Below are 57671 nucleotides of genomic sequence, written 5' to 3'. Positions count from 1 at the left end.
AGTTCAATTTATCTGGATAACATTTCGGTGTCCGGTAACCGGGCTGTGGTTGAAACACCGGTTGTTCATGATGCTTTAGGTACACGAAAGCTGCCGTCGGATTTTGAAGATTCCACCCGTCAGGGCTGGAATTGGGATGCGGGCTCCGGTGTTAAGTCGGCACTGACTATTAAGCAGGCAAACGGCTCAAAGGCTATTTCCTGGGAAGCTACATATCCGGATGTCAAACCTGTGGACGGTTGGGCATCTGCACCGCGTATCATGCTGGGAGGAATCAATGCAACACGTGGCGATAACAAGTACCTTGCTTTTGATTTTTATCTCAAGCCGGTACGTGCAAGCACGGGAACCATTGCGATAAATCTGGCCTTTGCACCTCCAAGCCTTGGCTATTGGGCACAGGCAGCTAATAATTACGAAATTCCGCTAACATCACTTGGAGGGTTGCAAAAAACAGCCGATGGATTATATCATTTCCAGGTAAAATTTGATATGGATAAGATCAATGATGGAAAAGTGATTGCAGCAAATACACTTCTACGGGATATAACCATTGTTGCAGCCGATGTGGAAAGTGATTTTGCCGGAACCATGTATATGGATAATGTGCGGTTTGAAAAGGAAACCAGCAGTGAAGACCAGGGTGCCGGAGATAATGGTAGCAGCGGAAATTCCGGCAGCAGTACTTCAGGTGATCCTGCACAGGTAGTGAATAAGGACGGGAGTGTAACCGTGCAACAAAAAATAACTGCTGAAAACGGGACAGCGAAAGCCGTTGCTACCAGTGATATCCTGAACAGGGCGCTTACTGCTGCAGTTAAGGACGAGGCGGGAAATAAGAAGGTTACCCTGGAGATTCCTGAGGTGACAGGAGCGACCTCATATGTACAGCAGCTTCCTGCAGCAGCACTTACATCAGGTACAGCCATCGGCAGGATTGATATTAAAACAAAATTAGGAACCGTAACTATCCCCGGGGATGCACTGGCGAATGTAGAACTGAACAATGCCGCCAATGTGGATTTAAGCATTTCCAATGCAGATAAATCAAAGCTCAGCAAGTCACTTCAGGATCTGATAGGCAACAAACCTGTTGTTGATATCAATCTGAAGGCCAATGGAACAGTTATTTCATGGAATAACCCGGCTGCACCGGTTTCAGTTTCTGTTCCGTACACTCCTACGGAGGATGAATTGGCTAGTCCGGATTATATAGTAATCTGGTATATAGATCAAAACGGGGAAGTCAAAGCTGTTCCCAGCGCAAAATACGATGCAGGGACAAAATCTGTAGTATTTACAACTACTCATTTTAGTCAATATGCGGTTGCATATTCTAAAAAGACATTTACTGATATAGAAAAGTATCCTGACATAGTTGAAGCTGTACAGGTCCTTGCATCCAAGGGAATAATACAAGGTACCTCGGATGAGCTTTTCAGTCCTGAAAAGAGCATATCAAGAGGGGAGTATGTAAGGTGGCTCATTAATACTTTGGGCTTGACCGCAAAATACGAGGCCAACTTCCTTGACGTTAATGAGAATGCCGATTACTATGAGGCATTGGGTATGGCCAAGGCTCTGGGACTTGTGAGCGGCATAGGCAACAACAAATTTAATCCTGAAAAGTCTATTACCAGACAGGACTTGATGACAATTACCGTAAAGGCTTTGATGCTGGTAAATAAAGATATGGCGTTGGGTACAGACGAAGACATCAGAAAATTTGAAGATGCATCCCAGGTAGCGGCGTATGCTGCCGGAAGTGTTGCAACTGCGGTAAAAGCCGGTTTAATCAGCAATGAAGGTAAGGGGAAATTAAATCCAAAAGCGGCTTTTGGCAGGTCGGAAGCAGCACAAATCCTTTATAAGCTTTACAAATTTGCTTTTTAATAAATAATAGCAAGTACTGAAACACATAACCTGAAAGTCCATGTTGTATTGAGGGCTTTGAAATCGGTTTAAAACAACAGACAAGGGAACAGGCCTCTGTTCCCTTGTCTGTTGTTTCTTATTGTCCGGGAACAATAAGTACTTTTAACTTAAAAAACAACAATTTGCGACAAGAACCGAGAGGTCATGTAAAAATGGAATTAATTATGCTATAATTTAGTAATAGTAAATGCAATGCTGTGCCAGATTTTCCTCCACATATTAAAACTCAAGAAGGGTCAGTAGTATGATTTTCAGATTTTTATTAATTTTAAAGGGGAAGGCGCTTAAATATGTATACAAATGAGGATAAAGTCAACATCGGTTCTTCGATTGAGCAAATAATAGAGCTTCTTATGAAAATGAACTCAGAATATGCAAATCTCACCTCCAAGGTTCAAAGCCTTGAAAACAGACTGGCGGCTGTATCTGTACTGATTGATATCAATGAGTATATGGGGAATATTTTAAGTTTCTCGGATATAATCAGTTATTTGAAGGATGTAATAGCGGGGGTGCTGGGCTTGGATTGCAAGATTTACACACCTGCCGAAATAGCCGTATTGGATTTGAACCCTGTGTATTTGACCAGCAGCGAACTTTACCTTCCTGACATAACGGCTTCCAGTGAAAAACTGTTCGGGTACGGCTCAGGATGCCTTGGAATTATAAATCTGTCAAAGCGCGGGCATATTTATGGTTATCTCGTAATCCACCACAAAATCCCCGATATGATAAATGAAGATAAAAAGGCGCTGCTGCAATTAATAAAAAGTCAGATTTGCATATACTTTGAAAATGCGGACCTTTTTTCAAAGGTAAGGGATTCGGCTGAAAGAGACGGGCTGACAGGCTTGTATAACAGGCTGTTTCTGTCTCAGCTTCTGGATGACTGGAAAAACAAAATGTCTGATATAAATGGTGCAATTATCCTCGACATAGATAACTTCAAGGCCATAAACGATAAATATGGACATCTCAATGGTGACAATGTCATAAATATGCTGGTGCAGGTCATAAGGGATGCCACCGTGAACCTGCCTGTTTTAGCCATCCGCTATGGAGGAGAAGAGTTCCTGCTCTTGACAAGGGGGATGGAAACTGGTGATATGTTAAGTGTTGCCGAGAATATCAGAAGCGGCTTTAATTCTCTGAAATTTCAGGAAAGCGGCCTGAGCGTGAGCGTGGGGGTCTCGGTTCTGGGCCAATCCTGTAAGGTGATTGATTACATGGAGCTTATACACACTGCCGACAGCGCACTGTATACCGCTAAAAAAATCGGGAAGAACAGAGTGGTGCTGTCGGAGAAGGACTCCCAATTATTTGATAATGTGTCCTTCGATATTACAAAATATCTTTCAAAATACAACAGGTTCAATACTGCCGGAGGTATATACAGAATCAATTTCAACAGCGCAAGGCTTTTGTCAACGGATGAGTATGGCAGGCTGAAAAGGTGTATAGCCTCGTGCTTCAGAGAGTATGATAATATTTATGATTCGGTATCGCTGGCGTTCGTTATTCTTTCAGACAATGAAATACCTCTGGCGCTGATGACGGATAAGATTCAAAAAGCCCTTATGCTTGCGGAATTTGATTTTCTTTCTTTTGATATGTTCTCACATTCCGACGCCTACCGGGAGATAATGCTGCATAGTGAGAGGGTTGCAGCGATAAGTACGTCCCTGGCCGAGGCATATGGCTTGTCCGAAGAGGAATGCTGCAGGGTGAGGCTTGCTGCGGCCAATCACGATGTGGGGAAACTGTATATTGATCCCGGAATATTGAATAAACCGGGTAAATTGACTCAAGAGGAGTTCGGGCAGGTAAAGATGCATGCATTCTACAGCTATCAGTATGCCCAAAGCCGTGAAAACCTGAAGGAAGTGGCGGATTATATCCTATATCACCATGAGTGCATAGATGGTTCGGGCTATTTCGGAAAAAAGGACATTCCTGTTTATTCTCAAATCATCATGGTTGCAGATATATTTGATGCGCTGACTGAAAACAGATGCTACAGGAAAGCCTACACCAGAAATGAAGCCATTGAGATAATGGAAAAGGAAAGGTATAAGTTTGATAAAGGTATTTTTGACCTTCTTAAGCAGATGCATAAATATATTTGAACATGGGGAATATTCTGAGAAAATGGCCGGGCAAAAATTTAATTTAGCTATATCACAATTTACATAAATACTATATAATAAATTATGACCAACTACTAAAATCTGATAACAATTAAGATTACACATTAAATTTTACAAGGAGGGTTTATATGGTAGGTACCATATATAAAAACGTCTTCAGACCTGAAGCCACGGCAATTAAATTCAAGGACAGCACCGTAACCTACAGGCAGCTTGATGAGAATGTCACCGGCTATGCCAATTTCCTGAAAAAATTAGGAATAAAGGCTGGGGAAAGGGTTATATTAAGCTGCACCAATTCACCTGAGTTTATTTATTCCTATTTCGGTGTTGTAAGAAATGGCGCAATAATCGTTCCAATCAACCTGCTTTTGACTATGGAGGAAATAGCCTACCTGATTAAGGACTCAGAAGCAAAATATATGATTATCCACCCAATTATCCTGCAAAAGGCAAAAATCACCAAAGAGACAATTCAGAATGCCTTGGATATAGAAGTTATAGTGCTGGACGAGGAGCTGAAAAACAGCATATGTGAGCTGGAAAGTGTGGAGTTTGAGGATTTTGCAGATCAGAATGAAATATCCACATTTCTGTATACTTCAGGAACCACCGGGAAACAGAAGGCTGCCATGCTTACACATAGAAACCTGGTATTTAATGCAGAACAGTGCAGACTTGGACTCAAGGGCGTACCGGAAGACAACTACATGTGCGTGCTTCCAATGTTTCATGTATTTGCCTTTACAGCGTGTGTTCTGATGCCGCTCTGGGCAGGAGCTGCAATAACAATATTGGAAAGCTTCCAGCCAAAGGAAGTGGTAGAGTCGCTGCTCAGAGACAAGATTACGGTATTTATGGGCGTGCCTGCCATGTATGTGGTATTGCTGGAGGCAGGGAAAAACAGCTCAGGCTTTCCCGACCTTAGATTGGCAGTATCCGGCGGAGCTGCTCTGCCTGTGGAGATTTTCAGGCAGGCCAAGGATATATTGAAATTACCCATCGTTGAAGGCTATGGACTGACAGAAGCATCCCCTGCCGTATGTTTCAACCCGTTGGACGGCGTCCAGAAGGAAGGTTCAATCGGTCTGCCCCTGCCACATCAGCAGTGCAGAATAGTAGATGAAAACAATGTGGAGCTTCCCGTAAACCAGGTAGGTGAGCTGGCTGTATGGGGAGATAATGTAATGCAGGGCTACTTCAGGCAGGAGGAAGAAACCCGCAGGGCATTGGCGGATGGCTGGCTTCTCACCGGGGATATGGCTAAAAAGGATGAAGAGGGATATATTTATATTGTGGACAGAAAAAAGGACATGGTCATTGTAGGCGGCCTGAATGTATATCCAAGAGAGGTTGAAGAAGTCATATACCAGTATTCCAAGGTGAAGGAAGCTGCGGTTATCGGCCTGGACGACAAACTGAGAGGCGAATATGTCAAAGCTTTCGTAGTGCTGAAGGAGGGTGAAACCTGTTCCTCCAAAGAGCTTCTCCGCTACATGAAGGAAAGGCTTGCGGTGTATAAGCTTCCCAGGGAAATAGAATTCATAGCCAGCCTGCCAAAGAACAGCACCGGCAAGATTATGAAACGCTGGTTGAAAGAGCAGTAAGGCAGGATATATGATAAACTTAAAATAACCGGCTGGATTCATTACTGATAGACAGCCATACAAAAATAAGATAATACAAGGTGAAAAGCATATAATGTTTAGCAATGTAGAGATTGTGCATGAGGGTATATGTCATCTGGGCGAAGGTCCGGTCTGGAATGTTCAGAGGCAGAAGCTGTACTGGACCGACATTTACAACAGGAAAATCTGGGTTTATGACCCTGCTTTAAGAGCGGAGGCTGTTTTCTGGAGCGGTGAGCTGCAGGTGGGAGGCTTTGCCTTCACACGTACTGGAAACATGGTCTTGTGCACCCACAAGGGTGTGTTTCTTCAAAAGCTGGACGGGGAAGGTGAGCCGGAGCAGGAGCCCCAACTCCTGTTTGAGATAGACCTGAGAGGAAATGAAATGTTCAATGACATTACTGTTGACCCCAAAGGCAGGATTTTTGCGGGTACTCTTTTAAGGCCGGATTTTGAGCATGGAACCCTGTACCGTCTGGAAAAGGGGAAAGAGCCCCGGATTGTCTTGAAGGACTTGCAATGCTCAAACGGAATGACTTTTTCCATGGACCAGAGGTACTTTTTTCATACTGACAGCAACAGGTACAGGATTACCAGGTATGATTATGATAGTGAGACAGGAGACATATGCAATCCATATGTATACTTCCAGGGAAACGCCGGAATGGGTTCTCCCGACGGGATAACTCTTGATTCGGAGGACCATGTCTGGGCTGCCTTCTGGGGCGGAGGCTGTGTCAGGAGAATGGATGCTTCAGGCAGACTTGTTGCGGAAACAGCCTTGCCTGCCAGGCAGCCTTCAAGTGTCATGTTCGGCGGAAATGGCCTTGAGGAGCTCTATGTTACTTCAGCCGCAGAAAATGCTGAGAATATTCTTACAGGTTACGATAGCAGCGGCAGCTTTGCGGGAGGACAGGTATACAGGCTGAAGCCGGGAGTTGCCGGAAGAGAAGAATGGCTTGCGGATTTTTGACGGCAGGCTGAAATATAAAATCAAGCAGGAGGCATATTTGTTTTGGAAGACAAATATCAAGCTTTCCTGCTTTTTCTTTTAAAAATGAAATTATAAATTTTTTCGGAGAAGCTGTAGCTCATTATCAGCAATACAGGATAAATTCCGAACAGATAGCGTGATTTTATCTCCCATAGCAGATAAAAACCCATATACATATATAATATATAAATCAGGAGCTCCATTCTGAAGTCTTTTCTTATGGCGGCAGAGAAAAGGTAAAGGCTGGAGAAAACCAATTGCAGCCAGTTAAGGGAATGAAGCGACCAGGCCAGCCAAAGCCTTGCGGTGGTATCCCAGGGTTCTATATACCGTAAGAAAGGTGTGCTGTAAAGCATAAAACGGTCAGCCCTCAGAGCCTGTGAAAGCCCGTAGTAGTTTACGCTGTATGTTCCCTCGGTCCACAGCCAGAAGGTCTTCCTGGCATAAGCCTTCAGTACGCTTACAAAACCGTCAGCTTTGTATTTTTCAAGGATTTCATTGATAAAAAACCTTCCTGCAGCATGCTTGTCGCATTTGAAGCGGTTAACAAAAATGGCTGTATTCCTGCCGCCGTCCCAGTAGCCCAGTTTTTTACCAGGGAAGCCCATATTTACCCACCTCCAGACAGGATTTGAGTGCAGGCCCACCGGCTCGGTCAGTATGCCCGTTTTTAAGCCGATAAGGCTGAGGAGCTTTAGAGGGAGGTTGAACAGCATTATTGCAAGGGCGGCACAGCCTGGACTTTTTAAGCTGTACCCACATTTGCTTCTCATATTCAACAGCCAGTATAAAACAATAGCTGCCAAAAAAAGCAGGGCTACATTTCTGAGGAAATTTGCAGCCATAAGGCATAGAGCGGTATAACAGCCGTAATGTCCGGCTTTGTGCCTTACAAAACGGATAGCGTTTAAGACTGCGGCAAGACAAAAGGTATTGCACAATATATCTCCATAAGTGAAATTAATCAGAAGCACCGGAGGAGCGAAGCTCACAGCCAGTAATAAAACGCCATAGGCCTTGTGCCGCTTCTCCGGGTAAAGCTCCAGATATATGTCATATATAAGCCGGGCAGATATGGTATTGAAAATCATGTTTGTGATTCTGAGAGTAAAATAGCTGTTGGGGAAAAAATTATATAATAAAGCAAAAAATACCGTTATACCTATGTTGTTGGGGAAATATCCCAGGTATTTCCCGGTGCCAAGGGAAGTATAGTTCCCTTCAATAAACTGCAGGGCAAGCTTTCTGACAATAACTGCGTCTTCATAAGCGTTGACCGGAAAAATAAAAATGAAGGCCGTCTGAAATAACGCATATAAGGCAAGTGTCCAAAACAGCAATTTTCTGTGTGAAATCTTTGACAACACAAGGGAAAGCTTGTTTAAAATCAGAAAATACAACACAGCCACAATAACCAGGCATAATAGCTTTAACGGCTTCTGGGGAGAAAATTCCGGAAATGGTGCGGACCTGCTCTGAAGCAGCAAGGCCGGAATCCACATAAAGGAGAAAAACATTGCAAGAAAACCGAAAGCCAGAGTTTTAAACCTTGATTGAATGCCGCTCAAATTAATCCCTCCAACATAAACAAACATGTAAAACCAGCATATTTCTCTTTACATAATATCCGCCTGAAAGCTTTAAAAATTCGTGTCAATTAGTTACACAAGTTTTAAAATACGGGTAAAAATGCTTAATTAACCTTTGAATGAAAAGAAGAATAAAAAGGAGAATAAAAAGGAGAATAAAAAAAGACGAGTAAAAAGAGGGCGGGTAAAAGCGCCCCGACAACAGAATAACGGCCGGATTTTCAAATTGCTCATCCGACCGCTATACTGAGTTCGCGAAACATTTTTCAAACATACTTTGTAAATAATAACCTCATTCTTTCCACTACCTTTGGCCTTAACACCAATTTTAAATTTCTGGTGGACCCATCTCCTTCCGGTAATATTTTTAACTTGCATCAACCATTAATGATTGTGTTTATTATATACCCCATTATAAAATATATAAACATATGAAAATAAAAAAAGTTATAATTATGAATGTAATATTTTAAAAGGCGGCAGCAGTGTAAATGACCTGTCACATCACAGCACATAATGACAGGACAGGAGAATTTTCAAATGCTAGTATTATGTTGTAGGCTAAAACACGGAGAACAGATATGGAGAGGATAGAGTGAAAGAAACATGTGGTAAGTCAGAGTGTTTTTCACGCAGCGAAAGCCACTACGTGTCTTTCATTACTATTTGTATACACGCATAGCGTGTAGATGGGAGATAAAATGGAATGGTTTGAAAGAATGAAGAATGCCCTTGACTATCTCGAAAATAGCATGCAGGGAGAGCTTGATATTGAAGAGGCTGCAAGGGTGGCGTATTCGTCTACCTTCCACTTTCAGAGGATGTTTCACATGCTCACGGGTGTTACTGTTGCCGAGTATGTGAGGAGGAGAAGGCTTACGCTGGCGGCCCAGGAACTGGCAGCAAGCGACATAAGGGTACTGGATCTGGCTCTTAAGTATGGCTATGAATCGCCGGAGGCGTTCTCCAAGGCATTCCGGAAGCTGCAGGGCATAAGTCCGTCTGCTGCGCGCGAAGCAGGCATAGAGCTCAGAGCTTATCCCAGGATTTCCTTCCATATAAGTCTGAAAGGAGACAAGGACATGAATTATAAGCTTATTGAAAAAAGCAGCTTAAAGGTGTTTGGAAAGAGCAAAAAGGTTTCAACGAAAAATGGAGAAAACTTGCTTCAAATTCCTCAATTCTGGAGAGAATGTGATGCAGACGGGTTTAGGGCGAGACTGTTAAGTGTGGAAGGTGGAGAATTGTTCGGTATATGTATGAATGATTACGAAAATGAATGCTTCACTTACTTAATAGCAAGAGAAAAAACAAAAGATATTGAACTCCCCGAGGGGGCACAAGAATTTACTATTCCCGCTGCCACCTGGGCGGTATTCGAATCCGTAGGCCCTATGCCCGGTACAATTCAAAAGGTTTGGGAGAGGATATACAGCGAATGGTTCCCTTCCACCGGCTATGAACAGGCAAATGCGCCTCAACTGGAATTGTATCCCGAAGGAGATGCCTCAAACGATGACTATAAATGCGAGGTTTGGATACCTATAGTCAAAAAGTAGCCAGGGGCTTCTGTTGAAGCAGGCTGAAATATGAAGCCTCTGGCATAAAGAGGCGCAAAAAAGTACAAAGAAACATAAAGAGGCACAAAGTCACGGGAAAGGTTCTTATTGAATCCTGACCTGTTGACTTTGGCCTTTAAGCTGTGCTACAATCAAAACAACTTAATAAGACAGTTCGTAACCATCCTGTCTATAAACAAAACTACGGACCGGCTGTCGGAGGACGGCTTATTTTTGTTTATGGGGGCGTATGCCCTTTTTTTATTGTCTGGCAAAGTGAACAGCGGGCATATAGCTTTGAACTGTCTATAAGATAAGTGCACCATGAACAAAAAGGGGGAAACAATGAAGCAAATAGGAATAACTACTACCGTACCGGTGGAAGTGCTGTTGGCTGCAGGTTACAAAGTAATAGATATAAACAATCTGTTCATATCCGCCGAAAGCTACTTCCAGGACATAGAGCGGGCTGAAAGGGACGGCTTTCCCAAAAGCTCCTGTGCCTGGATAAAGGGTCTTTACGGCGCATGCCTGAGATACGGGATATGTGAAATTGTGGGAGTGTCGGAAGGGGATTGTTCAAATACAAAAGCCTTGCTGGAGGTGTTGAGAAGCAGGGGAGTCAGAACATATGACTTTTCCTATCCCTCACGGCACTCTCTTAAAGATGTCACTGCCGGTATTCTCAGGTTTATGGAGGACTTCGGGGTAACACAGCAGCAGGCCGAAGCCGAAAGAGAAGTCCTGAAAGAACTCCGGCGGTGCGCCCGCACTATAGATGAGCTTACATATAGCCACAACAAGGCTTCGGGCTTTGAAAACCATCTATACCAGGTGTCTCTCAGTGATTTCAACGGTGATTCCGGGCAATGCCTGAAAGAGCTGAAGGACAAAATCCTGGAGATAGAAAAGAGAGCGCCTCAAAAGCAGGCTGTACGTTTGGGGTATATGGGTGTACCTCCCATGACCTGTGACTTGTATGACTATGTTGAAGGCTTCAATGCCAGAGTGGTTTTCAACGAGGTTCAGAGGGAATTTGCCTTCCCAAGATTTGAAGCTGCCGAAAGTATTTATCACCAGTATTATGACTATACCTATCCATACCATCTCAATTTCCGGCTTCAGGAGGTAAAAAAGCAGATAGAGCTGCGGAAGCTTGACGGCATCATACATTATACCCAGGCCTTTTGCCACAGGGCCATTGAGGATATAGTCATAAAAAAGGAACTGGACATTCCTGTTCTCACAATTGAAGGTGATAAGGCAAACAGGCTGGACTCCAGGACGAAGCTCAGGCTGGAGGCATTTCTGGACATGCTTTGGGACATGAAGGAGGGTTTTAATTGAAAGTGCTGGGTATTGATTTGGGCAGCAGGGAAGTAAAAATGGCTTTTATGGAAAACGGGCTGGTACTTGAAAAGAAAAAAACAGGCACCATGTTCTTTTATAAAAACTATTGCTCATATAAGGACGGCAGGCTGCAGGTGGATATTGACAGCCTGGAAATGGGTATCCCCCATAGGGCCGTATCCACTGGATACGGCAGGAATAACACTGATCTGTGCATGTTCAGGCCCATAACTGAAATTAAGGCCCATGTTCACGGAGCCATGAGGCAGACCGGTCTTGAAAACTTCATATTACTGGACATAGGAGGTCAGGATGTGAAGGCGGTAAAGGTGGAAAAGGGTCTGGTCACCGACTTGGAGCTGAATGAAAAATGTGCTGCGTCCTGCGGCAGATACCTTGAAAATATGGCAGCAGTTCTGGAAATAACTGTTGGACAACTGTCTCAACACTACCTCTCACCTGTGGATTTGAATTCTACCTGTTCGGTTTTTTCGGAGTCGGAGCTCATTGGAAGGATTGCAGAGGGTACTGCTTTGGAGAGGCTCTGTGCCGGGGTTAATTACTCGCTTTATAAAAGGCTCAGCCCCATGCTGGAACGGTTTAAAGGCGGCAAGCTGGTACTGGCGGGCGGAGTGGCAGGAAACAAGGCATTGTCCCGGTATCTTAAAAATGATTTTGATGAAATAGTGCATATGGCTGAATCCCAATTTAACGGGGCCATAGGCTGCTGCAGTTTTGCCATGAAACTCAAGCAATGGATGTAAAACTTAAAACGAAACAATAAAATAATCTGTTGCACCGGTTAAAAATGTGATAAGCAGGCAAAATGCAAGGATGTCACACATGAAGCTTATTTGCAAAAGCTTTACTAATTAAATTATAAGCAAGAAAAATATAAATAAAAAATGTAAAAGGAGTCAACTATGAAACCGGTAAAAAAAATTACCATATCAGCAATAGTAATTGCCCTGTATATTGCAGTAATGTTCGTATCCCAGGGGTTTGCCTTCGGACAGTATCAAATAAGGCTTGCAACCTCGTTATATTCTTTGAGTTACGTGTATCCCTTCCTTATCGTTCCGCTGGGCCTTGCAAATTTCCTGAGCAATACCCTTATGGGGGGGCTGGGCCCCCTGGATATGCTTGGAGGGATTATAGCAGGAATAGTTACCTCGGGTGCTGTGTACCTGGTGAGGAAATTTAAATTGAATCTATGGCTTATCACCCTTCCTATTGTTTTGTGTCCGGGACTTCTGGTGCCGGTGTGGCTGTCAAGGCTTTTAAACGTGCCGTATCTGCCCCTGGCACTGAGCCTGTGTGCAGGGCAGGTGCTGCCGGCCATTGGAGGAGTGTTTATAATCCGTGTGGCATGCAGGTATATTCTCAGGCCGGGTAAAAATACCCACGGACTGTGAAAAGAAAATACATAATAAAATTATAACAAGGGCTTAATGGTGCTGTCGGATTTGATGATACACCATTGGGCTTGTATTTTATATAAAGACCTGCTTGACGGAAACCGGACCGGCGCATATGATTTAAAATAAAAATTGACAAGCTATTACTTTGGGTATAGAATAAAAATATACTTCGTTACAAGAACTATTTTAAGGGGTGTTTAATAATTTCTTATAAAGAGATTGACTTTGAAACAATAATTTTTGATTATATAGATCAATTCAAGTTCCTGTTTTTTCCGGACAGGTGGAGTACGGTATTTTTGGACTATTCCAAGAATGAGCTGCTGGTACTTCTGTACCTGTACAAAAGGAAGTCTGCCAACATGACAGAGATATCGGAGTATATATGTGCGCCTCTCAATACCGCCACAGGGGTTGTGGGAAGACTGGAAAAAAAGAATATGGTTGAGAGGTTAAGAGGCAGCGAGGACAGAAGAGTGGTGAACATAGTACTTACACCTGCTGCCCTGGCCTTTATAGCAGAAGAGAAGGAGCTGTTCGGCTTCTATTTCAGAGAGCTTTACAATGCCTTGACCGATGAGGAAAAGGGTTGCGCACTGAACATAATTAACAAGGTCATGACTGTGCTGAAAAAAGGGAAGTCTGGGGAGAACCCCCCGGTGGAGGCTGCCAAAAGGGTGAAAAGAATCAATATAGAGTGATGGCTGCCGCAGAAGCATAACATAAAATAACGGCTTGGAACCGGGGGTTGACCGGGTAATCTGAAACGGATATTTTTTTGCAAAAATAGTTCGAGATAAGAACTATTCCTGACGTGAATATAAATACTGGAGTACTTATGCTCTTTATTATCAAGTATTAAGAATGGAGGATATTATGGGGAGAATATTGATATTTACCGGCAAGGGCGGAGTAGGGAAAACAAGCATTGCCGCGGCCCATGCCGTCAAGGCTGCCGGAGAGGGCAGGAAGACACTTATAGTCAGCACCGACATGGCTCACAATTTAAGTGACCTGTTTATGATGGAGCTGAAGGAGGAACCGGTTGAGCTTATGGAAAACCTCCATGGACTGGAGATTGATCCCAACTATGAAATGGAAAGGTACTATGGAACCATAGCAAAAACCTTTAAAAGCATGCTTACCTTTGAAAAACCCAAGGATAGCCAGATTTTTGAAGATATTGTGGTTTTCCCGGGAATTGAAGAACTTTTTTCTCTGCTGAAAATCAAAGAACTGTTTGATTCGGGAGGCTATGAGCTAATAGTAGTGGACTGTGCACCCACGGGAGAAACTCTGGCCCTGCTGAAATTCCCGGAGTTGTTTTCCTGGTATATGGAAAAGTTATTTCCTGTTGGAAAGGTGGCCATGAAGGTTCTGCGGCCTATTTCAAAAGCTGCCTTCAAGATTGAAATGCCCGATGACAGGGCAATGAATGATATTGAAAGGCTGTATGTGAAACTGGGACAGCTTCAGGCACTGCTGAAGGATAGAGATATCTCAAGTATAAGGCTGGTTACTGTTCCTGAAAAAATGGTTGTGGAGGAGACCAAGAGAAATTACATGTACCTGAACCTTTACAACTTCAATGTAGATGGCCTGTATATCAACAGAATCATACCCGGGGATGCGGTTAACAGCTTTTTCCATGACTGGAAGCTGATTCAGAAAAGCTGCCTTGAGGAAATAGAAGCGGTTTTCGCAAATATTCCCGTGTACAGGGTCAAATGGTACCAAACAGATATTATCGGGGTTGAGGGGCTGCAAAGGATAGTGCAGGATTCCCTTGGAGATGAAAATATATTCAAGGTTCTGAAAACCACCTTAAATGAAACCTTCACAAAGACGGAAAAAGGCTACAGGCTTGACATATATGTGCCTTTGGCCGAAAAAGGGGCGTTTGATCTTTTTGAATCAGGAACTGAAGTTATAATCAAGATAGGAAATTTCAAAAGAAACATACCTGTTCCCAATACCCTGAGAAAGTACAGGATGACAACAGCCCGGTTGGAGGAGGGAGTTCTGAGCATTGATTTTGAGTGAGAAACCGGAGATTTACGCAGGAGCCACGGTGGTATGGCCGGTGGCAGGAGGCTGAAAGCTGAAAGCTGAAGGAGGGCAATATGAACAGAGAATTTGTAAAAAAGCTGGTGAAAGCTGAAATGTTACGCTATGAAGCTCTGAAGGAAATCCTTCCGGAGAATATGAAAAGCAGGCTTAAAGGGATTGAAAGAGAAGCGGGCAGTTTAATAAAGGATATTGCATTTGAATTTATGGCAGAAAGCCTGTTTAAGCAGGAAGACCAGGGTCAAGAGGAAACCTCCCGGGCTGACCACAAATTTGCTGCAAAAAATACCCCGGACAAATCCGGAGGTGCTGCTGAAAAAACAGTCAGGCAGGTTGAGGTGGATTTTAATTGACCTTTCGCTGTGGCTTTCCAACTAGTGGTCTGTAACACCTAAAAGTCACATATTGCCAACGGTTAAATTCTGCGCAGAATTTAGTTGTCGTTCTTGCCAATATATACAGTATTGCCTTCGTCCACAGCCTTACCCTGCAGAAATTTTCCACGCCGGCAATATAAGTTTTAGATGTTACAGACCACTAGAACCAAATTTATAAATTGAAGTCAAAAGGAGATGCTTTTATGAGGATAATTTTATATACCGGGAAGGGCGGAGTGGGAAAAACCAGTATTGCGGCGGCTACAGCCTGTAAAATCGCCTCGGGTGAAAAAAAGGTATTGATAATGAGCACCGATATGGCCCACAGCCTGGGGGATTCCTTTGATGTAAAGCTTTCAAATGAGCCTGCTGAAATAAGCAGGAATCTCTATGCCATGGAAATTGACCCGGTTTTGGAAAATGAGAAATCCTGGGGAAATATAAAAGTATATTTTGAAAAGCTCATGGTGTTAAAGGCTGAGAGAACTGTTGAAGCAGAAGAATTGCTCGTATTTCCGGGCTTTGATGAATTAATGTCGCTGCTGAGGATAAAGGATATATATGATGAAGATAAATATGATGTGTTGATTGTGGATTGTGCTCCTACCGGCGAAACAATGTCATTGCTGAAGTTTCCGGATTTGTTCAAATGGTGGATGGAGAAGCTGTTTCCCATTAAAAGAAAGGGTGCCAGGCTGGCCAGGCCGGTTATTCAGGCAACCCTCAAGGTACCGGTGCCGTCCGAAGAGACCTTTGATGATGTTGAACGCCTTTACAACAGGATAGACCAGCTCCATAAGCTGCTGCAGAATAAGGAAGTCGTAAGCATAAGAATTGTAACCACACCTGAAAAAATAGTGGTAAGGGAAGCCAAAAGGAGTTTTTCCTATCTTCATCTCTTTGATTATAATGTGGATGGTATAATAATCAACAAGATTTTTCCCCAGGTTTCATTAAGCGGCTATTTTCAAGAGTGGGAGACAATACAGGCAAAAAGCCTGCAGGAGGTTCTGGAGGGTTTCAAAGGCATTCCTGTCTTCAGGCTGGAATTGCTGGACAAGGAATTAAGAAAAATTCAGATATTGAATGAAATCGGCGGAAAGCTTTATGGGGATACCGACCCTGAAAAGATTCTTGTTTCCCAGAGGATATTCTCCGTGGAAAAGGATGCGGAAGGTTATCTGCTGCTGCTCAATATGCCCTTTGTGGACAAACGGGAGCTGAAGCTCTCTCAGAAAGGTGATGAAATCACCATAGCGGTTAAAAATGAGAGAAGGTGCCTGGTGCTGCCGGCAAAGCTTCATTCATTGAATATCCGCGGGGCAGGATATTCAGACGGCAAACTGAAAATCCACTTTGCAAAGTAATAATAAAGTAATAATTCAGTACAGAAGCATGGGCTTGAGATATTCCGGCATAAATGCAATGATAACATGCTTACCGTCTATTCAAATGATTTGAAAGAAGTTCTTGATATTAACAGCTTGAAATTTATTCAAAAAAGTGTAAATATGCAACATTTACCGGGTTGCATATTTACACTTTTAATGTACCATTCTATAATTGTGTCCCACCATACATGAAAATGCAAGGATATACAAGAACTTTTTCAGACAGAGTGCTTCTCCTTACGGTATAATAGAGGTAATTGAGGAAATTTTGAGCATATAACCTCATTTATAATAAAAGAGCAAGACACTTGGAGATGTATATGGACAGATGGTTTAAAATAGACAATGCAGGAAAAATATTCAGATCGGTTTCAAATAAATCAAACACATCAATTTTCAGGGTTGCAATGATAATGACGGAACCGGTACAAAAAGACCTTCTGCAAGAAGCGGTGGATATTGTTATAAAAAGATTCCCCACCCTGGCGGTAAGGCTTCAGCAAGGTGTCTTCTGGGATTTTCTTGATCAAAATGACAAAAGGCTGCTGGTAAAGGTAGAAGAAGAATATCCCTGCCATCCGTTGAAAGCAGAAGAAAATAACGGTTATCTTATTAGAGTGCTGTACTATAACTGCAGAATATCAGTTGAAATTTTTCATTCCCTCACCGACGGTACAGGGGCCATAGAATTTATTAAGACACTTGGGTACCAATATCTGCGCCTCTGCGGAAAGGACATTGAGGACGAGGGTTTGGTTTTGCATCCCGAGGAACTCCCGAACAGGTATGAAATGGAAGACAGCTTCCCAAAGTATTATCAGCCTGTACAGGCTAAAAGACAAAATGAACAGAGAGCTTTTCACATTGAAGGTACACTGCTGGAACCCTTTGGAACCAATACTACTCATGGCGTTATGAGTGCTTCTGGATTGAATGCCATAGCTAAATCCAGCAACGCAACCATTACGGAATATCTGACGGCGGTCTTAATCCATTCAATCTATTCCCAAAACATGAAATATGGCATATATAGTAAACCAATTAAGGTTACGATACCTGTAAATCTGCGCAGAATTTTTCCTTCAAAAACGCTGAGAAACTTTTTTACAATTGTAAATGTTGGTGTTAAACCCAGTGAAGAACTGTCCTTTGAAAAAATATTAACGTCTGTATCGGCAGAATTAAAAGAAAAGACTAAAAAGAATAATCTGAATAATGTCATGGCAAGCAATATAAAGCTGGAAAAGATGCTTGTTGCCAGGTTTGTTCCGGTATTTATCAAAAACATTTTTATGAGATACGGATTTGAAAACTTTGGAGAGAATGCAAAAACTATTACACTCTCAAACCTTGGAAATACAAGGCTGCCCAGCTCCATGCACAAATATGTAAGGCAAATGGAAGCAATTATTTATCCTACCAGGAAAAGTCCTGTAAACTGTGGAGTTTGTACCGTAAACGACAGCCTGACAGTAACATTTTCACGAACAATTATCGACACTGGCGTCATCAGGAGTTTTTTCAGCTTTCTCGCACTGGAAAGCGGACTTGAAATAAAAGTATATTCAAACAAGTGGGGGAAAAGCTTATGAATAAGTGCAATCAATGCGGTATCTATATTTACGGAAATGATAATAAGTGTCCGCTGTGCAATAAATCGGTAGGAGAATTAAAAGATACTTATGAAAATGAATGGTATCCTGCTTATAATATTTCAGAAGCTAGTACTGGAAAGGGCATGGTTAAAAAAGTATACCTGTTTATTGCCATCACAGTCATCAGTGTCTGTTTGCTTGTAAATGTTTTGGCAGGGTTGGAAAATCTGTGGTTCTTGTACGTTGCATGTCCGATTATGTATCTGCTCCTTCTGATTAACCATACCATACTGTCAAAGGTACACACCGGAATGAAGATAATCCTCCAGATATCGAGCATATCGGTTTTGCTGTTTACAATCGATATACTTTCAGGTTTTTACCGATGGTCGGTTAATATTGTGATACCCTACTTATTTATAGCAGGCACTTTGATTATTACAGTCATCATACTCAGAAAGAAAATGCTTTGGAAAGAGTATGCAGGCTACATTATAGCTATGATTTTCCTGGGGTTTTTACCCATGCTTTTATATTTGACAGGTGTAGCCGACACTTTATGGGCTGCTGCCATATCTGCATTATATTCGTTTTTAACAGTAATAGGAATGTTGATTTTTGCAAACAAAAGGTTCAAGAATGAAGTGACCCGCAGATTTCATTTATAGTGACAATTTAGTGTTTCAGATCCTTTTAAAAGTTTTCAAAAATTTTTCCTGACTACTTAATTCTCTTTAGGACAAAATATAAAAGAATGATAACATTTAAGCAGTTCAAGGGAGGGATTTTTATTCATATTATTGGAAGATTCCTTGACCCCGGACAGGTTGGCGGCCTGGTAGATTCTCTTAAAAACAGCGGTATACAGCGAAGGGATATGATTATCAGCGCTATGGATGAAGAAAAATTCCAAAGCATGAGAAATGATGTAAAGGATAACCAGACCAGTGCCGTAATCAAATCGGATCAGGATGATCCGGGGCAGTTGGAGGCATTTGTAGAAAGCGTCAATGAACTCAGTGATTTACACGAGGACGCAGGTATTGTAGTCTACGTGAATGCAGCCAGGCATAAAGCGCAGGAAGTAAAATCAGTAATGGAACAATCCGGAGCAGTTGAAATAAAAATTCATGAAAGCTGAAAAGGAGAGATTGAACATGGACAGGCCCAAACCCGATGACAGGAGCAATAACGCAGATAGAATACAGTTTAACATCAATCATACTATAAGAAATATGGAAGCTGCCGAGGAATTGATTGAAAAGACTGATGACAGGAAAATGAAGAATGAGCTGGAAGAGAAAAATGAAAGACGCGGAGAGGCTCTCCAGGGCATGCGTGAAGAAATAAGGGAAGAGGCTCTGCATAAAAAAAGAAGGCAGTAAGGGTAAAATATCTGAAACAGACCTCCATAATGATTTGGCCTTTAGTGGTTCTCATTATGGAGGTTTTTTTAGCTGAAGGCTACTCACTCCCTGACGAGCTTCAAATAAATGCTTGTATATAACGCTTTTGGCGAAATTGTACTGTCGTCCCCCCGGGACTTGAAAACTTGTCTCTTAAAGACTTTATTAACCAGCACTTACAGGTTAATATTAGAAAAATATTGAAAAATATTCAAATACCTATTGAAATGGTATATTATTGATGATACAATAGCAGAAGTTAGCAATGGCTAACCACATCCAGTTAGCCATCGCTAACTGGATGAAAAACTGTGAAAACACTGTTTAATTAAGGCTAAGCTCTGTAGTAGGTTAAGCATTTAAACAGACGGCTGTTTATCCACATAATGAAACAGTGTTTCATTGGGAGTTAATAAAATAATCGCCGCAATTTATCCATAGAAGTTTACAGGGTTTGTTTTCATAAATATTCCGGAGGATACGCTATGAACATGGAGACTAAAAACAAACTGGAGCGATTTTACAGGAAGAATGTCTGGGAGCCGGTTACTTTAGGTGGGGCACTGACTTTATGGAGCCAAAGGTACGGTGAAAATGTAGCTGTTACTGAAAACGGAAGACAGCTTACCTATGGACAGTTGGAAACTGAGGCGGGGAGCGTGGCACAGGGCTTCCTGAGCAGCGGTTTCAAAAGGGGAGATAAAATAGTTCTGCAAATTCCCAATTCCATGGAATTTGTCATTGCCATATTTGCCCTTTTCAAAGCAGGAATGATACCCGTCATGGCTTTGCCCGCCCAAAGAAAAACGGAAATTAAAGGCATATTGGAAAAATCAGATGCCAGGGGCTATATCATAAAAGACAGATACCTGGGTTTTGATTATAAGGAAATGGCCAGAGAAATTCTTAGTGAATCGTGTAATGGAGTGAGAGTTATTGTGCTTGGAGAAAATGAGGAATTCACTTCATTCGGGGAATTGCGGGCAGACTGTGTATTTTCTGAAGCGGAGGCGGCGGACTCCGCAGACATAGGCCTGTTTCTGCTTTCGGGAGGGACTACGGGCATACCTAAACTTATTCCACGCAGGCATGCCGACTATTTGTACGTGGCAAAGGAAACAGCCGGGAGATGCAAGCTGACTTCAAACTCGGTGTATCTGGCAGCACTGCCCATCGCCCATAACTTTCCCCTGGGATGTCCGGGCTTAATGGGAACCCTTACTGCCGGAGGGAGAATAGTAATATGCAGTGTTACCAGCCCGGATGAAATTATCCCGCTGATTGAGGAAGAAAAAGTCACCATAACCGGACTTGTGCCTGCAATGGCAAGCATGTGCATTGAATTTCTGGAACTGGGTGAGGAATATGATTTGTCGTCTCTTGAGGTGATTCAGGTGGGAGGGTCGGTACTTGACCCCTATTTGGCACAAAGGGTGGAGAAAGCCTTTAATTGCCGGCTGCAGCAGATATTTGGAATTGCCGAAGGTCTGATTTGCTGTACTGATTTAAAAGGCAGTGACTATGTGAGATATCACACCCAGGGGAAACCCATATCTCCCTATGACGAGGTTTTAATCGTGGATGAAAAGGGAGAAGAGGTGCCGGAGGGTGAGTATGGGGAGCTGCTTGTGAGAGGTGCCTATACCATTTACGGTTATTACAATCTGGAGGAAGTCAATAAGGACCGCATATCGGAGGAATGCTATTTTAAGACGGGGGACAGGGCAAGGAGGTTAAAAGACGGCAATTATCAGGTGGCAGGAAGATTGACCGAAATGATAAACAGGGCCGGAGAAAAGATAATTCCATCAGAAATAGAAGAATTGCTGCTGAAAAATGAGCTGATAAGTGAGGTCCAAGTGGTAGGAATCAAGGATAAGCTGCTGGGTGAAAAAATCTGTGCCTTCATATTGGAGGGCTCTGAAAAAATGTCTTTGAATAATATCAGAAACTGTCTGGCAGATATGGAGGTGGCTGCCTTCAAATTGCCGGACCAGGTTGCTTATATAAGCAATTGGCCTCTTACAAGCGTGGGGAAAATAGACAGGAACAAATTGAGAGAACTGGGGGAAAAGCTGTAAAAGGAGGGCTTTCATAATGACAAATGAGGATTTGAAGATAGACGCGGTTACTTTTGTACATAAAAAAGCGGAGGATATGCTAGCTATTTCCGGGATAACTGAAAATACCAATTTAATTGAAGCGGGCCTAAGCTCCATCATGATAATGCAGATTTCAAACCATTTGAGAAAATATGGACTTAAGATACCGTTTTCCGGCTTGATTGAAAAGCCCACCCTGGGTGAGTGGGCGCAAATGATACACTCCTCCGGGGTAAGTCAAGGCAGGAAGCAGCAGGTAACTGCCAAAATAACTGAAAACAGCGAATTTGATTTGACTGATGTTCAATACGCATATTTTGTGGGAAGGGACGATGAACAGCCGCTAGGCGGTGTGGGCTGTCACGCTTACCTGGAAATAGACGGGGAAAGGGGTGACGGCGAAAGGCTGAAAAAGGCCTGGAACACCATTTTGGACTACCACCCCATGCTGAGGGCGAAGTTTCTGGAAACAGGAAAGCAGATAATAATGCCCACCCCCTATTCCCGGGAAATGGGAGTATATGATTTCAGCAGGCTGCCTAAAAATGCTGCCGAAAAGGAGCTGCTTGCACTGAGAGAAGAATTGTCCCACAGGAAGCTGAAAGTTGAAAAGGGTGAAGTTGCAGGGCTTTCCCTGGCCCTTTTGCCCTGTGAAAAAACAAGGATGTTTTTAGATGTGGATTTGCTTGTGGCTGACGTGTCAAGTCTTGGCATCCTTCTTCAGCATCTGGCGGAAGCCTATACGGGAAAGGAATTCATCCGGCAATCCACATACACCTTTCAGGATTATATGGAAAACAGGAAAAATGAAATAAGTGACAGGGAATTTAATGAGGATAGAAAATTCTGGGAAAATAAAATATCCGGGTTGAACTGTGAGATACCGGGTATACCCCTGGCAAAAAAACCGGAACTTATATCAGAAACAAGATTCAGCAGAAGGCAGTGCATCATAGACAAGGAAGCCTGGAGTGAAATCAGACGCGTAGCCTCAGGGTATAAAGCCACTCCCTCCATGTGCCTGCTGACCTGCTATGCACTGATACTTGAACGGTGGTGCAACCAGGCTTCCTTTTTGATAAATATACCGTTGTTTAATCGAGATACTGAAAATGAAGAAATAAGGAATATGGTTGCAGACTTTACAAATCTTCTGCTGCTGGATTTTCACAGAAAAGGGAACGAAGCTTTTATAGACACCCTGCACAGGGTCAGGGGCACATTTTTGGAAAATGTGGCCCACAGCCATTATTCAGGAGTCAATGTACAAAGGGACATTTTTAAAACAATGGGGAGTGCCGGTTTTGTGGCCCCGGTGGTTTTTGCCTGCAATATAGACAGTCCTCTTGAAACCGGTTTATCCAGGGAGGTTTTCGGAGATATAAGCTATATGGTATCCCAGACGCCTCAAGTATGGCTTGATTTTCAAACTTATGTCAGGGACGGTGCTCTTATTTTGTGCTGGGACGCAGTTGATGAGTTGTTTCCAGAGGGCATGCTGGAGGACATGTTCAATGCCCTTGTGGACCTGGTGAAAAAGTTGGCGGCAGCAGATAACTGGAATGCCGTTTTTGACGTACTGCCCCAAAGGCAGCTTGAGCAAAGAAAAGCAGAACTGGATGGAATCCTGCCTGTAAGCTATCCCAGGAAATCGCTTATAACAGATTTTTTGAAGAACGCCCAAAGTAAGCCTGGAAATGTTGCTGTTATTGACGGGATTTCAAAAAAAGAAATCTCTTACGGCCATTTGTATAGTAAGGCCATGGCAATAGCCGGCCTGTTGGTGAAGGCAGGAATAAAACAGGGAGATTATATAGGGATTACACTTCCCCGGGGGTGCGGTCAGATATATGCAATGCTTGGAATACTGTTTTCAGGAGGGGTGTATGTTCCCATTGGAGTGAACCAGCCTGAGGACAGAAGAAAGAAAATCCTTCGTCAAACAGGAATAAATTATATTGTTTCAGATACCGGGACAATTAGAGACTGTTCACTGTACGGTGAAGAAATCAGGATAATAAACCTGGATGAAGCAGAAGAAAGAATATCGCTGGAAAAGCCTGTTCCGGTTTCTCCGGAAAGCAGCGCATATGTGATAATGACTTCCGGCAGTACCGGCGTGCCCAAAGGAGTTGAAATCAGCCACGGAAGCGCAGTCAATACCATAGAGGATATTAACCGCAGGTATGGCATAACCTCAGAGGATACGGTACTTATGGTTTCTGCAATCGATTTCGACCTGTCGGTATACGATGTATTCGGAATGCTGTCCTGCGGAGGCAGACTGGTGGTGCTGGACGAGGCGGGTTCCAGAGAGCCCGCGCTGTGGCTCTCCCTCATGGAGCAGTATAGCATAAGCATCTGGAATTCGGTTCCCATGCTCTTTGACATGCTGGTCACCATGGCTGAGGGAAAGGGAAGAAAGCTCAATATAAGAGTGGCAATGCTCTCAGGAGACTGGATAGCTCTTGACCTGCCTTCAAGATTCTACAACAGAAGCGAAAACTCTGTTGTGGCGGCAATGGGAGGAGCTACAGAGGCCTCCGTCTGGTCAAATTATCTTATTGTACCCAGGGAAATACCCTCTGCCTGGGTATCAATTCCGTATGGGAACCCACTGGGAAATCAGATATATAGAGTAATGGATGACCTGGGAAGGATATGCCCCGAGTATGTTCAGGGAGAACTCCGGATAGGAGGCGCAGGAGTGGCCAAGGGCTACAGGGGGGATGAAGAGCTGACCCGGGAAAAGTTTATAACGGATACCATAAGGTGGTACAAAACCGGGGATGCGGGAAGGATATGGAAGGACGGCACCATTGAGTTTTTAGGCAGAAAGGATAATCAGGTAAAAATAAAAGGTTACAGGATAGAAATCGGAGAAATCGAAAGCGCCTTGAAGAAAAATCCCCGGATTGCAGATGCTGTTGTGTGTGTTGTCAAAAGGGCAGGGGGAAGCCGTTTGGCTGCATATGTGGTGCTGAAGGAAAAAATGGAACCGGGAGGGGAGGCATTGAAAAGTGCTTTGGAAAAACTTTTACCAGGCTACATGATACCTGAAACATATTACTTTTCAGGCAGAATTCCATTGCTGGAAAATGGAAAGCCGGATAAAAGGGAGATACAAAGGCTTTTAAATGAACACACGGATACTGAGACTTACGTTCCGCCTCAAAATCCATTGGAAATACAGATAGGAGAAATATGGAAAGAGGTTCTCAACAGGGAAAGGCTGTCCAGGTTTGATAATTTCTTTACATTGGGGGGAGACAGTCTGAAGGCGGTGGCCATAGTAACCAGAATCGAAGCCATTTTTGATGACCCGGTGAACATATCGGTAAGAATATTATTTAAAGCCCCTACTATTCATGCATTTGCACTGGAAATTGATAAACTGAACAGCGATTTTGAAGTTGAAGCCATTTAAAATCAACCGCTATACCGGCGAAAAATACTTGAGTGTCATTTGAAAGGAGATGAAATATGGATATCAGGAAATTAATTGAGGAACTCTCAGAAAAAGAAATTGTTATGTGGAGCGAAGGGGAAGCAGTGAAATTCAAGGCTCCTAAAGGCGCAGTGACCGAAGAAATAAGAGAAAGCCTGAAGGATAATAAGGCGGAGCTTTTGAAATACCTGGAAGCGACAAACAATACCATGTTCACCAATAATACTGCGGCAAGGTTTGAAGAATTCCCGCTGACAGATATTCAAAGTTCTTATGTTATTGGAAGAAACAAAATGTATGAATTGGGGGGAGTAGGCTGCCACGGCTACCTGGAAGTGGTATTTGATGAAATACTGGACGTAAATGGACTTGAAACTGCCTGGAATAAAGTAATCCGGAAGCATGACATGCTCAGGGCGGTCATATTTGATGCAGGCTGCCAGATTGTTCAGGAAACTGTCCCCCATGTAAAAATCACTTTTGCAGACCTGCGTGAGAAGTCTGAAGAGAGCAGCCGGGAAAAGGAAAGGCTCAGGTCACAGCTTGCCAACAAGCAGTATAAGCTTGGAGAATGGCCCATGTGTGATGTGGCTTTGAGTGTGGAGGACGGAAGAAGTATTGTCCATTTTTCACTGGATATGCTGATTGCAGACTTTCTGAGTATGAACATTATTTTAAATGATCTGGAAGAGTTCTACAGAAAGCCGGATATGCCCATAATATACTCAACCTTATACAGGGATATTGTAAGCTACCAGAATAATCTGAAGCTCCTGAACAGCAGGAAACGGCAAAATGCTCTGGAATACTGGGAGAATAAGCTGCCGGAAATGGGGGAGGCTCCTGAGCTGCCGGTGCTTAAGAAATCAGGGCTCACAGGGCATGAATTCTCCCAGAAGAGAATATTTCTCGATGGTGAGAAATGGAACAAACTATGCGGTGTTGCAAAAGACAGCCAGATTACCCCAACGGTGCTTGTGCTGTCCGCACTGGCGGAAGTGGTTTCACTGTGGTCTTCAAATGAGAGCTTCTGCATAAACACCACCTTTTTCAACAGGCCACGGGTTGTTGAGGATATAGACCGGGTTGTGGGTGATTTCACAGATGTCAATGTCTTGTCGGTGAAGCTGGATTTTCAAAGGACCTTCCTTGAAAGGGCAAAAACAATACAGGAGGACCTCTGGGCCGATTTGGAACACAATGCTCTTTCGGGTGTTGAAGTATTAAGGAAGCTGACCAAGGAAAGAAAAAAGAATGTCATCATTCCTGTGGTGTTTACAAGTACCGTGGGACTGGCAGGTGAAAATGACGCCACAGTCAGAAGGAGCATTGAGTACAAGATAAGCCAGACCCCCCAGGTATATATTGATTGCCAGGTATCGGATGAAAACGGAGGCGCAAAAATAAACTGGGATGTCAGAGAAGGTGTTTTTGAAGAACATATGATAAATGATATGTTTGAAAGTTTTTCCGGCTTGATATTCTCCATTTGCAAGGAGAACGCGGGCAGGGTGCTTTCCCGGCTGCATCCGGTGAGCCTGCCCCGGGACACGTTGGCTGTGAGAAAACGCATCAACGATACAGGTAAATATTTCGCACCGCTCATGCTGGAGGAGGGGTTCCTGGAGTCGCTTGGAGCTTTCCCCAACAAAACTGCCCTTATAACCGATGACAGCGAATTTACCTACGGGGCATTGGCAAAATATGTGCGTTGTGTTGCCGAGGCCTTAAAAGCAGAAGGTGTCACAGCAGGAGACAACATAGGGATAAATATTGATAAAAATGAGTGGCAGGTGGCGGCGGTAATGGCTGTACTGCTGATGAAAGCCACATATGTGCCCATTGATGCAAAGCAGCCTGCTGCAAGAAAGAAAAAAATAATAAACACCGCCGGCATCAGGGTTCTGCTGTCTGAGCAGGAGGAGCCGGAATTGCAGCAGTGCTGCCACAATGTCAATGTGAGAGGCCTTCAACCGGGCGACGGAGATTTAAGCCGCTTTGAACGGGACAGGGACTATGACCGTCCGGCCTATATCATTTTCACCTCGGGGACCACCGGCGAACCCAAGGGGGTTATTATTTCACACAGGGCGGCAATGAATACAATCCTGGATGTGAATGAGCGGTACGGCATCAGCCGGGAGGATGTGTTCCTGGGGCTGGCAAACCTGTCTTTTGACCTTTCGGTATTTGATCTCTTCAGTTGTCTTCTGGTTGGCGGTACTCTTGTATTGCCAAATCCGTCCGGCATTAAGGACCCCAAATATTTATACGATCTGATACTGCTTCACAGGGTGAGCGTGTTGAACACAGTACCTGCACAGACCCAGATGATAGTCAATTATCTGGAGTCGGCGGAGGGCATAAGAAAAAGCACCTTCCTGCGTCTGTCCATATTATCAGGTGACTGGATACCTGCAAATCTGCCTGACAGGATATACAACCTTTTCCCAAATATTTCGGCAGTGAGCAAGGGCGGTGCTACCGAAGCGTCCATATGGTCCGTTTATTATGATATACAAAGGAATGAAACCTTTGAAAAAAGTGTACCCTACGGCAGGCCCATGGCAAATCAAAAATTCCATGTGCTGAATAAATATCTGCAGCCTTGCCCGGATTATGTAGACGGTAATCTGTATATCGGAGGAGACGGCTTGTCAGCAGGCTACCTCAATGATGCCGTCTTGAATTCGGAAAAGTACCTTACTCTGCCCGGAACAGGAGAAAGAATCTACAGAACCGGTGACAGGGGCTGCTACAGAAGGGATGGCATGATTATCTTCAAAGGCAGGGAGGCCGGTGACGAGCAGGTAAAAATACACGGACACAGGATAGAACTGGCTGAAATAAGGGCTTCCTTATTGGAATATCCCCAAATAGATTCAGCGGCTGCCCTGACGGTGGGAACACCCCCTGACGAATTGAAAATCAGTGCCGCAGTCTCGCCTAAAAGAAAGAGCGGCTCCATGGAAGCGGAAATTGACGCCCAGGAGCTGGAAATGCTGAATTCTGCGGGAAAATCCCATGCCGGCAGCATCGATGAAAATCTGCTGGAAATCTGGACCAGAAAGTCGGAGCTGGTGGTTATCAGTGATATCTATAATGTGTTCAGAGGGTATGGAATATTCAAGGATTTACATAAGGCACACAGCTTTAGTGAGCTGACACAGGTGATGAACATTCCGGAAAAGCTTCACAAGCTGACGAAAAGATGGCTGAAGGTACTGGCACAGGAAGGAATTCTCAGGGAGCAGGAGGAAACCTACATGCTCGTTGAAAATCAGCATAATTTTGATTCCAGTGCTCTCTGGGAGGATTTTTATAAAACAGAGGAGGCCTTCAACTACAGCAGGGAATTTCTCCAATATCTCAAGGAGTCCAGTGAATTGCTTCCCCAGATGATTCAGGGAAATGAAAATCCATTAAACCTTTTGTTTCCAAAGGGAGATGTAAAGCCTGCAATGGCCGCATATCACGACAATAAAATCAACAGCATGCACAATGGCATAGCCAGGGAGGAAATCCTTTATTTATGCGGCAAATCCAACGAAAAACATCCGGAAAAGGTATTCCGCATTCTGGAGGTGGGAGCCGGAGTAGGAGGGACCTCCATCGATCTGATACCCGCGCTGGACGGCCATAATGTGGAATACCACTTTACTGACCTGTCCACCTTCTTTTTAAACAAGGCACAGGAGAACTTCGGAAAATACGGCTGGGTGAAATACGGAATCTTTGATATTAACAGGGAATTTGCACTGCAGGGCTATGAGGCCTTCTCCTTTGATTTGATCCTGTGCGCAAACGTCCTGCATAATTCCACAGATATACATCATGTAATGGAAAACCTGCGTAATTTGCTGGCGGATAACGGAAGCATGATAATTTTGGAGGAGACCCGCATGAGCTACATGCTTCTCACCTCCATGGAATTCAAGGACGGCTTGACAGGGTTTCTTGACGAACGGGGGGAAGACGAGACTTTCTTTTCACGAGGCCAGTGGGAGAGCATTCTTAAAAGGCATAACGGGGAGATAGTTTATCAATTCCCCCACAAAGACAGCAAACTGGATTTGTGCGGTCAGACAATCTATATTGCCAGGTTCGGCAGTGAATATGAAAAGCTGGAAAAGCATCACATTCTGCAGTATCTGAAGGACAGCCTGTCCTCCTACATGATTCCGGGCAACCTGGTCATACTGCCCACAATGCCGCTTACAGAAAATAGAAAAGTAGATGTGAAAAAAATAAGGGCCTTTCTGGAGAATAGTGAGACCAATTCTTCAATCGGGGGAGACGAAAAGGAAATGCCCGAAACAGATCTGGAGAAGCGGATAGCAGAAATATGGCGCAGAGAATTAAAAGCAGCCTCCATAGGAAGAGACGACAACTTCTATAATGTGGGAGGTGATTCTCTTTTGATTGCCCAGGTGGTGGGAAAGACCGTAGAAGAAATTGAAGAGGCAAAGGACTGGGAATGGAGCGCCCTGCTGACAGAGATGATACAGACCCCCACCGTACGAGAGCTTGCCATGAAAATACACAAATTCCAAAATGAAAAAGACAGTTTCATTGACCCCTCTCTCATACAGATTAAAAACAGCAGCCAGCCCAATGAAAAATCTGTGGCCAAGGTTTTATTCCATGCGGGAACGGGGACTTTGTCGGCATATACCGCCTTGCTTTCCCATATTGAAAAAGCCAGCGGAGAAAATGAAAGCATATTGGGTTTCTCCTTTGGGAATGAGGCCGAGTATGTTTCCATGGAGACACAGGACACCTTTAAGCTCCTGGGAAAAAAATACGGCAGAATTCTGAAGCAGCTTGGCTATTCAAATTACATACTTATGGGCCATTGCGTAGGGGGACTCATAGCGCTGGAGGCTGCGGAATATCTGAGAGAATACGGGCTCAGTGTGTCAGACGTAACCTTGATCAGTGCCACCATACAAATGAACAAGGCTATGACGGCTTTTGGCGGAATGACAGACGAAGCCTATGACAGAGCCCTGAAATCAAGCCTTGAAAATGAACTGCTGCTGGAGAGAACCTTCTCAAAGCTTATAAATGCCGACGAATACAAGGCAGGCTATAAAACAAGCGAAGATACCCTGGAAAGATGCATCAGGTACATCGTGCAGGAGGGAGACGGTGAAGTTACCGCCGAGGCCTTATGCAACCTGCAGGGGGAATTTAAGGAGGTTGCGGAAGAGTTCCGCAGACTATCCGTCAAGCCCATATCCGAGAGGCTCAATGAGCTCTATGCCACAATAGACAGAAATGATGCGGATTTAATGGAGCATGAGAGGAAAATGCTGAATACGCTGTTTCACATATTTGCTCAAAATTTCGGGTGTGTGGCAAGTCACCTGCCAAAGCCCTATTACGGCAATGTCAGGATATTTTCCTGTGAACAGCAGGGAGCCAGCTTCTACCGGGAATTTTTCGGAGAAAATTTTGAAACCTGGAGTCCTTATATCAAGGGCAGCTTTAAGTATGACATTATTTCAGGACAGCATTTTGACTGTATTATTGAACCCAACCTGAAAAAGAACATTGATAAGATACTGGATTTTATACCGGCACAAGAGAGGGAGTTGTGCCATGACGCCGCCTGCGGCTGTCATGGCACAGGGGAATAAAACATATCAGGAAAGAGGGAAAACCAAATGCATAAGATCAGTTTCGGTATTGGACTTTTAAAGAGGTTGCTGGGACTGGCCGCAGTCATATTCGGTGTAGTTACTTTGAGCTTTTGCCTGCAGCTTTTTACCGGAACTGATCCGGCAGAAATCATTGTCAGGAAGCAAAGTGTTTTTGCTACTGAAGAACAGATACAGGCGGTGAGACAGGAATTGGGGCTTGATGCCCCTTTTGGGGAAAGATACGCGGATTACATAAAAGGTGTGTTCAGAGGAGACCTGGGGACTGCCATTACCAACAAAAAGCCGGTAATAGGAAACATACTGGAGGCGCTGCCTGCAACCTGCATGCTTATCGGTATGGCTATGTTCTGGGTGGCTGTATTTACAATTTTGACAGCGGCCTTTTCGGTCATCTTAAAGGGAGGCATTTTTGACAATGCAATGCGGATAATCTGTATCCTGGGAATCTGTGTTCCCAGCTTCTGGCTTGCCTTAATACTGCTCACCGCTTTTGCCGTTGAGATACCTGTATTCAAGGTTATTTTCGACGGGAGTCTGAAAGCCTTGATTTTGCCGTCCATATCCATGGCATTTCCGGTGATGTGCATATCTGTAAGGGTGCTGAGGGCTTCCATATTAAATGAATTGAAAAGCGATTATGTGGTTTATGCAAGAGCGCGAGGCTTTTCCAATTCTCAGGTTATTTATGGGGAAGTCCTTAGAAATGCTTTGCCGGCGGCAATAACAATATTTGCCCAATACTGTGCGGCACTTTTCGGCACCTCAGCCCTGGTAGAACGTGTTTTTTCCATACGGGGCCTGGGCTATTATCTCATGGAAGCCTGTGAAAGCATGGATGTGTACAGCATTTCAGGTTCAATACTGATATGTGCGGTGCTGTTTGTACTGTTCAATACTGCAGCCGACATACTTTCAGGCATCATATGCCCTGCGTACAGGCGAAAAGCCTGAAGAATGTTAAAAATCTGAAAAGGAGGCAGCAGGTCCATGCATAAGTTCAATATTTCTATTGTAAAAAGAAGTCCGGGAAGCAATATGAAAAGAAAAAAGACAATGGTTGTTGGATTGGCTCTGATAGCGGCTTTTATTCTGATTGCATTGTGGGCTCCGGTTTTAGCACCAAATGATCCGAATGCCACAGACCTTTCCAGGAAAAATGCCGCAGCTTCAGCCGAATTTCCTTTAGGCTGTGACCAGATGGGCAGATGCGAGCTTTCAAGAATCCTATACGGAGCGAGATATTCCATGGGTTTGTCGGTGCCTGTGCTGGTTCTGCTTGCGGCAGTCACCCTGTTTGCAGGCTGCTATTGCGGCTATAAGGGAGGCATAGCGGATAGGATTGCAGGGCTGTTCTGTGACATTTTAATGGCATTTCCGTTAATTGTAATTGCAATGGCGCTGGTTACTTCCATAGACAATTCTGTGCTGTGTATTCTGGCAGCTATAAGTATTTCAATGTCCGCATGGTTTATGAGAATGGTACGTTCCTATGCAAGGAGTGAATGCGGAAAAGAGTACATAGAGTCGGCAAGGCTTGCGGGTGCATCGGAACTGCGGATTGTGATGAAGCATTTGATTCCCAATGTATTGCCGCAGTTTTTGATTTATTTTACAACGGGAATAGCCTCGGCAATCATATCGGTGTCCAGCTTTGCCTTTCTGGGCATAGGACTTATAGCTGGAACTCCAGAATGGGGAGCCATGCTAAATGAGGCGAGAAACAGTATTTATACAAATCCGGGCTTGATTATTTATCCGGGGATTTGCCTGGTACTATGCTGTGCGGGCTTCAATCTTTTTGGAGAGGGGCTAAGGGATTTTATTGGTAGGGAGGATGAAATAAATGCCACTTAATGTAAGGAATTTAAAAATATCATTTACATCTGGTGAAAGCGTAACGGAGGAGATTTCCTTCAAAATTGAGAAGGGTGAGATGCTGGCCGTAGTCGGAAGCTCGGGAGCGGGGAAGACCACGGTATGCAGAGCTATAATGGGACTTCTGGGAGCTGACTTTAAAGCGGAAGGCACGGTCTGCTTCAACGATACGGAGCTTTTGAATGCTCCTGAAGAGCAGGTGCGGAAAATCTATGGAAAGGAGATTTGCTTTATCATGCAAAATCCCATGACTGCTTTCAATCCATCCATACCTGTGGGACGGCAAATGGTAAAAACCTATCAAAAGCATAATGCAAAGCTGCCCAGGGCTGAAATAACAGCGAAGTGTGAAGAGGCAATGCATAGTTTAGGACTTACAGACACAAAGAGGATCCTTAAAAGTTATCCCTTTGAGCTTTCCGGAGGGATGCTGCAGAGGGTCATGATTGCAACCGCCCTTGTAAATAAGCCTCAAATGCTGGTGGCTGATGAGGCCACCACGGCAATTGACGCCTGCAATAGAATAGAGCTGATGAGGGAACTGAAAAAGCTCTGTAAACAGGGAATGTCAATTCTGTTTGTCACTCATGATTTGAGCGCTGCGGCAAATTCGGACAAAATGCTTGTAATGGATAAGGGCAGGGTGATAGAAGCAGGCAGAACGGCTGATATTCTGAACAACTCCAGGGAGGAATACACCAGAGACTTTTTGAATGCGGCTGTCTAGGAGGGAGGCGGCATATGATGATGGAACTTAAAAACCTGAGCTGTGCTTTTTCGGGAAACTTTTTTTCCAAGGATAAGTTTACGGCAGTATCCCCCCTCAATACAAGTTTCAGAAAGGGGGGCCGGTATGCGATAGTAGGGGAATCGGGGTCGGGCAAAACCACTCTTGCCAGGATGATGGCAGGACTCCAAAAACCAAGCGGCGGCAATGTATTTGTTGAAGAAACCCCGGTATACGGGAAAAATAAAAGTCCCAGGGAGCACTTTAAAAAAGTCCAGCTTATCCAGCAAAATTCTCTTTCTGCACTGGACCCCAAAATGACGGTGGGAAGGTCCATTGAAGAACCTCTGGTCTGCTTTTTTCATATGAACAAAGCCCTGAGAAGAAAGAGGTGTGAAGAGCTGATGGAATTATGCAGCTTACCGGCAGACTGTTATTCAAGGTATCCAGATGAACTTTCGGGAGGAGAGCAGAAAAGGGTTGCCATTGCCAGAGCCCTGGCTGTGCAGCCCAAATGCCTGATATTTGATGAGGCAACCAATGGCTTTGATCTGCCTCTGAGGAAAAAAATCACGGAGGATATTCTCCTGCTTCAGGATTCCATGGGCTTTACAGCAATATTTATTACCCATGATATTGAGCTTGCCGTCTCGGTGGCGGAGGAAATCCTTGTAATGAGGGCTTCACAATTGCTGGAAAAGGTAAGGTTCTCAGGAGATATATCTGTGTTCAAAGACGAGTACAGTAAGCTTCTGTTAAAAGCAAGCTGGTATAAGCCTCTGGGCATATATCAGAGAAATAATACAAATCAGTTGGTTTAAAAAGAAGGATATGGAGGATAGAAATGACAGGTAAAAGGATTATAACATTATTAATGGCTGTAATTATAGCAGTTACACTGGGAGCCTGCAGGGAAAGTGCAAACGGCGGGGCCGGGGAAAAGGAAACAAATATTAAGACGGCTGGAGGGGTACATGTCAATTTGCCTGAAAGCTGGAATTTTGAATCGTTCTATACAATCATAACTCCTGCCAATTCGTCGGGAGGCTATGGAATAACCTATTATCTGACCAGCTTCTATGACACGCTGGTACAGTATGATGAAGCTGGAAAGCTCACAGGCTCGCTGGCGGAAAAGTGGTCGGTCAGCGAGGATGGAAAGGTGTATACCTTTGATATAAGAAAGGGGGTGAAATTTTCCGACGGCTCCGACCTGACTGCTGAGGATGTGGTAAAATCCCTTAAGGCCACTCCGGTGAATCTGGGGCAATATAACGGTTCCTACGGAAAACTTTCAACTATTATAAGCGATGTGAAGGCAACGGGGGAGCACACGGTGGAATTGCAACTGACACAGCCCTATTACAGCACTCTGAGGGATTTGTGCCTGGCGAATCCTTTCGGTATAGTTTCAAGCGAACAATTGAATGAGGATTTGACGGTGAAAGGCAGCTTCAATACGGCAACCTTCGGCACCGGCCCATACATGTACAAGGGAGACGGAAACGGGCAGACCTATGATTTTGTGAAAAATCCTTACTATTGGGGAGAACAGCCTCAGGTTGACAGCTTTTCCATTAAAGTGCTGGCTGATAATGATGCCAAAATTCTTGCACTGAAAAATGGAGAAATTGATTTTATTTCAGGTATTTCCAAGATTTCTTCGGAAAGCTACCTGGAGATGAAAAACACTGCGGGCTTTGGCGCAAAGGCGGATACCAATGCCACACAAACCTATTACATAGGCTATAATCTGAGCCATCCGGTTTTCGGGGACAGGATAGTGAGAGAAGCCATAGCTTCCGCAATTGACAAAAAGAATATTGTGGATAACATCTACGGCGGACTTTATGAAAAAGCAGACACCTTTTTTTCAAAAGCCTTGCCCTTCTGCGATGTGGAACAAAAGGTATACGGTTTTGACCCGGAAAATGCAAAAGTGCTGCTGGATAAGGCAGGATACAGGGATACCGACGGGGACGGTGTCAGGGAAAAGGATGGAAACAGGCTGGCTGCAGACTTCTTATACCAAACAGGCTCTGCCTCGGATGACGATATGGCGGTTTATATATGCGACCAGCTAAAGAAGATAGGAATTGAATTGACTCCAAAAGCTGCTCCCATGATGGATTGGTTTGCAATGATAACAGGAGGTAAATATGGCTTGACGGTTTTTAAAACACAGGGCGGCTACTATGACCCGGCCAATGTAATCAGCAATATGGACCCGGATAAGTCAATGGACCCGGTCATGTCTCAAGCAGCAGGCTTCCTGCCCGGAAAAGCACAGCTTGTCAGCGAAGTTAATTCCTCTGCGGACGAAAAAAGAATCCGGGAGATATACGGTACAATATTAACCGCCATGGCTGATAACTGTCTCAATACTCCCATTTATTACACCCACCAGGTGGTTTTATTCAATGACCGGATTGCAGATTATAAATTTACCCGGGATGCAAATTTTACGGCAGTTCAGAATATTAAAATGAAATAGCTTCCGGAATACCCGTATTTACAACATGTAAAAACTGCGTGGAAAGGAAATGTGGTAAAAATGAAACGAGTAGGGGTTCTTGGCGGGACGGGGGAGATAGGAAAAAGGACAGTGGAAGTTTTAAAAAAGGAGTACCCTGTTATAGCCTCCTATTATTCCAGATATGAGAAATCCTCTGAAAATTGTGTGTTTACCAGGGTCGATATAGCAGATACTGAAGCGGTAAGGCATTTCTGCGGACAGTGTGACATCATTGTGAACTGTGGAGGAGCCTCCTTCCTGAACGGTGAGAAAGTGGCCAGAATTGCTTCCCAACTCCGTATTCCATATGTAGACCCCTCCGGGGAAGCATTTTTGGAGACGAAATTATCTGATATAAAGGAGGAAAATGTTTTTGTACTGTCCAGCGGTTATTTCCCGGGGATGAGCGGATTATTAATGCGCCATATCTGTGAATCCTTTGACATACCTGAAAAAATCTGCGGTCTGAGCGTAAGTGAAGAGACGCCCAGCCAATCTGCAATTGAAGACTTTATTCTGACAAACCTGTCAGGCTTCGGGGTGGCCTTGAACTATTATGACAATGGATATTTAAGGAGGGATGAAAGAGAAAGGTTCGAAATCATCAGGAACAAAGGCTACAGATTTCAAAACTATCTCACAGTAGAAACTGAGAGGATAGCCAGAAAATATGCTCTTCAGAAAGCAAACTGGTACAACACCTCCTTTGGGGAGGAAATAATACAAAAGCTGCAGATGGCAGTTATAAGACTGAAATCCGGAGGTGAGGGCTACAGGGAGATAGTTGGGGAAGTAATAGAAATATTCAGGAGAAATTTGAAAGACCGCCGGCAATTTACTTATATTAAAATTGAAGGTCAAGGCCTCAGCGGTAATAAAAGATTAGTCAGAAAGGCTGAAATGACAAGTGACTGCAGCAGTGAAATCAGTGCTATTATTGCAGCATACGCGGTAAAGTCCCTGCTGTCCGCCCCTTTGAAAAATGGAATCTATTATGCAATGGACATTATAAGCAGTGAAGCCCTGATTGAAGATATGGACGGCTTAAATGCGCGGCTGGCTATTTGTGAAACACAGGAAAGGAGTGAGGATGAGTGCGATGAAGGGGAAATCTAGGATACATATGATTGGAGACAGTTGTAAACGGAGAGTAATGTTGATTCATGGTGCGGGGTTTTATTGGGAGACCTGCTTTGCAAGCATTGCAGATGCTTTAAGGGATAAGTACTGCCTTTTGATAGCCGAATTGGAGGGCCATTGTCATGAGCCTGATGAATTTATGGTCTCGGTGGAGGAAAGTGCAGATAAGATTATCCATTCACTTAATCAAAGGGCTGTCAGAGATATAGACATTATTTACGGTATTTCACTGGGAGCAAGTATTGCTCTGGAAATTGCGCTGAAAAACAAGCTAAGTGTTTCAACGCTGATCCTGGACAGCGGGCAATATGAGTCCATGGGAGAAATGACCGAGCAGTATTCCGCCATTATGGCAGGGGAATTTAAAAAGATAATCAACGGTGAGCATCTTATCTCCCCGGTCAAAGAAAATATGGGATACCTGTCAAATAATGATGTTGATGTTTTACAGCCGCTGATATTTCCCGATATTACTCAAGAGGCTTTGTACAGGGCATTTTTAGCTGCCTACAGCTATGATATAAAGGAAAGAAGTGAAAAATTGGGAATGAAGGTGGGAATTCTGCTGGGAGGGAATGAAATTTATGCAAAAAACTCCATTCCGCTGGTGGAGCGAATATGCCTCAAAGCACCGGATATACATGAATTCCCTCACAAGGGTCATGCAGAGGCCTTGAGCAGGGAGCCCCGGTTAATTACAGGGATAATAAATAAATATATGTGCGGGCAGTAAAGGAGAATCAAACTTTATCCATGGTATTTCCGCTTGTTTGCCGCCAACCCTTAGCTGTATAATGATTAAAACGCTGTTTTCATCAGGAGGGAAAAATATGGCTTTATGGGTTGAAGAAGCAACGGAAAACATTATTGCGGCTGCAAAAGAGGAATTTATGAATTATGGCTTTATTGCGGCATCCTTAAGGAGGATTGCAGAGAAGGCAAAAACAAGTCCGCGTTCCATTTATACCAGGTTTTCTGATAAGGAGGAGCTGTTTTCGTATTTTGTCAAGGAGCAGGTGGACTATTCTCTGGGGCTTGTAGAGGAGTATCTGAAAAATTTCTCCGCATGTCCCAAAGAGGAGCAGATGGAGGGGAGAGGAGAAAATTCCAGCAATTTTGCGTATAAGCTGCTGGATTACATTTATGACAACTTTGATGCATTCTATCTGATTGTCTGTTGTTCCAAGGGAACAGTTTACGAGAGCTTCATAGAGCAGCTTGCTGCTTTGGAGACAGAGCACACCCAAAAGTATCTGGTTGCCATTGATTCTGAAATAAGGAATTTGCCCAAGGTTACCGTGGAATTTATTCATATGATGAGCCGTTCGTTTTTTGACGGTTTTTTTGAGACCGTGAGACACGGCTTTGACCGGGAAAAGGCCAGAGAGCATGTGGAAAAGCTTATTTTATTTCACAGTGGGGGCTGGGAGAGGTTTTTGATATAAGACAGGATTTTCTGTCGATTTGAAAGAGAGGACTAAGGTTGAAAGAAATTTTGAAGCAAATAAAAATGTTGCACCGATTCCATGCCGTGACTTTCATGGAGTTTTGTGCGAGATGGGAGGCATGGAAATATTAATGAAAAAATACTATGAAAAATACATTTCAAACCGGAGCGGCATGGCCATTTATGAGCTTGCGGGCCATATATGCGGCGGTGAAAGGGATAATTGCTATTTATATGAAAACAAGGATGTTGTATCTGTGGGTATAGGAATTCATAAAGAAATAATTGCCTCACCGGAGGAAATAGTCATACAAGGTGAGTATGCAAAACAGAGCGTAAGGGTATCTGAGCTCAGACAGGATATTGACAAGGTGTTCAGGTCAATGGATGTTGATGGCTGGAGGGCTTACGGAATAGCAAACTTCGGCCTGGCAAGACATATATACGGAATGGACCTGGGAGCAGAAGCAAAGGAGCTTCTTCATTTTGTCATACCGGACAGGGAATACAGGGTCAAAAAGGATATAATACTGCTGCGTGCATTGAACGAGGAAGCTTTAAAAAGCATGGAGAGCAATGTGCGCAGTGCGGCGGAGCGCTGCGGCAAAGAAGAGCCTTTTTCGTATTATGACGGGAAGGAAGTGCTGTCCTTTGACCGGGATTACTATATGGATATAGTCAGGCTTGCAGTACAGGAGATAAAAGACAGAGAATACCAGAAGGTCATCCTATCCAGAAAGATTCCTGTGCTGAACAGGCTTGATATGCTTAAAACCTATATTCACGGCAGGAGCGGAAACACTCCTGCAAGGTCATACCTGTACAGGTTTTCCAACCTGGAAGTGGCCGGCTTCAGCCCCGAAACCGTTGCGGAAGTAGATGCTTCCGGCACTGTTTATACTTTTCCTCTGGCTGGAACCAGGGCTTTGACCGGGGATTCCACGACAGACAAGAGTTTGAGGGAAGAACTTCTGAATGACCCAAAAGAAAATGCAGAACATGCGATTTCTGTGAAGCTGGCGGATGAAGAGCTGGAACAGGTGTGCGTGCCGGATTCCGTGGTGGTAACGGAGTTCATGAAGGTCATTGAACGGGGAACGGTACAGCATCTGGGCTCCAGATTGAGAGGAAAGCTCTGTGAGGGAAATAACACCTGGCATGCATTTTTCAAGCTTTTTCCTGCTGTCACTGCCTCCGGGATTCCTAAGAAAGAGGCCATTGAAGCAATCGGAAGGATTGAAAAGGACCCGAGAAACCTGTACAGCGGCAGTGTAATGACTTATGACTGGGATGGGACTCTGGACGCGGCACTGGTATTGAGAAGTGTCTTTCAGAATCAGGAAGGGGCCTGGGTCAGGGTAGGTGCCGGAATTGTTGAAATGTCAAATCCGGAAAGAGAGCTGGCAGAAACCCGGGAAAAGGTGGGCTGCATATCGGGGCAACTGGTAAAAGAGCTTCAGCAGCAGTATGTGCATGTTTCTGTCTGATTGGATTCAAAGCCGTCGTTTGGGAGCTGAGAAAACTGAAAAGAACCTATATAATATAAGTGGTGGTTAGCGTATGCTAACTGCCGCTTATGTTATTTTGCTAAAAGAGAATGGGGGTATTTATATGGAAGGAATATTAACTGATCAAAAAGAAAAGCAGAAGCAGTTCATCCTGAACGGAAATTTGTGGAAGGTGATGATTGATTTATCATGGCCTGCAGTAGTAGCAATGGTGTTATACGGGATGAACTCCATGCTGGATGTTTTCTTCGTAGGAAGGTATGTGGGAGAGACAGCACTGGCGGGAGTGTCTGTGGCATATCCGCTTTCTCAGATCAGCGTGGGCTTTGGCTCGCTGCTGGGCACGGGAGCGGGGGCTGTCTTGAGTATTGCCCTGGGCGCCAGGGACAAGACCACTCAGGATAAGCTGCTGGGCAATCTGAATGTGCTTTCCCTTGCAATGACGGCAGTCTATATGGTGGTGGGACTGCTGCTTTCCAGCCGGCTGCTGCAAGTAATGGGCGCCGCAGGTGAAGAACTGCTGCTGGGTGACCGGTATTTCAGAATTACCATTATAGGAGCTTTCTTTTGGATATACGGCCTTGCCGGTAACATGATCGTAAGGGCGGAAGGCCGGATGAAAATGGCCGCGGTCATGATGGGGGGAGGCCTCCTTGTGGATGTGGCTGCCAAATATCTGCTGGTAGTCATATTCCCGCTGGGGGTGGAAGGGGCGGCCTGGGCCACCAACATAGGAATGCTGGCATATACTGTTATAGGCTGGTTCTATTTTGGTAAGGGCTTTGCGTCCTTCAGGTCGAAGTTGCTTTCCATACGCTGGGACAGGGATATTGGAACCTCTATTCTGAGGTTGGGTATGTCGGCCTTTATTATGAGTATCATGAGTCTTGTGCAGTCGGTATTTGTGTTCAATGCGCTGGCGAAATACGGAACTACGGCGGATATTGCATTTTATGGTGTTGTATACAGGATTTTTACCTTTTTGCTGACGCCGATTTTCGGTTTGATGCGTGCACTTCAGCCCGCCATAGGAATAAATTACGGAGCAAGGCAGTATGAACGTGTTATCAGAGCATATAAACTGTTTGCGGTTGCGGCGCTTGTGCTGACCTTGCCGTTTTGGCTGCTTTCCATGGCGGTGCCGGGACAGGTGCTGGGCATGATGCTGAAGGAGCAGGTTTTTACAGATTTACAATTGATATGCTTCCGGGTTTATATGGCAATTCTTCCCCTGCTTTCATTTATTTTCATGGCAATGACCCTGTTTCCTTCCATTGACAAGGGAAAGCCTGCGGCAATGATAGGCATTGCCAGACAGCTTGTTTTCTATGTGCCGGTTATGCTGCTGGTGCCTGTATGGCTGGGAGTATCCGGCATTTATTACGGCTCCTTTGCAATTGATGCGGTTATTGTGCTCTGGACACTGCTGATGGTGAAAAAGGAATTTCATCTGCTGCGCCGGCGGAATTTATGATAGATATTTATAACCGGCCTGGCTGACCAAGCCTTAAAGATTTGTTCGACATATCCATAAAAGATATATATTGCCAAGGTGCTGATGGAATAATAATTTAGCACAGGATGGAAAAAATAGATTGAGTATGAGCTGCTGTGGTATATCTTATCGAGAGGAGAACATATGAGTTTATTTTTAGGGAAAATCCATTTCTGGCTTTATAATAAAATCCTGTGGGCAGAAAAAATCGAGGAGTCCATTATTGAATGGGCTGGAGGCAAGGGAATGCCTGTTGACAGGTGGATTGCAGAAAACAATGAAAAATTCGGAGCTTCAATGGGAAAGGAGCCGCTGGAAAACATAATAGACACTTCCAACATTCATGGCTGGCTGCAGACCCGTATAGAAAGTGCCGAACTCCGGCAGGCTGCGCTGGTAACCGGAATACTTGAACAGAGCAGCGCATATAAGGATGAACTGCTGGGGCTGTACAGGGAACAGGGGGAGAAGGCGGCAGCCCAATATCCGGAGAAGCCTGATACGCCGGAAGAGGTATTCAATGCATTGAATGATTTTATACTGGAGGGCATGCCCTGCGACCGGGTAAATGAGGTGGCGGTCTCAAGTGAATATGAATTTGTCTGGAGAACCACAACCTGCCTTCACACCCCCTATTGGGAAAGGGTAAAGGGAGACATAAGACATTTTTATGAATTGAGGAAAGCGTGGGTTGCTGCCTTTGTGGGCGCAGTCAGCCCCGGCTTCAAATACAGTTCGCCTTCGGAGGGACTGCACAGAATAGAAAAACTTCAGGCTGCCCAGCCGGAAAAGAGGTCAGAATGTCCAGGAATCTGATAGACTTGATGGTGGAAGAACATAAATATATAAAACGTATGCTGGCTGTTACGCGAAAATACTGCTACAAGGTTATGAAAAACGAGCCGGTCAGGTATGAGGATTTTTATAAGATTATAGACTTTGTAAGGAATTACGCCGACAAACACCACCATGGTAAAGAAGAAAAACTGCTTTTTGAAAGCATGATGAAGGAACTGGGCCGGCCGGCTGAAATGCTTGTCCGCCACGGAATGCTCGTTGAGCATGACCTTGGAAGACTCCACATGCAGGAACTTGAAACTGCGCTGAAAAAGGTCCTGGAGGGAGATGACGAGGCAAGGCTGGATGTAATAGCAAATGCAATATCATACACCCACCTGCTTCACCGGCATATTGACAAGGAGGATGGTGTGGTTTACACTTTTGCACGCAGGAACCTGGTCACGGAAACTTTGGACAGGCTGGATGCAGAAGGTGAAATCCTGGAGCAGGAAGCAGAAGCACAGCAGGTACAGCAGAAATATATACAGCTTGTGTCTGAGCTGGAAGCGGGGTTGACATAGTACAGTTATGAAATTTACGGTTAAAAGTTTTTTGTGGGCTGGTTTATTATAAAACCAGCCCACAATTTTGTTTTAAATGAATAAAAAGGTCATATGAATAATCTGTTCACTTTTGGTTATGATAGGATAACGCATAATGTAACTTGATTTTTATTCCTGTTGAAATGAGTAAGGTGAAGGTATATGGAAACATGTAAAAACTGGTTTACATACATATATTTGACTATTTTCGGTATATGTCTGAGTTACAGCCTGTTCAGCGCCACCTTGAATATGGGAGTCAATGCAAAATATCCGTTTATATGGTATGGAGGCATGCTTATAGTAATGGGAGGCTTGTGGCTGGTATTAAATACTTCAGCAGCCATAACCTCGCACTTCAGACTGTCGTGGGTAAAGCCGGGAAGCAGGAAGGCCGCGGTTTTCCTTGAGGCTTTTGTATTGCTTTCAATAGTGACTGCCGCTGCCTTATTACGGTTTTGGATCATTTCCAACCTGCCCATGCAGCCTGAATCGGATTACCTGACCTATTACAAGGTTGCTGAATTACTGGCCCAGGGAAAGCTTATAAGTGATGGAGCAGGTTATTGCGATTACATTTCTCAGTTTCCCCATGTCATGGGATTTCCGTATATACTTTCTCTGGTTTTCAGAGTATTCGGGGTATCGGTTTCAACAGGCTTGTATTTTAATCTGGCAGTAAGCCTGCTGAGTATTTTTTTCGTACACAGGACAGCCAGACTTCTGGCCGGAAATGTGGGAGGAATTCTTGCGGCTGCCTTGGTCGCCTTTTGGCCTTCACAGATACTTTATATAAATCAAATGGCTTCAGAACCGGTTTTCATGTGCCTGACACTTATTTGCATATGGATTGCTGCAAGGCTGTTTAAGGCTCCTGACGGTGAAAAGGCATGGAAAATTCTTGTTTTTAATATAGCGTTGGGTATCCTTCTGGCAATAGCAGGAGGGGTGCGGCCGGTGGCAATTATTTTGCTGATTGCCATCATAATATGCTCCGTTACCTATAAGGCCCGTCTTACGGGAAGTGCCGAAGCGGGGCTCATAAAAAGCTGTATGTCCAGAGGGTGGATCAGGGCTCTGGCCATACTCACAGGCTATATGGCCTGTTCCCTGCTAATAAGTGCAGCTACGGCCAAGGCAATCGACAGGGAGCTTCCGGGTACGACTGCGTCCTTTGGTTATAATCTCATGGTGGGTTTTAATATTGAATCCAGGGGCGGTTGGAATGAAAAGGATTCCAGCTTTCTCACCCAGAGGTTTGCCGAAACAGGTTCCGCGGAGGAGGCTCATATTGCTTCCCGGGCAATGGCCTTAAGCAGGCTGAAAGAGGACCCGGTTGGAATTGCAAATCTTATTTTTCAGAAATATACCCTTCTGTGGGAAAACGACGATTATGGTTCCTATTGGAACCTGCTGTTCCTGAAGCAGCAAAACAACCTGACGTCTCAAAGAAATGAATTTATAAATAGTGTAACCATCTGGAACAATATATATTATATCATCTGCGTATACCTGTCCTTGCTTGCAGGCATTTACCTCTGGTTCGGAAAAAAGGTGGGGACGGAGCATGTGCTTGTACTTTATTTTATAGGCATTGCTATGCTGCATATGTTCCTTGAAAGCCAGAGCAGATACCATTACAATATATTGCCGGTATTTGCCATCCTGGCTTCTGCAGGGGCAGTGGAAATATTCATACACCATGCAGATGCAAGAAGGACTGCAACTGACAGCATTGCAACGTCCGCCACTGATTTCAAATCCGGAGAGCAGTCCCTTGAGAAGGCAGCAGCTATTGAGGAGCAAAAGTCCTCGGAGGAAGAGCTTATAGAAAAAGAAGCAGGTCAGATTGATAATAAATTTAACCTGCTTGATGCCATAAAGCAGGGGCATGTTACCGTAACGGTGACCGAGGCTTACCTGAACAGCGATAAAGATAAAAAGGAGCCGGGAGAGAAGGAATAGTTTCCTTTTAAATTGCTGCCTTCAAAATACTTGTCTTCAATATGTTTAATTAAAATAATTGTCTTTAAAACAGAAAGGATATTTCCATGAAGCCCTTAAAGCGATTAGAAGGAGCTGGACGCCGAGGGTGAAATCCTGGAGCAGGAAGCAGAAGCACAGCATGTACAGCATAAATATATACAGCTTGTGTTTGAACTGGAAGCGTGGTTGACATAGTACAGTTATGAAATTTACGGTTAAAAGTCTTTTCATGGGCTGGTTTTATTAAAAACCCAGCCCATGATTATGTTAAAATGAAAAAAATGTCAAATTATTAATCTATTCATTTTTCGCAGGTTATGATAGAATAACGCTTAATGTAACTTGATTTTTATTCCTGTTGAAAAGAGTTAGGGGAATGTATATGGAAACACGTAAAAACTGGTTTACATACATATGTTTGACTATTTTCGTTATATGTCTGAGTTACAGTTTGTTCAGTGCCACCTTGAATATTGGAGTCAATGCAAAATATCCGTTTATATGGTACGGAGGCATGCTTGCGGTTATGGGAGGTTTGTGGCTGGTATTAAATACTTCAGCCGCCATAACCTCGCGCTTCAGCCTGTCGGGGATCAAACCGGGAAGCAGGAAAGCCGCCGTTTATCTTGAGGTTTTTGTATTGATTTCAATAATAGCCGCTGCCGCCTTATTGCGGCTTTGGGTCATATTCAACCTGCCGGTTCAGCCCGAGTCGGATTACCTGACCTATTACAAGGTAGCTGAATTACTGGCCCAGGGCAAGCTTGTAAGTGAAGGTGCCGGTTATTGCGACTATATTTCCCAGTTTCCCCACGTTATAGGATTTCCATATATTCTTTCTCTGGTTTTCAGAGTATTCGGGGCGTCGGTTTCAACAGGCTTGTATTTTAATCTGTTGGTCAGCCTGATAAGTATTTTTTTCGTCAACAGGACAGCCAGGCTTCTGGCGGGGAAGGCAGGAGGAATTCTGGCTGCTGCCATAGCCGCTTTTTGGCCTTCACAGATACTTTATATAAATCAAATTGCTTCAGAGCCGGTTTTCATGTGCCTGTCACTTGGCTGCATATGGATTACGGCTGTGTTGTTCAAGGCGCCTGCTGCTGAAAAATCCTGGAAAATACTGGTTTTTAATATTGCGTTGGGCATACTGCTGGCCATAGCAGGGGGAGTACGGCCGGTGTCAATTATTCTGCTGATTGCAATAATAATATGCTCCTTTACTTATAAGGCCCCTATTACGGCAAAGGCTGAAGCCGGGCTCATAAAAAGCTGCATGTCCAGAGGCTGGATCAGGCTTCTGGTAATACTGGCAGGCTATATGGCCTGTTCCGTGCTGATAAGTACAGCTACAGCCAAGGCAATCGACAGGGAACTTCCGGGTACGACTGCATCCTTTGGCTATAATCTCATGGTAGGACTTAATATTGATGCAAAGGGAAGCTGGAATGAAAAGGACGCAGGCTTTCTCATAGACAAGTTTGCAGAAACCGGCTCGGCGGAGGAGACTCATGTGGCATGCCGGACAGAGGCTTTAAAAAGGCTGGAGCAAAATCCTGCGGGAATTGCAAATCTTATTTTTCAAAAATATGCCCTGCTTTGGGAAGACGATGATTATTATTGGAATCCTACGTTTTTCCAGCAAGACGACCCGGCGAAAAATGAATTTATAAATAATGTAACGGTATGGAACAATATATATTATACCGTTTTCGTATACCTGTCCCTGCTTGCGGGAATTTTCCTCTGGTTTAAAAAGAAGGTGGGGACGGAGCATGTGCTGGTGCTTTATTTTATAGGCGTCGCCATACTGCATATGATCCTTGAAAGCCAGAGCAGATACCATTACAACATATTGCCTGTATTTGCCATCCTGGCTTCTGCGGGGGTAGTCGGAATATTCAGGCATCATGCAGATGTAAGAAGGGCGGCGGCAACTGGCAGAAGCCTGCCTGCAGATGAAGCCCTGTCAGAAGAGCAGTCCCTTGGGGAGGCAGCAGCTGTTGCGGAGCAAAAGCCTTCGGAGGCAGAGCTTGCAGAAAAGGAAGAAACTGAAGTTGACAACAAATTTGACCTGCTTGACGCCATAAAGCAGGGGCATGTTACCGTAACGGTAACCGAGGCTTACCTGAACAGGGATGAAAAGAAACAGGAGCCGGAAGAGAAAGAATAGTTTTCTCAAAAACAGAAAGGATATTTCCATGAATCCTTTAAGGCGATTAGAAGGAGTTATAAAGGTATTATTGATTGTCATGCTGGTTGTTTCCATATGCTTGATAACGGCCTGGCTGCTTTCTGAAAGAAATAGCAATAGGGACGCAGACAACCCCGAACCCGTTACAGGTACAGGTCAAAATTCAGCTTCTGCAAATACTCAACTGGCGGGAAAAAAGGATCTGCTTCCTGACAAATGCACCCTGAATCAGGATTTATCTTCACTTGCCTTTGTAGGAGAGGATGGAGAAAAGATAGCTCTGTCCCAATATAAAGGTAAAACGGTGGTACTGAATTTCTGGGCAAGCTGGTGTCCCCACTGCAACAGGGAGCTGGAGCAGGCACATGCCATACAGGAGCTTCTGGAGGGGTATCCGGATGTGGAATTTCTTCTGGTCAACAAGCTTGACAATAACAAGGAGACAAAAGCACAAGCCCTCGATTACCTGAAAAAGAACCAAATTCCCTTTGAGAGTGTTTTTGACCAGGATTTGGTGGTATATAATCTGCTGGGACTTAAGGTTATTCCCACCACGCTGGTATTGGATGAAAGCGGACGGCTTAAGGCCTGGTATGCCGGGAAGGACATGGATATGGAGCGTTTCAGGGCCATGCTGGATTATGCGGTTTATGGAGCTGCTGCCGGAACCTTGAATTTCATAGAGAAAGAATTGACTGACCCGGAGGGCGGGGTAAGAACAAATTATACTTCCGAGAAGGATTCTGATTTGAAATATACAGATGTTTTAAGCGAATCACAGGGGCTGGTAATGGAGTACGCTGTCAGAACCATGAATAAAGGCCTTTTTGAAAAGAGTTACGGCTATGTAATTGAAAATATGAAAAAAGACCCGTTGGTTTCCTGGCTTGTATCAGAGAAGGGACCGGCAAGAGTTAACTCGGCAGTGGATGACCTGAGGATTTTCAGAGCTGTATACGGCGCGGACGGGCTATGGGGTGGGTATACCGGCTTTCTGAAAAATTATGAGGAGGTTCTCTACAGGTATAATGTTAACAATCAAAATCTGGTTAATCATTATGACTTTAAATATAAAAAGAAGTCCGGAAGTTTAAAACTGTGTTTTGCAGACTTTGAGGCACTGGAAAAGCTCAAGGCTGTTAACCCCCGATGGGACACCGTATATAAAAACAGCCTGGCTGTGGTAAATAACGGTTTTTTAGGCGACGGGTTTCCCATGTACCATTCGGAATATGATTATTCCCGGAAAGCTTATAAAAGTGACGAAATAAATATGGCTGAAGGGATGGTTACCCTTCTTCACCTGTCAAAAATCGGACAAGTAAAGCCGCAAACAATACAGTGGCTTAAAAAGGCTGTGGACGGCGAAGGTATCTTTGCCGGATATAATGCCGATGGAACGGTTGCAAAGGGCTATGGCTTTGAATCGACGGCAATATACGCAATTGTGTACATGATAGCCGATACGGTGGAGGATGCGGATTTGGCAAATAAGGCTCTGGCCAGAATGGAGACAATGAGAATTTTTGATTCGGATGACAGGCTCAATGGTGCTTTCGGAAGTCCTGACGGTACGGGAATATATTCCTTTGACCAATGTATGGCACTTCTGGCTTACGGTATGTCCGATAAGAAAGTTCTTGCAAACCCTTAGAATATGAAAGATAACAGGGATCAATGGAAAGTATTAAGATTTATAATTATCAGTTTAAATAAGCTTACCGTCCAACTGAAAAAAATTGTGGGGAGAGTGAATCAAAACAGGGAGGGAAAGTATTCCGACAGTATAATCGCCATGGTTGCAGGCGGGCTTTCTCTGGTTTTACTGGTGCTTATGCTGTTTGTGCCTCCATTTCTGGGAATGTCAGACGATGGTTCCTTTGCCCGTGTTATTAATCCGGCAGGGATTTACCATATGGAGGCTGCAAGCGAAAACCTTTACTTTAATTATTATGTCAGGGAATATCTGTCTCTGGCTCCGGAGGGCGGGGTATTAACCGGCATCACGTGCCAGCGGGCCATGATTTATACGGCAAAGTGGCTGGACAGCATATTTACCCGGGACAGTATCTTTGACTTGAGATTCCTGGCCCTTTTGTATGCCTTGCTATATATACCTGCAGTAATGCTTCTGGTAAAGCAGGCGGCAGCCAGGGCAAAAACATTTACTGAATGTATGGTTATTGGCCTGGTTGGTGTTGTTATATTTTCAGATGTTTCTTATGTAACCTATTTCAGTTCCTTTTTCACAGAACCATTGGTTTTTGTTTCAATGCTCATTTGCACGGGTTCTGCCCTGGCATTGCAGAAGGAAAAGCATAACATATTTTACCTGGTGCTGTACACCTTGTTTGGCATGGCGCTGACAACAATAGAGGATAAATATGCTGCTGCGGGACTGATTCTGGGGCTGCTGGGGGTCAAGTTCGTGTTTGTAAACAAAGCCCTGCTTTGGAGGATAGGCTGTATAACAGCGGTATTGTCGCTTTTTTTAAGCACCATGTTTTCCGTCAGCTATGCGCCTTCTTCGTTTACAACTTCGGGCAAATTCCATGCTATGACCAGGGGGGTGCTGCTTCAGTCCACAGATCCGGAAAAAACCCTTGAGGAGTTCGGTATTGACAGTTCGTATTCGATACTTGCCGATGCAAGCAGCAATGACAGGTATCCGCTTATAAAACCTGACAGCAGGGATTTGCTGGAGGGCTTTTATGACAGGTACAGTCCGGCAAAAATAGCCTTTTTTTATTTAAGGCATCCCACTGCGCTGGTGGCCATGCTGGATATCTCCGTGAAGGCGGCATTCAATTTCCGGAGGGACTTCAGCGGAAATTATGAAAAAAGCGCCGGTATGCCTAAGAAGGCAAAAAGCTTGTTCTGGTCGGCCTGGAGCAGTTTTAAAGCCAATTCGCTTCCGAAAACAATTGGTTTTCTGGCAGTACTGCTTTTAGCCCTTATATTGCTGTTCAGGCAAAAGGCCGTGAGGCTTGCCGGCAGCTACAGGCTTAGAAGCTCAATACCTCTGGAGGTAATGCTTATTATATTTTTAATGGGAATATCAAATGCTATAGTAACAATAGTTAACAGCGGTGACACTGAAATGACCAGACACCTGTTTCTTTTCAGCGTGACACTTGATATTATAATGTATTACAGTTTTTCAGAATTGCTGCATAAGCTCAGGATATTGTAAGCGGGAGGATAAGATGACTAATAGGCGCTATGACATATTGGTTCAGGACCTGGGATTATTATTATTTTTAATATCCATGGTCTCCGGGTTTATGATTTTATATGCCGGAGGTTCTGCACTGCTGGCAGAAAACTCGGTGATGCTGTTTATTACGGTTGTTGCAATTGTGATAGTAACCTTTTCGCTGGACTTTTCGGCATTTATTATAGTTGGTGCGCAAATTATATGTTTTACGGCATACAAGCTTTTCGCACTGTACCAGCACGGGACGGTCATAAACAATTATTCTTTCGCGTGGCTTGTCCTGCCAATAGCAGCAGTAGGCTCAATGAGACTCTTCATAGCGGGACGCAACAGGCTTGAATTGGAGAACAGCGTGCTGCGGCAGCAGATAGAAGAGCTGGTCATGATAGACCCCCTGACAGGGCTGTATAATCTCAGAAGCTTTTATTATGATATAGACAGGCAAATAAGATATACCCGGAGAAATAAGCTGCCCCTGACACTGATGATAATCAGGCTGCGCTATGCCCAGGAATTGAGAAAAATACTTTCCAAAAGAAATTTTGACAAGCTGAAGCAGCGTTTTGCGGAGATTATCGGCGATGCAATCAGGGTGGAGGACAACCAGTACAGTATTGATAATGAAGGCGGACTGGCAATTATTCTTACCTGTGATGAGGCAGGCGGCCAGTTGGTGAAGAATAGGATAAAGTCCATGGTTGGAGAAAAGGATGCCTTTGATGGAATAACGGATACCTCAATAAAGGTTGAGGTCCAGATTGCTTTTGTCCAATACAGGGATGAGATGGAAAATGATGCAGCTTACTTTAAGCAGAGTGTTGAAAAGGAATTGCAATATGATGTTTAAAAAGACAACTATTTTTATTTTAATGCTATGTTTCAGTATAATGCCTCAAAAGGTATGGGGGGCGGAAGAGAATGTGTCAAAGGCCAGGGATATCCTTTTCATATATGATGCGGAGCTGACAGGAGATGGCAGTGACAATATTGCGGCTATGGCGGATATTCTTACTTATATGGGCTATGGGACAACCTACAGCACTGTGGAGGAGAGCAGGGGGCGACTGGGTAAGTTTGACAGCATACTGTTTTATCATGAGAGTGACAGCATAAGCAGTACCTTTCTCAAGGAGCTTAAAGGCTTGAATAATAAAATCATGCTGGTGGGAGGAGGAGCTGTGACTGACCTTCTCGTGTCCTTGGGCATGAATAATGCAGCAACCCGGTTGGAGGACTCAGATGTGCGGTTTTCCTATGCCTTTGGTGCCAACAGGCAGAGCCGGGGCCTTTTAAAAGCCCGGAAGACCTGGTTTCTCCAGGGTGAATTTCCTTATGAAGCCGGAAATATGGAGGCCGGAGGAAAGTCCGCCTCCTTGTGCCTGAGCTCGGGGAGATTCAGCTATTTAGGATTATTCAGCTACAAAAGCGACATATTGAAGGCTGTTTTTTCAGATCAGATTTCCAGGTGGAAGTGGCCTTATGAGAATATGCCCAACAGCTACCCCCAGTATGTTGTTTTTGACAATGTCTATCCCTTCTTTAACGGGGGAAAAATGCTTGCGGCTATAGATATGATGGCTGACAAGGGCATTCCGTATTCCATTTCGGTTGCCCCGGTATACAATAATACAGAATACCCGGCCATGAAGCACTTTTGTGAGATACTCAGATATGCACAGTCCAAGGGGGCAGGTATTCTTCTCAAAGGACCTCTTATAAATACCGACTCGCCTGTGCTTGAGGAAATAAACGGTAAGCTCACTGCCGCAGTGGCGGCCTATAACAGCTATGGAGTATATCCTCTGGCAATAGAAGCCCCCAATAATTGGATTCACGAAAAGTTGGGGCTGGACATATTGAGAAGGTTCAGTACTGTAATATTATTTAATGAAGAAGCCAAAAACACCTGGACGGACACCGACGGATACAACACCGTTTATTCTGACGGGCATAAGCTTATTGCACCTGCACTTTTTGACGGGAACATAGGGGATAACCTGATTAAAGCTTATCCCACTGCGGTTTATCTGGATATGAATTCGGATTTGGAAACGCTGAAAAATCAGGCAGAGCTTATACTGCAGTCGGAGGTTCCCCTTAAAAGCCTTCTGCTCACATCACATACGGTTTATACCAATGACAGGGTAATGGCCTTTAAAGATAACCGCCTTTCAGTAAACGGAGAGGTTCAGTCCCTGGATTTCATCCCCTTCAGCTATGAGGAGACATTTAATTTTAACAGAGGTGTCATAGGCAAGCTTGCCGAAAGCATTGAAAGAGAAAACCGTAGGCTGTTGATAATAGTTACGGGAATTTCAATATTGTTTATCTTCTTTATAGGAGTTGCACGCTATCAGAACAAGAGAAGGTTCTTGTTCAGAAGCAGCCCTGAGAAGGATTCCGAAAGGGGGGGCCGGGCTTGACGCTTATAGACATGCTGTCATTATACGCTTTAATAGCTATCTGGGGACTTATGCTGATTAATGTAGGTCTGTCCGTGGGCGGCTTTATATATTATATAAGGGTCAACAGAACAGACGGGCGTTGTGAGCTCAAGGAATATCCCATGGTTTCAATCATGGTTCCCGCCCATAACGAGAGTATTGTAATACGAAAAACAGTACAGGCACTCCTGAATCTGCATTACCCGAAAGATAAATATGAAATTATAGTTATTAATGACAATTCCTCTGATGATTCTGCAGAGGTGCTAAAAAGAATACAGTTCAGGAACCCGGACAGAAAAATGATTGTGATTAATACCGATAACATTTCCGGGGGGAAAGGCAAATCCAACGCACTTAATATAGGCTTTGCCGCCAGCAGCGGCAGTGTTATAGCCATATATGACGCTGATAATACACCCGAGCCCAATGCCCTGACACTGCTGGTAGAAAATCTTATGGCAGATGACAAGCTGGGCGCGGTCATTGGAAAATTCAGAACCAGGAACAGAAATGCTTCGTTGATGACCCGTTTCGTAAATATTGAAACCCTGGCATATCAATGTATGAATCAGGCAGGCAGATGGTTTTTCTTTAAATTATGCACCATCCCGGGAACGAATTTTGTTATGCGCAGAAGCATTATAGAGAAGATAGGAGGTTGGGATACCAAGGCGCTGTCCGAGGACACCGAGATAAGCTTCAGAATATACAGGATGGGCTATAAGATCAAGCTTATGCCTCTGGCTGTCACCTGGGAACAGGAGCCGCAATTGCTCCGCGTCTGGCTCAAGCAGAGGACCAGATGGGCAAAGGGGAACATTTACGTTCTCAAGGAAAACTTCAGGTATGTATTTGACAGGTCGGCAGGGCCCATGCGGCTGGACGTTTTGTACTACGGTCTGGTCTATATCCTGATGCTGTCCTCCCTTGTCTGTTCCGACCTGATATTTTTTCTGTCGGTTATGGGCTTTGCCCATGTGACTCTGGGAGGTTTTTCAAGCATACTCTGGATAATGGCCATTCTGGTTTTTATTTTGAATGTGCTGATAACGCTTGCCGTGGAGAAAAATGAATTCAATCTGGAATCGGCGTTCCTGATTCTGATAATGCTTTTCACCTATTCAAAGCTTTGGGTGGTGGTTGTTGTAAACGCAGTAATACAGAGTGCCAATGACGCAATTTTCAAACGTGAAGTCAAGTGGTATAAAACAGAGAGAACAATAGAAACTAATAAAGGACCGGGGGAGATAGCTAATGATCATAAAAAGAATGAATAGGTTCCTTAAAATTACCCTTTTTCTTCTGACGGCGGTGGGTGTCCTGGCAATGGGTACTCAGAGAATTTATACGGCTCCTGCTGCCGCGGCGCAAACCGGCACACAAAAAGCAGAGGACAAACCTGAGTTAATAACCTCTGAGGATGCCTTGCTGTCCAGTGTAAATAACATGCTTGAAAATGCGGAACAGCCTTCGGGAATAAAGCCAAAGCTTCCGAAGGCAGCCACCGCCGGCGAATTTAACTGGGATTCCCCACAACTGCTGAAGGGAATCTACTCATCTGCCGATTTGTACTTTACACTGCCCAAATATTGGGATACAAAGTATGTCCTGGTACAGATCGAGTACAGAGTCAGCCAGTTGATAGAAAAGAGGCCCTGCATACTGACATTTTCAATGAATAAGCAGCCCTTTTACTCCTGCAGCATCACCTACAAAAACAATGACAATAATTTTATATATGTTTTAATACCGTCGGAGCTGTTGAAGAACGACAGGCAAAACCGGTCGAACACCCTGACCGTTTCGGGGTATGCCAGATTGTACAATGAACAGGGCTGTGTGGATGAAGACAGCAATACAAACTGGATAACCTTTTCAGAAGCCTCGGGAGTGGAGGTGGGCTATGACCTGATTCCATACAACAACCGGATTGACTTTTATCCCTATCCCTTCATGTCCTCCGAAGACGGGACGGGAGCTGATACGGTAATTGCTGTTGCAGATGCCGCACAAAACCAGGAAGTGGCCGCGGCCATGAGAATTATGGCGGGCCTGAGCAAAAGTACGGGAGAAAGCAATAACCTTACAGTAAGTTCCTGGGAGGAAGCGAGAAAAGGTAAAAGCGGCAGGAGAATAGTTGTGGGACTGGTCAAGGATATGCCTGCGGAGCTTTCCGGGTATATTCAGCCCTATGTGAACAAGCTGGCCGGTCAGGTCATGATACTGTGCGTGAGCGACAATAACGGCCCGCTGCTGATTATAGCGGCAGAGGATGCCGATTGCCTGCAGGAAGCGGGATTTTTTCTGGGAGACAGTGAGCGGGTGGGCCAGGTGGAGGGCAATAGCACCTTTATAAAAAAGGGTGCGGCTGAAATAAAGGTTAATGCCCAGAAACAAAGCGAGATTAAAGCCGACAGGTATACCTTACAGGAAATGACCGGAGGAGGCTTTGAATTCATAGGCCCCTTCCGCCAGGAAAAGGTTCTCTTTCTGCCTTTGCCGGCTGACTATACCTTGTCCTCTGCAGGCAAGGTTACCGTATACTTCAGGTACAGCAAAAATCTGGATTTCAACAGGTCAATGCTGACGGTATACTGGGGGGATATTCCTGTGGGAAGTAAGAAACTGTCCGTTGAAAATGCAGATAATGACGAACTGACCTTTTTTATGCCTGCAGATGTTGTAGGCACTCACTCGGCAAGCATGAAATTTGCCTTTGACCTTGAACTGCCGGAGCTTTATTGCACCACAAGACATGAAAAGATGCCCTGGGGATATATCACAAAGGACACGGTCATGTATCTGCCGGAGGATAACACCACCAGGCTGAGCTTCGGCAGCAGGCCGGCACCCTTTCAGAAGTCGGGCCGGCTAAATGAAGTACTGCTGGTGCTGCCCGATAAGCCTTCGGCGGACCAGCTTACGCTTTTGGGGCGGACTCTTGCACTGTATTCCGGTTCCGACCCATACGGAAGTCTGAGGGTAATAAAGGCCGGTGAGTTTAATGAGCAGGAGGCAAACTACAACATAATCACATCGGGAACTCCTGCGGAGAACAGACTCATCGCAAGTTTGAACGACAAGCTTTATTTTAAATATGACAGCAGCGGAACAAAATTTCAAACCAATGAAAAGCTGATACTTACAACTGATTATGCAGAATCCATAGGCACCCTGCAATTGCTGAAGTCACCCTACTCCGAGGGCAGGGCTCTTCTGGTGCTCACCGGCCCCGACGACAGTTCCATGCAGAGGGTGGCCAGATTGGTGAGCAATGAGAAGATGAGCTGGAATTTGAAGGACAATTTTGTTTTAATCGACACCAAAGGTGATACCAAATCCTATCTGTTCCAGAACTATGAGGTGCAGGAAAAGAAACCTACCTTGCTTGAAAGTGTGGTTGAAAACAGAAACTCTCTGTTGTTTGCACTGGCAGGAACCTCGGTAATGCTGGTGCTTTTCCTGGCAATGCTGCTGATTTTGCTTAGGCTGAGGCGGAAAAAAAGCTGATTGCAGAGGTTAATGCTTTCTTGTCATTACGGCTCATGCTGGGGATAAATTTTTAACCTCTTCTATGGCATTTTTGCTTGGGTTTTGATAAAATTATATAGTAGCAAAGGGGGGGAATGAATTTGACTAACGAGGAATTTCAAATTCTTGTTCTTGAAGAGCTGAAAGGTATAAAAAGTGATATAAGTGACTTGAAGTCAGGTCAGGGAACACTTGAGTCAGGTATGAGAGCCCTTGAAGAGGGTCAAAAAAGACTCGAGGGAAGGCAGGGAGCCCTTGAGGAGGGTCAAAAAAGACTCGAAGAAAGGCAGGGAGCCCTTGAGGAGGGTCAAAAAAGACTCGAAGAAAGGCAGGGAGTCCTTGATGAGGGCCAAAACAGAATAGAGAATAAACTTGCTGCTGTCTACGATCAAACGGCAATATTGACGGAATTCAGGACAGAAGCGAATATGAAGCTGGACAGCTTAATTGAAGACAATAAATCTATTCATGAAATGCTTGGAGAACATGAAATATCCATACGAACTTTAAGAAGAAAACCGGTATAAAATAAATAATTAAAAATTAGTCAGGACTTAAAAGGTCCTGATTTTTTTATGTCTGAAAAGCGGACGCCTTTCAAAGAAGTGAAAGGAAGACAGAAGACAGAGAAGTTTGAAATTTGCATCAAGAATTTATTGAATTTAATAGAAAAATATAGTAAAATTAGCAAAAATAATAAATAATGTATAATTTTATTGATTAAGTTCCACATTACTCCCTTCACAAAAAATAGCTTTACGACAGTAATACATTTCAAAAGGAGAATCTAAAGATGAAGAATTTAAGAAATGCCAGACGCAGTATTATCTCACTTATCCTTATTGTAAGCTTGCTTGTTACGGCCATTCCCGTTGGTGCTGCAAATGACAGGGATGAAAATATTAATGAAAGATTCATAGCCGCCATAAATTCCATTGAGAGTTTCAGTACTGCCCCAAGGCAGGAAATCAAAATAATCACCGATTATCTGAGTATTGATGCAAGTTCTCTGATAGCAGCCGAAAAACAGGGCTATTCCGTAAAGGATTCCATATCCGTTGCGAAAATCAAAAAAAATACCGACTTTACCTATGAGGAAATAAAACAGGGTATAAGCAATTACAGCAGCATTTTTGATTTCCTCATTGCTATTGAACAGTATAAGGGTGTAATTGAAAATTGGAAATTCTCAGCCCGGACCATTGCCGGACTTAAAAAATGCCTCATTATGAAATACAGCATGCTGGATATCAGAAATGCCGCTATTATCTCAGAGCTGTTCAATTCGGAGGTTTCCCAGGTGGCAAGGCAGAATGCCGATAGCAGTATTTTTGAAGGCCTGCCTGATAGTTGTACATCAGAAGAAGTGACGGGTGTATATGCCTTTTTGGCAAAATATAAGATAAACCTTAATTGGTTTTTGGATTATACAGAAAAGAACAATATTAAGTGGAAGGACTTTTATGCCAAGGTGGAGGCATATTTCACGGCTCACAGCCAAAAGGCAGCCTTGGATGACCTGACTGAAAAGACCG

Annotated in this window: 42 protein-coding genes (1 of these 42 running past the window's edge); 41 read left to right on the top strand and 1 reads right to left on the bottom strand. The window is 44.2% G+C overall.

Annotated features, from left to right (window positions below; genetic code table 11):
* The 4 genes from CLHUN_RS05780 to CLHUN_RS05765 all read left to right on the top strand — a co-directional run.
* On the top strand, nucleotides 1-1893 hold the 3' portion of the coding sequence (locus CLHUN_RS05780; RefSeq protein ID WP_080063632.1) for a carbohydrate-binding domain-containing protein. The gene continues 1650 nt to the left of window position 1, outside the view; the window shows 1893 of its 3543 coding nt (coding positions 1651-3543); its start codon lies off the left edge, out of view; its stop codon occupies nucleotides 1891-1893.
* 332 nt (nucleotides 1894-2225) lie between these two features.
* Complete coding sequence (locus tag CLHUN_RS05775; RefSeq protein ID WP_080063631.1) at nucleotides 2226-4061, top strand: bifunctional diguanylate cyclase/phosphohydrolase; 1836 nt, start codon at nucleotides 2226-2228, stop codon at nucleotides 4059-4061.
* A gap of 149 nt (nucleotides 4062-4210) precedes the next feature.
* Nucleotides 4211-5689, top strand: a complete 1479-nt coding sequence (locus tag CLHUN_RS05770; RefSeq protein ID WP_080063630.1) for a long-chain-fatty-acid--CoA ligase — start codon at nucleotides 4211-4213, stop codon at nucleotides 5687-5689.
* 94 nt (nucleotides 5690-5783) lie between these two features.
* A complete protein-coding gene (locus tag CLHUN_RS05765; RefSeq protein ID WP_080063629.1) occupies nucleotides 5784-6683 on the top strand; it encodes an SMP-30/gluconolactonase/LRE family protein in 900 nt (299 codons plus the stop codon).
* A gap of 56 nt (nucleotides 6684-6739) precedes the next feature.
* Here the strand turns inward: CLHUN_RS05765 and CLHUN_RS05760 are convergent, their stop codons facing one another.
* A complete protein-coding gene (locus CLHUN_RS05760; protein WP_242656447.1) occupies nucleotides 6740-8272 on the bottom strand; it encodes a hypothetical protein in 1533 nt (510 codons plus the stop codon).
* 722 nt (nucleotides 8273-8994) lie between these two features.
* On the opposite strand from CLHUN_RS05760, the gene CLHUN_RS05755 reads away from it, so the two are divergent.
* From CLHUN_RS05755 to CLHUN_RS05575, 37 genes are all read left to right on the top strand, one after another.
* On the top strand, nucleotides 8995-9852 hold the full coding sequence (locus CLHUN_RS05755) for an AraC family transcriptional regulator (RefSeq protein WP_080063627.1): 858 nt from the start codon (nucleotides 8995-8997) through the stop codon (nucleotides 9850-9852).
* Nucleotides 9853-10197: 345 nt separating this feature from the next.
* Entirely contained in the window at nucleotides 10198-11199 is a 1002-nt protein-coding gene (locus CLHUN_RS05750; protein ID WP_080063626.1) for a 2-hydroxyacyl-CoA dehydratase family protein, read from the top strand.
* Nucleotides 11196-11966 carry an acyl-CoA dehydratase activase gene (locus CLHUN_RS05745; protein ID WP_080063625.1) on the top strand — a complete coding sequence of 257 codons (771 nt, stop codon included), beginning with the start codon at nucleotides 11196-11198 and terminating at the stop codon, nucleotides 11964-11966. The genes CLHUN_RS05750 and CLHUN_RS05745 overlap by 4 nt, the downstream gene beginning before the upstream one ends.
* Before the next feature lie 159 nt (nucleotides 11967-12125).
* On the top strand, nucleotides 12126-12617 hold the full coding sequence (locus CLHUN_RS05740) for a QueT transporter family protein (protein WP_080063624.1): 492 nt from the start codon (nucleotides 12126-12128) through the stop codon (nucleotides 12615-12617).
* A gap of 305 nt (nucleotides 12618-12922) precedes the next feature.
* Entirely contained in the window at nucleotides 12923-13324 is a 402-nt protein-coding gene (locus CLHUN_RS05735) for a MarR family winged helix-turn-helix transcriptional regulator (RefSeq protein WP_242656446.1), read from the top strand.
* Between the two features lie 175 nt (nucleotides 13325-13499).
* The gene (locus tag CLHUN_RS05730) at nucleotides 13500-14666 is read left to right on the top strand and encodes an ArsA family ATPase (protein ID WP_080063622.1); all 1167 of its coding nucleotides are present in this window, start codon (nucleotides 13500-13502) and stop codon (nucleotides 14664-14666) included.
* 80 nt (nucleotides 14667-14746) lie between these two features.
* Nucleotides 14747-15043, top strand: a complete 297-nt coding sequence (locus CLHUN_RS05725; RefSeq protein WP_080063621.1) for a hypothetical protein — start codon at nucleotides 14747-14749, stop codon at nucleotides 15041-15043.
* Nucleotides 15044-15270: 227 nt separating this feature from the next.
* Entirely contained in the window at nucleotides 15271-16434 is a 1164-nt protein-coding gene (locus CLHUN_RS05720) for an ArsA family ATPase (protein WP_080063620.1), read from the top strand.
* 344 nt (nucleotides 16435-16778) lie between these two features.
* Complete coding sequence (locus tag CLHUN_RS05715; RefSeq protein WP_080063619.1) at nucleotides 16779-18050, top strand: alcohol acetyltransferase; 1272 nt, start codon at nucleotides 16779-16781, stop codon at nucleotides 18048-18050.
* Nucleotides 18047-18721 carry a DUF6320 domain-containing protein gene (locus tag CLHUN_RS05710; RefSeq protein WP_207559139.1) on the top strand — a complete coding sequence of 225 codons (675 nt, stop codon included), beginning with the start codon at nucleotides 18047-18049 and terminating at the stop codon, nucleotides 18719-18721. Before CLHUN_RS05715 ends, CLHUN_RS05710 begins: the two co-directional genes overlap by 4 nt.
* An 86-nt stretch (nucleotides 18722-18807) precedes the next feature.
* Nucleotides 18808-19194 carry a hypothetical protein gene (locus CLHUN_RS05705; RefSeq protein ID WP_080063618.1) on the top strand — a complete coding sequence of 129 codons (387 nt, stop codon included), beginning with the start codon at nucleotides 18808-18810 and terminating at the stop codon, nucleotides 19192-19194.
* A 16-nt stretch (nucleotides 19195-19210) separates the two neighbouring features.
* Nucleotides 19211-19438 carry a small acid-soluble spore protein Tlp gene (gene tlp, locus CLHUN_RS05700; protein ID WP_080063617.1) on the top strand — a complete coding sequence of 76 codons (228 nt, stop codon included), beginning with the start codon at nucleotides 19211-19213 and terminating at the stop codon, nucleotides 19436-19438.
* A 506-nt stretch (nucleotides 19439-19944) separates the two neighbouring features.
* Entirely contained in the window at nucleotides 19945-21540 is a 1596-nt protein-coding gene (locus CLHUN_RS05695; protein ID WP_080063616.1) for a (2,3-dihydroxybenzoyl)adenylate synthase, read from the top strand.
* 16 nt (nucleotides 21541-21556) lie between these two features.
* Nucleotides 21557-24988 (top strand): non-ribosomal peptide synthetase, encoded by a 3432-nt coding sequence (locus CLHUN_RS05690; protein ID WP_080063615.1) that lies wholly within the window; start codon nucleotides 21557-21559, stop codon nucleotides 24986-24988.
* A 56-nt stretch (nucleotides 24989-25044) separates the two neighbouring features.
* Nucleotides 25045-30651 (top strand): non-ribosomal peptide synthetase, encoded by a 5607-nt coding sequence (locus CLHUN_RS05685; RefSeq protein WP_080063614.1) that lies wholly within the window; start codon nucleotides 25045-25047, stop codon nucleotides 30649-30651.
* Nucleotides 30652-30678: 27 nt separating this feature from the next.
* Complete coding sequence (locus tag CLHUN_RS05680; protein ID WP_080063613.1) at nucleotides 30679-31626, top strand: ABC transporter permease; 948 nt, start codon at nucleotides 30679-30681, stop codon at nucleotides 31624-31626.
* Between the two features lie 84 nt (nucleotides 31627-31710).
* Complete coding sequence (locus CLHUN_RS05675; RefSeq protein ID WP_080063749.1) at nucleotides 31711-32529, top strand: ABC transporter permease; 819 nt, start codon at nucleotides 31711-31713, stop codon at nucleotides 32527-32529.
* The gene (locus CLHUN_RS05670; RefSeq protein WP_080063612.1) at nucleotides 32519-33277 is read left to right on the top strand and encodes an ABC transporter ATP-binding protein; all 759 of its coding nucleotides are present in this window, start codon (nucleotides 32519-32521) and stop codon (nucleotides 33275-33277) included. Before CLHUN_RS05675 ends, CLHUN_RS05670 begins: the two co-directional genes overlap by 11 nt.
* 14 nt (nucleotides 33278-33291) lie before the next feature.
* The gene (locus tag CLHUN_RS05665) at nucleotides 33292-34098 is read left to right on the top strand and encodes an ABC transporter ATP-binding protein (protein ID WP_479692022.1); all 807 of its coding nucleotides are present in this window, start codon (nucleotides 33292-33294) and stop codon (nucleotides 34096-34098) included.
* Nucleotides 34099-34121: 23 nt separating this feature from the next.
* Nucleotides 34122-35771, top strand: coding sequence for a nickel ABC transporter substrate-binding protein (locus CLHUN_RS05660; protein WP_080063611.1), 1650 nt, complete (start codon nucleotides 34122-34124; stop codon nucleotides 35769-35771).
* 60 nt (nucleotides 35772-35831) lie between these two features.
* Nucleotides 35832-36908 (top strand): NAD-dependent epimerase/dehydratase family protein, encoded by a 1077-nt coding sequence (locus CLHUN_RS05655; protein ID WP_080063610.1) that lies wholly within the window; start codon nucleotides 35832-35834, stop codon nucleotides 36906-36908.
* Complete coding sequence (locus tag CLHUN_RS05650; RefSeq protein WP_080063609.1) at nucleotides 36883-37665, top strand: alpha/beta fold hydrolase; 783 nt, start codon at nucleotides 36883-36885, stop codon at nucleotides 37663-37665. Before CLHUN_RS05655 ends, CLHUN_RS05650 begins: the two co-directional genes overlap by 26 nt.
* A gap of 97 nt (nucleotides 37666-37762) precedes the next feature.
* Nucleotides 37763-38377, top strand: a complete 615-nt coding sequence (locus CLHUN_RS05645) for a TetR/AcrR family transcriptional regulator (protein WP_080063608.1) — start codon at nucleotides 37763-37765, stop codon at nucleotides 38375-38377.
* 19 nt (nucleotides 38378-38396) lie between these two features.
* The gene (locus CLHUN_RS05640; protein ID WP_242656445.1) at nucleotides 38397-39866 is read left to right on the top strand and encodes a salicylate synthase; all 1470 of its coding nucleotides are present in this window, start codon (nucleotides 38397-38399) and stop codon (nucleotides 39864-39866) included.
* Between the two features lie 124 nt (nucleotides 39867-39990).
* Nucleotides 39991-41361, top strand: a complete 1371-nt coding sequence (locus CLHUN_RS05635; protein WP_080063607.1) for an MATE family efflux transporter — start codon at nucleotides 39991-39993, stop codon at nucleotides 41359-41361.
* Between the two features lie 165 nt (nucleotides 41362-41526).
* Complete coding sequence (locus CLHUN_RS05630) at nucleotides 41527-42198, top strand: hypothetical protein (protein WP_080063606.1); 672 nt, start codon at nucleotides 41527-41529, stop codon at nucleotides 42196-42198.
* Nucleotides 42183-42743 (top strand): hemerythrin domain-containing protein, encoded by a 561-nt coding sequence (locus CLHUN_RS05625; protein ID WP_080063605.1) that lies wholly within the window; start codon nucleotides 42183-42185, stop codon nucleotides 42741-42743. Before CLHUN_RS05630 ends, CLHUN_RS05625 begins: the two co-directional genes overlap by 16 nt.
* A 183-nt stretch (nucleotides 42744-42926) precedes the next feature.
* On the top strand, nucleotides 42927-44729 hold the full coding sequence (locus tag CLHUN_RS05620; RefSeq protein ID WP_080063604.1) for an ArnT family glycosyltransferase: 1803 nt from the start codon (nucleotides 42927-42929) through the stop codon (nucleotides 44727-44729).
* 403 nt (nucleotides 44730-45132) lie between these two features.
* Complete coding sequence (locus CLHUN_RS05615; RefSeq protein ID WP_080063603.1) at nucleotides 45133-46920, top strand: glycosyltransferase family 39 protein; 1788 nt, start codon at nucleotides 45133-45135, stop codon at nucleotides 46918-46920.
* Nucleotides 46886-48595 carry a TlpA family protein disulfide reductase gene (locus CLHUN_RS05610; RefSeq protein ID WP_080063602.1) on the top strand — a complete coding sequence of 570 codons (1710 nt, stop codon included), beginning with the start codon at nucleotides 46886-46888 and terminating at the stop codon, nucleotides 48593-48595. The genes CLHUN_RS05615 and CLHUN_RS05610 overlap by 35 nt, the downstream gene beginning before the upstream one ends.
* A gap of 3 nt (nucleotides 48596-48598) precedes the next feature.
* On the top strand, nucleotides 48599-50134 hold the full coding sequence (gene wsfD / locus CLHUN_RS05605) for a glycan biosynthesis hexose transferase WsfD (RefSeq protein WP_080063601.1): 1536 nt from the start codon (nucleotides 48599-48601) through the stop codon (nucleotides 50132-50134).
* 13 nt (nucleotides 50135-50147) lie between these two features.
* Entirely contained in the window at nucleotides 50148-51005 is an 858-nt protein-coding gene (locus CLHUN_RS05600) for a GGDEF domain-containing protein (RefSeq protein WP_080063600.1), read from the top strand.
* On the top strand, nucleotides 50995-52581 hold the full coding sequence (locus CLHUN_RS05595) for a DUF2334 domain-containing protein (protein ID WP_165755674.1): 1587 nt from the start codon (nucleotides 50995-50997) through the stop codon (nucleotides 52579-52581). Before CLHUN_RS05600 ends, CLHUN_RS05595 begins: the two co-directional genes overlap by 11 nt.
* A complete protein-coding gene (locus tag CLHUN_RS05590) occupies nucleotides 52578-53882 on the top strand; it encodes a glycosyltransferase family 2 protein (RefSeq protein ID WP_080063598.1) in 1305 nt (434 codons plus the stop codon). The genes CLHUN_RS05595 and CLHUN_RS05590 overlap by 4 nt, the downstream gene beginning before the upstream one ends.
* Nucleotides 53860-56115: a cellulose biosynthesis cyclic di-GMP-binding regulatory protein BcsB gene (locus CLHUN_RS05585; RefSeq protein ID WP_080063597.1), complete on the top strand. Its 2256-nt coding sequence runs from the start codon at nucleotides 53860-53862 to the stop codon at nucleotides 56113-56115. The genes CLHUN_RS05590 and CLHUN_RS05585 overlap by 23 nt, the downstream gene beginning before the upstream one ends.
* Before the next feature lie 122 nt (nucleotides 56116-56237).
* Nucleotides 56238-56663, top strand: a complete 426-nt coding sequence (locus tag CLHUN_RS05580) for a hydrolase (protein ID WP_133051092.1) — start codon at nucleotides 56238-56240, stop codon at nucleotides 56661-56663.
* Between the two features lie 266 nt (nucleotides 56664-56929).
* On the top strand, nucleotides 56930-57671 hold a 742-nt coding region (locus CLHUN_RS05575; protein ID WP_133051091.1), incomplete at its 3' end, for a hypothetical protein.

The organism is Ruminiclostridium hungatei (assembly GCF_002051585.1).
Lineage (GTDB): Bacteria > Bacillota > Clostridia > Acetivibrionales > DSM-1351 > Ruminiclostridium > Ruminiclostridium hungatei.
This window is presented reverse-complemented; position numbering and strand designations above follow the sequence as displayed.

What these genes read in the sequence shown, in the direction of transcription:
- CLHUN_RS05650 (WP_080063609.1), top strand. Translation starts at nt 36,883, where the DNA reads ATGAGTGCGATGAAGGGGAAATCTAGGATACATATGATTGGAGACAGT.
- CLHUN_RS05620 (WP_080063604.1), top strand. Translation starts at nt 42,927, where the DNA reads ATGGAAACATGTAAAAACTGGTTTACATACATATATTTGACTATTTTC.
- CLHUN_RS05775 (WP_080063631.1), top strand. Translation starts at nt 2,226, where the DNA reads ATGTATACAAATGAGGATAAAGTCAACATCGGTTCTTCGATTGAGCAA.
- CLHUN_RS05685 (WP_080063614.1), top strand. Translation starts at nt 25,045, where the DNA reads ATGGATATCAGGAAATTAATTGAGGAACTCTCAGAAAAAGAAATTGTT.
- CLHUN_RS05690 (WP_080063615.1), top strand. Translation starts at nt 21,557, where the DNA reads ATGACAAATGAGGATTTGAAGATAGACGCGGTTACTTTTGTACATAAA.
- CLHUN_RS05720 (WP_080063620.1), top strand. Translation starts at nt 15,271, where the DNA reads ATGAGGATAATTTTATATACCGGGAAGGGCGGAGTGGGAAAAACCAGT.
- wsfD (WP_080063601.1), top strand. Translation starts at nt 48,599, where the DNA reads ATGAAAGATAACAGGGATCAATGGAAAGTATTAAGATTTATAATTATC.
- CLHUN_RS05610 (WP_080063602.1), top strand. Translation starts at nt 46,886, where the DNA reads ATGAAAAGAAACAGGAGCCGGAAGAGAAAGAATAGTTTTCTCAAAAAC.
- CLHUN_RS05655 (WP_080063610.1), top strand. Translation starts at nt 35,832, where the DNA reads ATGAAACGAGTAGGGGTTCTTGGCGGGACGGGGGAGATAGGAAAAAGG.
- CLHUN_RS05600 (WP_080063600.1), top strand. Translation starts at nt 50,148, where the DNA reads ATGACTAATAGGCGCTATGACATATTGGTTCAGGACCTGGGATTATTA.
- CLHUN_RS05630 (WP_080063606.1), top strand. Translation starts at nt 41,527, where the DNA reads ATGAGTTTATTTTTAGGGAAAATCCATTTCTGGCTTTATAATAAAATC.
- CLHUN_RS05755 (WP_080063627.1), top strand. Translation starts at nt 8,995, where the DNA reads ATGGAATGGTTTGAAAGAATGAAGAATGCCCTTGACTATCTCGAAAAT.
- CLHUN_RS05680 (WP_080063613.1), top strand. Translation starts at nt 30,679, where the DNA reads ATGCATAAGATCAGTTTCGGTATTGGACTTTTAAAGAGGTTGCTGGGA.
- CLHUN_RS05625 (WP_080063605.1), top strand. Translation starts at nt 42,183, where the DNA reads ATGTCCAGGAATCTGATAGACTTGATGGTGGAAGAACATAAATATATA.
- CLHUN_RS05675 (WP_080063749.1), top strand. Translation starts at nt 31,711, where the DNA reads ATGAAAAGAAAAAAGACAATGGTTGTTGGATTGGCTCTGATAGCGGCT.
- CLHUN_RS05585 (WP_080063597.1), top strand. Translation starts at nt 53,860, where the DNA reads ATGATCATAAAAAGAATGAATAGGTTCCTTAAAATTACCCTTTTTCTT.
- CLHUN_RS05695 (WP_080063616.1), top strand. Translation starts at nt 19,945, where the DNA reads ATGAACATGGAGACTAAAAACAAACTGGAGCGATTTTACAGGAAGAAT.
- CLHUN_RS05615 (WP_080063603.1), top strand. Translation starts at nt 45,133, where the DNA reads ATGGAAACACGTAAAAACTGGTTTACATACATATGTTTGACTATTTTC.
- CLHUN_RS05740 (WP_080063624.1), top strand. Translation starts at nt 12,126, where the DNA reads ATGAAACCGGTAAAAAAAATTACCATATCAGCAATAGTAATTGCCCTG.
- CLHUN_RS05635 (WP_080063607.1), top strand. Translation starts at nt 39,991, where the DNA reads ATGGAAGGAATATTAACTGATCAAAAAGAAAAGCAGAAGCAGTTCATC.
- CLHUN_RS05705 (WP_080063618.1), top strand. Translation starts at nt 18,808, where the DNA reads ATGATAACATTTAAGCAGTTCAAGGGAGGGATTTTTATTCATATTATT.
- CLHUN_RS05770 (WP_080063630.1), top strand. Translation starts at nt 4,211, where the DNA reads ATGGTAGGTACCATATATAAAAACGTCTTCAGACCTGAAGCCACGGCA.
- CLHUN_RS05710 (WP_207559139.1), top strand. Translation starts at nt 18,047, where the DNA reads ATGAATAAGTGCAATCAATGCGGTATCTATATTTACGGAAATGATAAT.
- CLHUN_RS05725 (WP_080063621.1), top strand. Translation starts at nt 14,747, where the DNA reads ATGAACAGAGAATTTGTAAAAAAGCTGGTGAAAGCTGAAATGTTACGC.
- CLHUN_RS05645 (WP_080063608.1), top strand. Translation starts at nt 37,763, where the DNA reads ATGGCTTTATGGGTTGAAGAAGCAACGGAAAACATTATTGCGGCTGCA.
- CLHUN_RS05665 (WP_479692022.1), top strand. Translation starts at nt 33,292, where the DNA reads ATGATGATGGAACTTAAAAACCTGAGCTGTGCTTTTTCGGGAAACTTT.
- tlp (WP_080063617.1), top strand. Translation starts at nt 19,211, where the DNA reads ATGGACAGGCCCAAACCCGATGACAGGAGCAATAACGCAGATAGAATA.
- CLHUN_RS05660 (WP_080063611.1), top strand. Translation starts at nt 34,122, where the DNA reads ATGACAGGTAAAAGGATTATAACATTATTAATGGCTGTAATTATAGCA.
- CLHUN_RS05670 (WP_080063612.1), top strand. Translation starts at nt 32,519, where the DNA reads ATGCCACTTAATGTAAGGAATTTAAAAATATCATTTACATCTGGTGAA.
- CLHUN_RS05595 (WP_165755674.1), top strand. Translation starts at nt 50,995, where the DNA reads ATGATGTTTAAAAAGACAACTATTTTTATTTTAATGCTATGTTTCAGT.
- CLHUN_RS05750 (WP_080063626.1), top strand. Translation starts at nt 10,198, where the DNA reads ATGAAGCAAATAGGAATAACTACTACCGTACCGGTGGAAGTGCTGTTG.
- CLHUN_RS05765 (WP_080063629.1), top strand. Translation starts at nt 5,784, where the DNA reads ATGTTTAGCAATGTAGAGATTGTGCATGAGGGTATATGTCATCTGGGC.
- CLHUN_RS05730 (WP_080063622.1), top strand. Translation starts at nt 13,500, where the DNA reads ATGGGGAGAATATTGATATTTACCGGCAAGGGCGGAGTAGGGAAAACA.
- CLHUN_RS05715 (WP_080063619.1), top strand. Translation starts at nt 16,779, where the DNA reads ATGGACAGATGGTTTAAAATAGACAATGCAGGAAAAATATTCAGATCG.